At 54.5% G+C, this 57,487-nt stretch carries 55 protein-coding genes and 1 other RNA gene (1 of these 56 cut by a window edge); 27 read left to right on the forward strand and 29 right to left on the reverse strand.

Annotated elements, in window-relative coordinates:
- The first annotated feature begins 365 nt into the window (after positions 1–365).
- Positions 366–2,504 (forward strand): ornithine decarboxylase, encoded by a 2,139-nt coding sequence (locus SIK69_RS06005; RefSeq protein WP_319628578.1) that lies wholly within the window; start codon positions 366–368, stop codon positions 2,502–2,504.
- Between the two features lie 139 nt (positions 2,505–2,643).
- Here SIK69_RS06005 and SIK69_RS06010 read toward each other — a convergent pair whose 3' ends face one another.
- The 4 genes from SIK69_RS06010 to mutY all read right to left on the reverse strand — a co-directional run bounded on the left by SIK69_RS06010 (position 2,644) and on the right by mutY (position 6,642).
- Positions 2,644–3,900: a nucleoside permease gene (locus SIK69_RS06010; RefSeq protein WP_319628577.1), complete on the reverse strand. Its 1,257-nt coding sequence runs from the start codon at positions 3,898–3,900 to the stop codon at positions 2,644–2,646.
- Positions 3,901–4,157: 257 nt separating this feature from the next.
- Positions 4,158–5,237 carry a membrane-bound lytic murein transglycosylase MltC gene (gene mltC / locus SIK69_RS06015; RefSeq protein ID WP_319628576.1) on the reverse strand — a complete coding sequence of 360 codons (1,080 nt, stop codon included), beginning with the start codon at positions 5,235–5,237 and terminating at the stop codon, positions 4,158–4,160.
- A gap of 51 nt (positions 5,238–5,288) precedes the next feature.
- Complete coding sequence (locus SIK69_RS06020; protein ID WP_319628575.1) at positions 5,289–5,564, reverse strand: oxidative damage protection protein; 276 nt, start codon at positions 5,562–5,564, stop codon at positions 5,289–5,291.
- Between the two features lie 25 nt (positions 5,565–5,589).
- Entirely contained in the window at positions 5,590–6,642 is a 1,053-nt protein-coding gene (mutY, locus tag SIK69_RS06025) for an A/G-specific adenine glycosylase (RefSeq protein WP_319628574.1), read from the reverse strand.
- A 143-nt stretch (positions 6,643–6,785) separates the two neighbouring features.
- Here mutY and trmB point away from each other — a divergent pair, with 143 nt between their 5' ends.
- Genes trmB through SIK69_RS06040 form a run of 3 tightly spaced genes read left to right on the forward strand, consistent with a single transcriptional unit; the run spans position 6,786 to position 8,605 of the window.
- The gene (gene trmB, locus SIK69_RS06030; RefSeq protein ID WP_319628573.1) at positions 6,786–7,505 is read left to right on the forward strand and encodes a tRNA (guanosine(46)-N7)-methyltransferase TrmB; all 720 of its coding nucleotides are present in this window, start codon (positions 6,786–6,788) and stop codon (positions 7,503–7,505) included.
- Positions 7,505–7,831, forward strand: a complete 327-nt coding sequence (locus tag SIK69_RS06035) for a YggL family protein (RefSeq protein ID WP_319628572.1) — start codon at positions 7,505–7,507, stop codon at positions 7,829–7,831. The genes trmB and SIK69_RS06035 overlap by 1 nt, the downstream gene beginning before the upstream one ends.
- Before the next feature lie 54 nt (positions 7,832–7,885).
- Positions 7,886–8,605 (forward strand): YggN family protein, encoded by a 720-nt coding sequence (locus tag SIK69_RS06040; RefSeq protein ID WP_319628571.1) that lies wholly within the window; start codon positions 7,886–7,888, stop codon positions 8,603–8,605.
- Between the two features lie 44 nt (positions 8,606–8,649).
- Here SIK69_RS06040 and SIK69_RS06045 read toward each other — a convergent pair whose 3' ends face one another.
- From SIK69_RS06045 to SIK69_RS06090, 10 genes are all read right to left on the reverse strand, one after another.
- Positions 8,650–9,414, reverse strand: a complete 765-nt coding sequence (locus tag SIK69_RS06045; RefSeq protein ID WP_319628570.1) for an EAL domain-containing protein — start codon at positions 9,412–9,414, stop codon at positions 8,650–8,652.
- 91 nt (positions 9,415–9,505) lie between these two features.
- On the reverse strand, positions 9,506–10,960 hold the full coding sequence (locus tag SIK69_RS06050; RefSeq protein WP_319785694.1) for a diguanylate cyclase domain-containing protein: 1,455 nt from the start codon (positions 10,958–10,960) through the stop codon (positions 9,506–9,508).
- A gap of 523 nt (positions 10,961–11,483) precedes the next feature.
- Positions 11,484–12,785, reverse strand: coding sequence for a TRAP transporter large permease (locus SIK69_RS06055; RefSeq protein WP_319785654.1), 1,302 nt, complete (start codon positions 12,783–12,785; stop codon positions 11,484–11,486).
- Positions 12,785–13,288: a TRAP transporter small permease gene (locus SIK69_RS06060; protein ID WP_319628568.1), complete on the reverse strand. Its 504-nt coding sequence runs from the start codon at positions 13,286–13,288 to the stop codon at positions 12,785–12,787. The genes SIK69_RS06055 and SIK69_RS06060 overlap by 1 nt, the downstream gene beginning before the upstream one ends.
- A gap of 61 nt (positions 13,289–13,349) precedes the next feature.
- A complete protein-coding gene (locus SIK69_RS06065) occupies positions 13,350–14,336 on the reverse strand; it encodes a TRAP transporter substrate-binding protein (RefSeq protein ID WP_319628567.1) in 987 nt (328 codons plus the stop codon).
- Between the two features lie 309 nt (positions 14,337–14,645).
- Entirely contained in the window at positions 14,646–15,782 is a 1,137-nt protein-coding gene (gene hemW / locus SIK69_RS06070; RefSeq protein ID WP_319785655.1) for a radical SAM family heme chaperone HemW, read from the reverse strand.
- Entirely contained in the window at positions 15,782–16,369 is a 588-nt protein-coding gene (locus SIK69_RS06075; protein ID WP_319785656.1) for an XTP/dITP diphosphatase, read from the reverse strand. Before SIK69_RS06075 ends, hemW begins: the two co-directional genes overlap by 1 nt.
- Positions 16,357–16,668 carry a DUF167 family protein YggU gene (gene yggU, locus SIK69_RS06080; RefSeq protein WP_319628564.1) on the reverse strand — a complete coding sequence of 104 codons (312 nt, stop codon included), beginning with the start codon at positions 16,666–16,668 and terminating at the stop codon, positions 16,357–16,359. Before yggU ends, SIK69_RS06075 begins: the two co-directional genes overlap by 13 nt.
- Positions 16,665–17,231, reverse strand: coding sequence for a YggT family protein (locus tag SIK69_RS06085; protein WP_319628563.1), 567 nt, complete (start codon positions 17,229–17,231; stop codon positions 16,665–16,667). Before SIK69_RS06085 ends, yggU begins: the two co-directional genes overlap by 4 nt.
- A 22-nt stretch (positions 17,232–17,253) precedes the next feature.
- Positions 17,254–17,958, reverse strand: coding sequence for a YggS family pyridoxal phosphate-dependent enzyme (locus SIK69_RS06090; protein ID WP_319628763.1), 705 nt, complete (start codon positions 17,956–17,958; stop codon positions 17,254–17,256).
- Between the two features lie 15 nt (positions 17,959–17,973).
- On the opposite strand from SIK69_RS06090, the gene SIK69_RS06095 reads away from it, so the two are divergent.
- Entirely contained in the window at positions 17,974–18,954 is a 981-nt protein-coding gene (locus SIK69_RS06095; protein ID WP_319785657.1) for a type IV pilus twitching motility protein PilT, read from the forward strand.
- A gap of 405 nt (positions 18,955–19,359) precedes the next feature.
- The gene (locus SIK69_RS06100) at positions 19,360–20,013 is read left to right on the forward strand and encodes a LuxR C-terminal-related transcriptional regulator (RefSeq protein ID WP_319785658.1); all 654 of its coding nucleotides are present in this window, start codon (positions 19,360–19,362) and stop codon (positions 20,011–20,013) included.
- 71 nt (positions 20,014–20,084) lie between these two features.
- Here the strand turns inward: SIK69_RS06100 and ruvX are convergent, their stop codons facing one another.
- The 8 genes from ruvX to metK all read right to left on the reverse strand — a co-directional run bounded on the left by ruvX (position 20,085) and on the right by metK (position 27,378).
- Positions 20,085–20,501, reverse strand: a complete 417-nt coding sequence (gene ruvX / locus SIK69_RS06105; RefSeq protein WP_319628560.1) for a Holliday junction resolvase RuvX — start codon at positions 20,499–20,501, stop codon at positions 20,085–20,087.
- Positions 20,501–21,064 carry a YqgE/AlgH family protein gene (locus SIK69_RS06110; RefSeq protein WP_319628559.1) on the reverse strand — a complete coding sequence of 188 codons (564 nt, stop codon included), beginning with the start codon at positions 21,062–21,064 and terminating at the stop codon, positions 20,501–20,503. The genes ruvX and SIK69_RS06110 overlap by 1 nt, the downstream gene beginning before the upstream one ends.
- Before the next feature lie 104 nt (positions 21,065–21,168).
- Positions 21,169–22,116 (reverse strand): glutathione synthase, encoded by a 948-nt coding sequence (gene gshB / locus SIK69_RS06115; protein WP_319628558.1) that lies wholly within the window; start codon positions 22,114–22,116, stop codon positions 21,169–21,171.
- A 155-nt stretch (positions 22,117–22,271) separates the two neighbouring features.
- Positions 22,272–23,003 carry a 16S rRNA (uracil(1498)-N(3))-methyltransferase gene (gene rsmE, locus SIK69_RS06120; RefSeq protein ID WP_319628557.1) on the reverse strand — a complete coding sequence of 244 codons (732 nt, stop codon included), beginning with the start codon at positions 23,001–23,003 and terminating at the stop codon, positions 22,272–22,274.
- A gap of 20 nt (positions 23,004–23,023) precedes the next feature.
- On the reverse strand, positions 23,024–23,758 hold the full coding sequence (gene endA, locus SIK69_RS06125) for a deoxyribonuclease I (RefSeq protein ID WP_319628556.1): 735 nt from the start codon (positions 23,756–23,758) through the stop codon (positions 23,024–23,026).
- A gap of 94 nt (positions 23,759–23,852) precedes the next feature.
- On the reverse strand, positions 23,853–24,353 hold the full coding sequence (locus SIK69_RS06130; protein ID WP_319628555.1) for a SprT family zinc-dependent metalloprotease: 501 nt from the start codon (positions 24,351–24,353) through the stop codon (positions 23,853–23,855).
- A gap of 74 nt (positions 24,354–24,427) precedes the next feature.
- A complete protein-coding gene (locus SIK69_RS06135) occupies positions 24,428–25,822 on the reverse strand; it encodes a sugar porter family MFS transporter (RefSeq protein ID WP_319628554.1) in 1,395 nt (464 codons plus the stop codon).
- 401 nt (positions 25,823–26,223) lie between these two features.
- Positions 26,224–27,378 carry a methionine adenosyltransferase gene (metK, locus tag SIK69_RS06140; RefSeq protein ID WP_319628553.1) on the reverse strand — a complete coding sequence of 385 codons (1,155 nt, stop codon included), beginning with the start codon at positions 27,376–27,378 and terminating at the stop codon, positions 26,224–26,226.
- A 423-nt stretch (positions 27,379–27,801) separates the two neighbouring features.
- Between metK and yqgG the strand changes: the two genes are divergently transcribed.
- The 4 genes from yqgG (at position 27,802) to speB (ending at position 31,222) form a co-directional block, all read left to right on the forward strand.
- Positions 27,802–27,945 carry a small protein YqgG gene (gene yqgG / locus SIK69_RS22970; protein WP_445582677.1) on the forward strand — a complete coding sequence of 48 codons (144 nt, stop codon included), beginning with the start codon at positions 27,802–27,804 and terminating at the stop codon, positions 27,943–27,945.
- A 90-nt stretch (positions 27,946–28,035) separates the two neighbouring features.
- Complete coding sequence (yqgB, locus tag SIK69_RS06145) at positions 28,036–28,182, forward strand: acid stress response protein YqgB (protein ID WP_319785659.1); 147 nt, start codon at positions 28,036–28,038, stop codon at positions 28,180–28,182.
- Positions 28,175–30,151: a biosynthetic arginine decarboxylase gene (speA, locus tag SIK69_RS06150; protein ID WP_319785660.1), complete on the forward strand. Its 1,977-nt coding sequence runs from the start codon at positions 28,175–28,177 to the stop codon at positions 30,149–30,151. Before yqgB ends, speA begins: the two co-directional genes overlap by 8 nt.
- Before the next feature lie 150 nt (positions 30,152–30,301).
- The gene (gene speB / locus SIK69_RS06155) at positions 30,302–31,222 is read left to right on the forward strand and encodes an agmatinase (protein WP_319628550.1); all 921 of its coding nucleotides are present in this window, start codon (positions 30,302–30,304) and stop codon (positions 31,220–31,222) included.
- Positions 31,223–31,282: 60 nt separating this feature from the next.
- Here the strand turns inward: speB and loiP are convergent, their stop codons facing one another.
- Positions 31,283–32,041: a metalloprotease LoiP gene (loiP, locus tag SIK69_RS06160; RefSeq protein WP_319628762.1), complete on the reverse strand. Its 759-nt coding sequence runs from the start codon at positions 32,039–32,041 to the stop codon at positions 31,283–31,285.
- 277 nt (positions 32,042–32,318) lie between these two features.
- Between loiP and tkt the strand changes: the two genes are divergently transcribed.
- The 7 genes from tkt (at position 32,319) to SIK69_RS06195 (ending at position 40,939) form a co-directional block, all read left to right on the forward strand.
- Entirely contained in the window at positions 32,319–34,310 is a 1,992-nt protein-coding gene (tkt, locus tag SIK69_RS06165) for a transketolase (RefSeq protein ID WP_319785661.1), read from the forward strand.
- A gap of 493 nt (positions 34,311–34,803) precedes the next feature.
- Complete coding sequence (gene epd / locus SIK69_RS06170; protein WP_319628548.1) at positions 34,804–35,823, forward strand: erythrose-4-phosphate dehydrogenase; 1,020 nt, start codon at positions 34,804–34,806, stop codon at positions 35,821–35,823.
- Between the two features lie 47 nt (positions 35,824–35,870).
- Positions 35,871–37,034: a phosphoglycerate kinase gene (gene pgk / locus SIK69_RS06175; RefSeq protein WP_319785662.1), complete on the forward strand. Its 1,164-nt coding sequence runs from the start codon at positions 35,871–35,873 to the stop codon at positions 37,032–37,034.
- 100 nt (positions 37,035–37,134) lie between these two features.
- Positions 37,135–38,214, forward strand: a complete 1,080-nt coding sequence (fbaA, locus tag SIK69_RS06180; RefSeq protein ID WP_319628546.1) for a class II fructose-bisphosphate aldolase — start codon at positions 37,135–37,137, stop codon at positions 38,212–38,214.
- A 191-nt stretch (positions 38,215–38,405) separates the two neighbouring features.
- Entirely contained in the window at positions 38,406–39,269 is an 864-nt protein-coding gene (locus SIK69_RS06185; protein ID WP_319628545.1) for a small-conductance mechanosensitive channel MscS, read from the forward strand.
- A gap of 206 nt (positions 39,270–39,475) precedes the next feature.
- Entirely contained in the window at positions 39,476–40,111 is a 636-nt protein-coding gene (gene argO, locus SIK69_RS06190) for an arginine exporter ArgO (RefSeq protein WP_319785663.1), read from the forward strand.
- Positions 40,112–40,201: 90 nt separating this feature from the next.
- Positions 40,202–40,939 carry an oxidative stress defense protein gene (locus SIK69_RS06195; RefSeq protein ID WP_319628543.1) on the forward strand — a complete coding sequence of 246 codons (738 nt, stop codon included), beginning with the start codon at positions 40,202–40,204 and terminating at the stop codon, positions 40,937–40,939.
- Between the two features lie 56 nt (positions 40,940–40,995).
- Here SIK69_RS06195 and argP read toward each other — a convergent pair whose 3' ends face one another.
- Positions 40,996–41,889 (reverse strand): DNA-binding transcriptional regulator ArgP, encoded by an 894-nt coding sequence (argP, locus tag SIK69_RS06200; protein WP_319628542.1) that lies wholly within the window; start codon positions 41,887–41,889, stop codon positions 40,996–40,998.
- 159 nt (positions 41,890–42,048) lie between these two features.
- On the opposite strand from argP, the gene rpiA reads away from it, so the two are divergent.
- Positions 42,049–42,708, forward strand: a complete 660-nt coding sequence (gene rpiA / locus SIK69_RS06205; RefSeq protein WP_319628541.1) for a ribose-5-phosphate isomerase RpiA — start codon at positions 42,049–42,051, stop codon at positions 42,706–42,708.
- Between the two features lie 262 nt (positions 42,709–42,970).
- On the forward strand, positions 42,971–44,203 hold the full coding sequence (gene serA / locus SIK69_RS06210) for a phosphoglycerate dehydrogenase (protein ID WP_319785664.1): 1,233 nt from the start codon (positions 42,971–42,973) through the stop codon (positions 44,201–44,203).
- Positions 44,204–44,247: 44 nt separating this feature from the next.
- Here the strand turns inward: serA and SIK69_RS06215 are convergent, their stop codons facing one another.
- From SIK69_RS06215 to zapA, 3 genes are all read right to left on the reverse strand, one after another.
- Positions 44,248–44,844 (reverse strand): 5-formyltetrahydrofolate cyclo-ligase, encoded by a 597-nt coding sequence (locus SIK69_RS06215; RefSeq protein ID WP_319785665.1) that lies wholly within the window; start codon positions 44,842–44,844, stop codon positions 44,248–44,250.
- A 24-nt stretch (positions 44,845–44,868) separates the two neighbouring features.
- A non-coding RNA gene (gene ssrS / locus SIK69_RS06220) (6S RNA) lies at positions 44,869–45,052 on the reverse strand.
- A 41-nt stretch (positions 45,053–45,093) separates the two neighbouring features.
- A complete protein-coding gene (gene zapA, locus SIK69_RS06225; RefSeq protein WP_319628538.1) occupies positions 45,094–45,423 on the reverse strand; it encodes a cell division protein ZapA in 330 nt (109 codons plus the stop codon).
- A gap of 167 nt (positions 45,424–45,590) precedes the next feature.
- Between zapA and SIK69_RS06230 the strand changes: the two genes are divergently transcribed.
- The 8 genes from SIK69_RS06230 to SIK69_RS06265 all read left to right on the forward strand — a co-directional run bounded on the left by SIK69_RS06230 (position 45,591) and on the right by SIK69_RS06265 (position 55,619).
- Entirely contained in the window at positions 45,591–46,169 is a 579-nt protein-coding gene (locus tag SIK69_RS06230) for a YecA/YgfB family protein (protein WP_319628537.1), read from the forward strand.
- A 25-nt stretch (positions 46,170–46,194) separates the two neighbouring features.
- Positions 46,195–47,508: a Xaa-Pro aminopeptidase gene (gene pepP / locus SIK69_RS06235; RefSeq protein ID WP_319785666.1), complete on the forward strand. Its 1,314-nt coding sequence runs from the start codon at positions 46,195–46,197 to the stop codon at positions 47,506–47,508.
- Positions 47,505–48,671: a 2-octaprenyl-6-methoxyphenyl hydroxylase gene (gene ubiH / locus SIK69_RS06240; RefSeq protein WP_319785667.1), complete on the forward strand. Its 1,167-nt coding sequence runs from the start codon at positions 47,505–47,507 to the stop codon at positions 48,669–48,671. Before pepP ends, ubiH begins: the two co-directional genes overlap by 4 nt.
- Positions 48,672–48,682: 11 nt before the next feature.
- Complete coding sequence (gene ubiI, locus SIK69_RS06245; RefSeq protein ID WP_319785668.1) at positions 48,683–49,885, forward strand: FAD-dependent 2-octaprenylphenol hydroxylase; 1,203 nt, start codon at positions 48,683–48,685, stop codon at positions 49,883–49,885.
- Between the two features lie 420 nt (positions 49,886–50,305).
- The gene (gene gcvT, locus SIK69_RS06250) at positions 50,306–51,400 is read left to right on the forward strand and encodes a glycine cleavage system aminomethyltransferase GcvT (RefSeq protein ID WP_319628533.1); all 1,095 of its coding nucleotides are present in this window, start codon (positions 50,306–50,308) and stop codon (positions 51,398–51,400) included.
- 27 nt (positions 51,401–51,427) lie between these two features.
- A complete protein-coding gene (gene gcvH / locus SIK69_RS06255; RefSeq protein WP_319628532.1) occupies positions 51,428–51,814 on the forward strand; it encodes a glycine cleavage system protein GcvH in 387 nt (128 codons plus the stop codon).
- A 128-nt stretch (positions 51,815–51,942) separates the two neighbouring features.
- Positions 51,943–54,816 carry an aminomethyl-transferring glycine dehydrogenase gene (gcvP, locus tag SIK69_RS06260; protein ID WP_319785669.1) on the forward strand — a complete coding sequence of 958 codons (2,874 nt, stop codon included), beginning with the start codon at positions 51,943–51,945 and terminating at the stop codon, positions 54,814–54,816.
- 59 nt (positions 54,817–54,875) lie between these two features.
- The gene (locus tag SIK69_RS06265) at positions 54,876–55,619 is read left to right on the forward strand and encodes an SDR family oxidoreductase (RefSeq protein ID WP_319785670.1); all 744 of its coding nucleotides are present in this window, start codon (positions 54,876–54,878) and stop codon (positions 55,617–55,619) included.
- Between the two features lie 90 nt (positions 55,620–55,709).
- Here SIK69_RS06265 and SIK69_RS06270 read toward each other — a convergent pair whose 3' ends face one another.
- Together SIK69_RS06270 and SIK69_RS06275 are read right to left on the reverse strand one after the other, a co-directional pair.
- Positions 55,710–57,143: a 6-phospho-beta-glucosidase gene (locus SIK69_RS06270; RefSeq protein ID WP_319785672.1), complete on the reverse strand. Its 1,434-nt coding sequence runs from the start codon at positions 57,141–57,143 to the stop codon at positions 55,710–55,712.
- A 119-nt stretch (positions 57,144–57,262) separates the two neighbouring features.
- On the reverse strand, positions 57,263–57,487 hold the 3' end of the coding sequence (locus SIK69_RS06275) for a MurR/RpiR family transcriptional regulator (RefSeq protein WP_319628760.1). The gene runs 504 nt beyond the window's last position; the window shows 225 of its 729 coding nt (coding positions 505–729); the start codon falls outside the window, past its right edge — the gene reads right to left on this strand; it ends in the stop codon at positions 57,263–57,265.

Here is a 57,487-nt window from a genome sequence, read left to right on the forward strand (position 1 = left end):
CACGGGGATTTTCAATCCCCTGCTCTACCGACTGAGCTATCCGGGCAACGGGGCGCATTAAACTAGATTCGGCCCGCCTCGTCAACGAAATTTGTGTGTTTCGCGACGGACTGCGCAATCTCTCACCATTTCTGCAAAATGACGAGATGTAGAACAGCGATTTGATATCAATGTTTTATGCGCTTACAGTGAATTTATAATCAATTTTTGCGCTTATTTAGCGCCTTGCGGCCCGAAAAGCTGCATATTGATTTCATCTTGCGCGGGTTGGCGAAAGGTGTAATTATTGCGCGAATTTTCTGCTTATCACCCCTGGGGCACCGGAATCCGGGCCTTTTATTCTCCCGATTTGGGTAGTCGCGCTTATGAAATCAATGCACATTGCCGCCAGCCGCGAGCTGGTTTCTCGTCTCTCCACTCACCGTAAGGTGGTGGCGCTGGACAGTACCGATTTTACCGACGTGGCGGCAGTGGTCATTACCGTTGCGGATAGCCGCAGCGGCATTCTTACGTTGCTCAAGCGAACCGGTTTTCAGCTGCCGGTGTTCCTGTTCTCTGAGGAAGCCCTGCAAGCGCCCGAAGGCGTTGAGGCAGTCATCAACGGCAGCGGACAGCAGTGGCTGGAGCTTGAAGCGGCGGCCACGCGCTATGAAGATCAGCTTCTGCCACCGTTTTTCGACACGCTGACGCAGTATGTGGCAATGGGCAACAGCACCTTTGCCTGTCCGGGGCATCAGCACGGCGAATTTTTCAAGAAGCATCCGGCGGGTCGCCAGTTCTATGACTTCTTCGGGGAGAATATTTTCCGTGCCGACATGTGCAACGCCGACGTCAAACTGGGTGATTTGTTAATTCACGAAGGGGCGGCCAAGCGGGCGCAAAAGTTCGCAGCGAAAGTGTTTAATGCGGATAAGACCTGGTTTGTCCTCAACGGCACCTCTGCGGCGAATAAGGTCGTCACCAATGCGCTGCTGACCCGCGGCGACCTGGTGTTATTTGACCGCAACAACCACAAATCAAACCATCATGGGGCGCTGATCCAGGCCGGGGCCACGCCGGTGTATCTCGAGGCCTCGCGCAATCCGTTTGGTTTTATTGGCGGGATTGATGAGCACTGCTTTGATGATGGCTATCTGCGGGAGCTTATCCGCGAAGTGGCACCGCATAAAGCGGATGACGCGCGTCCATTCCGCCTGGCGGTTATCCAGCTCGGGACTTACGACGGCACCATTTATAACGCCCGTCAGGTAGTCGATAAGATTGGTCATCTCTGCGATTACATTCTGTTTGACTCGGCATGGGTTGGCTACGAGCAGTTTATCCCGATGATGGCCGACTGTTCGCCGCTGCTGTTGGAGCTAAATGAAAACGATCCGGGCATTTTCGTAACCCAGTCGGTGCATAAGCAGCAGGCCGGTTTCTCCCAGACGTCGCAGATCCATAAGAAAGACAATCATATTCGCGGTCAGGCGCGTTTTTGCCCCTATAAGCGGCTGAACAACGCCTACATGCTGCACGCCTCCACCAGCCCGTTTTATCCGCTGTTCGCCGCGCTGGATGTGAATGCCAAAATTCACGAAGGGGAGAGCGGGCGTCGGCTGTGGGCAGAGTGCGTGACGCTCGGCATCGAGGCACGTAAAGCGATCATTGCCAACTGCAAGATGATCAAACCCTTTATTCCGCCGACGGTGGCCGGTCGTCCGTGGCAGGATCATCCCACGGAGGCCATTGCCCGCGAACGCCGTTTCTTCAGCTTTGGCCCGGGTGAACGCTGGCACGGCTTTGAAGGTTACGCGCAGGATCAGTATTTTGTCGATCCGTGCAAACTGCTGCTGACCACGCCGGGGATCGACGCCGATACGGGGCAATATACCGACTTTGGCATTCCGGCGACGATCCTCGCCCACTATCTGCGTGAAAACGGCATCGTGCCGGAGAAATGCGATCTCAACTCGATCCTGTTCCTGCTCACCCCCGCCGAGAGCACGGAGAAGCTGGCGCATCTGGTGGCGATGCTCGGCCAGTTTGAGCAGCATATTGAAGACGATACCCCGCTGGCCGCTGTGCTGCCGTCGGTGTTCAGTAAATATCCTGTACGCTATCGCGATTACACTCTGCGTCAGCTGTGCCAGGAAATGCATGACCTGTACGTTAGTTTTGGCGTGAAAGACCTGCAAAAAGCGATGTTCCGTAAAGAGAGTTTCCCGGCGGTGGTGATGAATCCGCAGGATGCCAATATCGAGTTTATCCGCGGGAACGTCGAACTGGTGCGCCTCAGCGAGGCGGAAGGCCGGATTGCTGCGGAAGGTGCGCTGCCGTATCCGCCAGGCGTGCTGTGTGTGGTGCCGGGGGAAATCTGGGGCGGGGCGGTTCAGCAGTATTTCCTCGCCCTGGAAGAGGGCGTGAACATGCTGCCCGGTTTTTCACCGGAGTTGCAGGGCGTTTACAGTGAGAAAGATGCGGATGGGATTAAGCGACTGTATGGCTACGTGCTGAAATCGTGAAGAAAGAACGGAGGGGAATTCCCCTCCGTTTGAGACTGCTGGCAAACTCTACGCTTTTTTGCTCGAGGGCGCTGACGCTTATCGGGCCTACAAACCGTAGGCCAGGCAAGTGTAACGCCGCCGGGCGTTTTGGAACTGATTAATGCGCCACAGGCTGCGCACCGTTCACCGTTGGCACATGTTTGTATTTGAACAGGGCCACGAAGGCGAAGGCCAGAACCAGCGAATACGCCGCGAAAATCAGCCACACGCTTTTCCAGTCGGTTATACCGCTGACGGTATACATCTCAACCACTTTACCGCTGACGATCCCACCCAGAATGCACCCGAAGCCGTTAGTCATCATCAGGAACATGCCCTGCGCGCTGGCGCGGATTTCAGGGCGTACTTCTTTTTCCACAAACACTGAACCCGAAATGTTGAAGAAGTCGAATGCACAACCGTAGACTATCATCGACAGCACCAGCAGGATGGTGCCGAATGCACTTGGATCGCCGTAAGCGAACAGGCCGAAGCGCAGCATCCACGCGAAAATACTGATTAACATTACGTTCTTGATGCCGTAGCGGCTGAGGAAGAACGGGATGGTCAGGATGAACAGGGTTTCAGAAATCTGTGAAATCGACATCATCACCGAGGCGTGTTCAACGATAAAGCTCCCGGAGAACAGCGGGTTGTTATCAAAGCTGTGCAGGAAGGTGTTGCCGAACATATTGGTAATTTGCAGCTCAGCGCCCAGCAGCATGGAGAAGATAAAGAAAATGGCCATGCGTTTGTTTTTAAACAACGCAAAGGCATCGAGGCCCAGCATGCTGCTCCAGCTCTGCTTCTGCTGCTGATTGGACACCGGGATATGCGGCAGGGTCAGGGTAAACAACGCCAGCACCACCGAGAGCGCCGCGCCGATGTAAAGCTGCATATGGCTCAGTTCAAAGCCGGAGAAGCTCACCGCCCACATGGCCAGGATAAAGCCAATGGTGCCCCAGATGCGGATCGGCGGGAAGTCGGTCACGATGTCCAGGCCCGCCGATTTCAGGCGGTAGTAGGAGATGGTGTTGACCAGGCCGAGCGTCGGCATATAGGCCAGGGAGTTCAGCAGGATAACGACAAACATCGCCCCCGGCGTGGTAACGCCCGCCGCCATAAACAGTGTGACGGCCCCGACCAGATGGCAAAAGGCATACACCCATTTAGCGCTGATCCACTTATCCGCCACGATCCCGAGCAACGTCGGCATCAGTACGGCGGCAATCCCCAGAGAACTATAGACGGCACCAATAGATGCGCCGTCGAATTTGAGCGTGACGAACATATAGGAGCCAAGTGTCGTCAGCCAGCTCCCCCAGAGGCAGAACTGCAGGAACGACAGTATTTTGAGCTGCAGCTTAAGGTTCATGTTACTTTCCTCACAAAGTGATGGGCGCTATGTTGTTATAGAAACATTCGTGGCGTGTATTTGATGCGATTCTATCTATCACGAGCGCTGCGTTTTGTTACCGCCCGCAAATAAATGCAATATTTATTCTTTTGCAGGATGGTTTAGTGACGCAAATAACATTTTTGTATGGTTGGTGGGATTGTGCAGTGTGATGCGCTCACCCGACCCTCTCCCACTTTACCGTCCGGGGAGAGGGATAAAACCGGGATGAGACATTACTTCCGACGATAGCTCTTCTGCGTATTGTTCACTTTATACAGATAGCGACGTGATTCCTGCGACGGATGGCGGGTGGTCAGGGTCTGATAAACATCCCCCGGTGCCATGCTGTTGATAATATTGGCCGCCTGAACTTTATCGCTGGAGAACACCCGCAGCACGCTACCCGCGCCGCCGTTGTAGGCGGTTATTACCGCATAACGCCGCGAGGTTGGATTATCAATCCCACTGAGATAAACGTTGTTGAGCATCGCCAGATAGGCGGTGCCGGTGTCGATATTGCTGGCCGGATCGAAAAGGAAGCTGCGGCTCGGCGTTCCGGATTTGCCCTGCGCTTTAAAGACGTCTTTCCCGGCGGTGTGCTGCACAACCTGCATCAGCCCCAGCGCATCAGAATTGCTGACCGCATACGGGTTAAATGACGATTCAGTCTGCATAATTGCCAGAATCAACGATTCATCGACGCCGTATTTGCGTGACGCCTGACGGACCATGCCTATGTACTTATGTGCACGTTTATCAAGGTGATTCGGCACCAGGTTGATGGTCACGCTGTAGATCATGTGCAGCCCGTTATTGCGGCTCTTGAGGCGGTTTTGCAGCAGCCAGTCGGCGTAATTGGACGCGCGGCCCTGCCAGCGTATCGGCTGCCCGGTGTTATCCACCACCTGCCCATACAGGAACGGCTCTTTGGATATCTGGATATCATCCGCGTCGGAGTAGAGGTCAACCGAGCCCGGATCGTCACCCATCAACAGCGTTTTGATGATGGTCTGACGCAGGCGACCCGTCGGGTCGGTTCCGGCGATGGTTTCAAAGGTGATGGTGCCCGCATCAAAGTTGATGTGGCTGCGGGTGTAGTACTGATCGGAATACTTCACGTAGTCCTTCGGTCCGGCGACCAGAACTTCGTTGTATCCCCAGATATTCTCGATGTTATGGGCAAATTGCCCCATCAGAATGTCAAAACCGTTGGTGTCTTTTACCCAGGCTTCGTTAAAGGGCGTACCCTTTTTGGAGCCTGAACACGAAATGAGCAACGGCGCAATCAGGGCTAGCGCTAAATATTTTTTCATCATTCCGGGTGTGCGAGTTGTGTTGTAATAAAGGGCCCAAAGGCCCTTATGTTATTGTTTTTCTGGCGGCGTATAGCCTTCGATATGAACCTCTTTCCCTTCGAACAGGAAGTTCACCATCTCCTGCTCCAGCAGCTTGCGGTGCTCAGGATTCATCATGCTGAGCTTTTTCTCGTTAATCAGCATGGTTTGCTTATGCTGCCACTGGGCCCAGGCTTCTTTTGAAATTTCGTTGTAGATGCGCTTTCCAAGCTCGCCCGGATAAAGCTGGAAGTCCTGGCCTTCAGCGTCGCGCTGCAGGAAGGTACAAAAAATGGTTCTGCTCATGACTATTCCTCTTTATGGCCGTCGCTCACACCAGAGCGCCGGCGCGTAACTGCTGTAACAGGCGCTCCACGGGGGCCGCCAGCCCGACTGACGGTGGCTGGGCTAAGTTATACCAGAGAGCAGCGCCTTCATCCATGCACGCGTCCATAGACTGCACGCTGAGCCACATAGGCACAATATCCAGATGGAAATGGCTGAAGGTATGGCGAAATGCGGTTTGCTGCGCAAGCGTATCGGCGTTAATTTGCCGCCGGGCTAACCACTCGCGTAATTCGGCTTCCGATGTAAACTGCGGGAAGCAGAACAAGCCACCCCACAGACCACTCGGCGGACGCTGGAACAGCAACACCTCGTCTTGGTGCTGCATGATCAGCAAATAGCCCACGCGCTCCGGCAGGGTTTGCTTCGGCTTCTTGCCGGGATACTGCGCCCAGCTGTGGTTGGCATATGCCACGCAGCCGGTTTTCAGCGGGCACAGTTCACATTTGGGTTTCGAACGGGTGCAGACCATCGCCCCCAAATCCATCATCGCCTGATTAAAACGCTCCACGCCTTTCGCCGGGGTGACGTCTTCACTGATTTCCCACAGCCGCTTTTCCACGTCCTTTTTACCCGGCCAGCCTTCGACCGCGTAACAGCGGGCCAGCACGCGTTTTACGTTTCCGTCGAGAATGGGGAAATGTTTGCCGAGCGACAGCGACAGCACCGCGCCTGCGGTGGAGCGCCCGACGCCGGGCAGGGCGGCGACTTCATCAAAGGTTTGCGGAAAGACGCCATTATGAAGGGTGGCAACCTGCTGTGCCGCTTTGTGCAGGTTGCGCGCCCGGGCGTAATAGCCCAGACCGGTCCACAGATGCAGCACTTCATCGAGCGGCGCATTAGCGAGGTCGGTAATGGTAGGGAAACGCGCCATAAAGCGCTCAAAATAAGGGATAACGGTAGCAACCTGTGTTTGTTGCAACATCACCTCAGAGAGCCATACTTTGTACGGCGTTTTTTCCCTTTGCCAGGGCAGGGTCTTACGCCCATATTTGTCGTACCAGTCCAGCACCTGGGCTGAAAATTGAGAGGCTTGCATGGCTACCGATTCGCTGTATCAGGGACGCAGATTGCAGCACAGCGTCATCGGGCTGTAAACCGGATCTTTCCCATGCTTGCATACTTCGCCTGAGTTTGGATAATGCCCGTTTCCCGAATACTCACCAGGTAGACAGAATTTTTATGAACAACGACGTCATTTCACCGGAATTTGATGAAGACGGCCGCCCGATGCGCCGTATTCGTAGCTTTGTCCGCCGTCAGGGCCGTCTGACCAAAGGGCAGCAGCACGCGCTGGACAACTATTGGCCGGTGATGGGCGTCGAGTTTAGCGAAACCCCTGTCGACTTCGTGGCCCTGTTTGGTCGCGATGCACCGACCACCCTGGAGATTGGTTTTGGCATGGGCGCATCGCTCGTCACCATGGCAAAGGCCAAGCCGGAGCAGAATTTCTTAGGCATTGAAGTCCACTCCCCTGGCGTCGGCGCGTGTCTGGCGTCTGCCCATGAAGAGGGCGTGGAAAACCTGCGCGTGATGTGTCACGACGCGGTGGAAGTGCTGCACAAAATGATTCCTGACAATTCTCTCAACATGGTGCAGCTGTTTTTCCCTGACCCGTGGCATAAAGCGCGTCATAATAAACGCCGTATCGTTCAGGCTCCTTTTGCTGAGCTGGTGAAAAGCAAGCTGAAGCTCGGCGGCGTCTTCCACATGGCGACCGATTGGGAACCGTATGCGGAGCACATGCTGGAAGTGATGTCGTCGCTGGAGGGTTACAAAAACCTGTCTGAAAGTAACGACTACGTACCGCGTCCGGAATCACGTCCAGTGACCAAATTTGAACAGCGTGGCCATCGTCTTGGTCACGGCGTATGGGACTTAATGTTCGAGAGGGTGAAATAATGGCGAAGAACCGTAGCCGTCGTCTGCGTAAGAAAATGCATATCGACGAATTCCAGGAATTAGGATTTTCCGTTTCATGGCGTTTCCCGGAAGGCAGCACCGAAGAGCAGATTGATAAAACCGTTGATGATTTCATTAATGAGGTTATCGAGCCGAACAAGCTGGCCTTTGACGGCAGCGGCTATCTGGCCTGGGAAGGTCTGATTTGCATGCAGGAAATCGGTAAATGTACCGAAGAACACCAGGCCGCCGTGCGAAAATGGCTGGAAGACAGAAAGTTCGAAGAAGTGCGCACCAGCGAACTTTTCGACGTTTGGTGGGACTAAACAAACATAAAGGGCCAGCAATCGCTGGCCCGTTTTGTCTTTACAGGAGTTTCTATGATGCGCAAAACGATGCTGGCCGCGGCGCTGTGCGTGACCGCGTTTGCAGCCCAGGCGGATTATCAATGCAGCGTCACCCCGCGTGATGACGTTATCCTTAACCCGCAAACCGTGCAGGTGAAAGGCGAGAACGGCAATCTGGTGATCACCCCGGATGGCAACGTGATGTACAACGGAAAACAATACACCCTGAGCGCAGCCCAGCGCGAACAGGCAAAAGATTATCAGGCCGAGCTGCGTGCCGCACTGCCGTGGATTGATGACGGGGCCCGCTCCCGGGTGGATAAAGGCCGCGTGGCGCTGGATAAAATCATCACCGAGCAGGTGGGGGCAGAGAGCAATATGCATTCGCGCCTGACCAAACTCGATGCGCAGCTGAAAGCGCAAATGAACCGTATCATCGAGCACCGCACCGACGGTCTGACCTTCCATTACAAAGGCGTCGATCAGGTTCGCGCTGACGGCCAGCAGCTGGTCAATCAGGCGATGGGCGGTATCTTGCAGGACAGCATCAATGAGATGGGCGCGAAAGCAGTCGTGAAAGGCGGCGGTAATCCTCTGCAAGGCATTTTAGGCAGTCTCGGCGGCTTGCAGGGAGCCATTCAGGACGAATGGAAGAACCAGCAGGCAGATTTCCAGAAATTCGGCAAAGACGTGTGTAGCCGCGTCGTGACGCTGGAAGAGAGCCGGAAGGCGCTGGTGGGCGGGCTGAAATAACGCGCAGTGCCTCACGTAGGTTCCTGCGTGAGGCAACGTTTCTTTTATGCCTTGTCGGACTTCATATACTCGTGATGGAAGTTCTCTTTGCTGATTGGACGAGAGAACAGAAAGCCTTGCCCATATTTCACATCATGACGCAGCATGGTGGAAATATGCGTGTAATTCTCGACGCCTTCGATAATGACATCAATATCCATCTCTTTGATGTAGTCCAGCATAACAAGGGTCTTATCAATATTCGCGGCGGCAAGACAGCTTCTGTCGAGCTTAACATAGTCCGTCGACCACACGGCGAGGCGGGCTTTTAGCTTTTCCAGACAATCAATACCATCCCAGGCGAGATGAATCCCGGCTTCGCTCAGTTGTTTTAGGTTTTGCCTCATGGCATCTTCAGGACAATCGATGCTGTCGGTAATTTCAAAAACGAAATGACGGGGTGAAAGTTGGTTTTGTTGCATCAGGTTAATCGCACGCACCGCGAAACCAGCATCGTTCAACTGCACCTGCGAAATATTAAAGGTAAAGAGCGGATTTTCCCGTAAGGCCTGTGGCTGTCGGGCGATAAATTTAAACGCCTGCGCCATGACGTAGTCGCCCATCGGTAATATCCCGCCGGTTTCTTCCAGTTGGCTAATAAAGAGATTAGGCGGAACAATATTGCGCCGGTGAGTGCCACGGACTAAGACTTCGCCACCAATGCAGACGAATCGCGAAAGATCGAAAATGGGTTGAATGACAAAGTCGATGCCAGCGTCGAGCCTGTTTTTTTCGACACACTGAACAATAAAATGTGTACTTTTTTCCATGCCAGCCTCTTAGCCATAACGTTACCCTTCATAACGACACATTGCCCGCCAGACTTAAGCCAGCGAGCAAAAAACGATGTTAAGGTGCGGATCAGGCGGACAGTATTGTGTTTTTACCGCTTTTTTTGGCCTCGTACAGCAGCGCATCGGCTCTGGCAATCACCTCCTCCACAGAAGCATCGCCCATCTTACAAAGACCGGCACTAAAGGAAACCTTCAGGTCAGGTTCGCGGAAGCTGCGCGTATTCAATGAAATTCGCCATTTTTCCAGGTAACTTTGCGCTTTTTCGAGTGAAATATCGTCGAACAGGACCGCAATTTCTTCGCCACCGTAGCGGTAGAGGGTTATCTTTTCCAGGCCGCATAAGCGCATTCCCAGTTCAGCCGTTGTTTTCAGCACGATGTCACCCACCGGATGGCCCCAGCGGTCATTGATCGACTTAAAGTTATCGAGGTCGATCATCGCGAGATGACAATTTTCTTGGTTGTTGTGACGCTTCACTTCGGTATCAAAAGCCCGGCGGTTCGCCAGCCCGGTCAGACTGTCCGTCAGCGCATCATGGATAATCTTCTCGTGGCGCTGTTGTGAGCTGTGAATCTCTTCGAATAGCAGCTCCTCTACCGCGCCCGGTTTAATCACGCCATCTCTGATACTGCTCGCGATACGCATATAAATGGTGTTCAGCGCCGCGCCCGTCGCCCACCAACAAAATAGCAATACAACGAGGGCAAACCCCATTCCATAGGCAACCTTAATGCTTTCATGCAGTACCAGTTCGTTCATCTCATTTTCAGCCACTTCCTGAATCACAAACCATCCTCTCGGCTCTAGCGCGCGGTAGAAGTAGTAATGTCGGTTCTGATAAAAATCGCCGTGATGCTCTCTCGCGCGTTCGGTGATCGCCTTCAGCGTTTCGGGCGCGATTTCATGTCCGGGGTTGATGATGATTTTACCTTCCCGGTTCATCAGGAAGGTTTTGCTCGTCATAGGTGGCGCGGAGTTAACCAGGATTTCTTCCGTTTTTTCGACATCAAGATTAAGGGCCAGCACCCCCTCGTTCGAGCCATCTGTGCCATCAATCACCGGTAAAGAGATAGTCAGAACCTGCTGTTTACCGGTAAAAGGATCCGCATTAATGGAGTAATGCGCGACCTCGGTGTCCTCTATGGCGATAGTGAACCAGGATTCTTTGCGCGGATCCCAGCTCTGAGCATTTGTATGCGGCTTAGCAAGATACGGCAGACGAATGAAATTGCCTGCATCGTCAGCGTGAATGATAGAGACCGCATCCGGCATGATGCGCAAGCGTTCAATCAGCCAGTTGCGCAGGGATAAATCCTGCGCCTTGCCCTGGCTGAACTTATGTTGATCCGCAGAGACGCGTGCCATTTCCCTGACAATAACTTCATATCCGCTAAGATATTTGTCAGTAAACAAGGCCACATTTCTGACATACAAATTATTTTGTTTTCGATAGGACTCTTTGATGTCTATCCACTGCGCAAGCGTGATCACAATACAAACTAAAATGAGGGTGAAAGCCATCGCTGAAAAACAGATATTCAACGGCCTTCTGAAATTTAAACTCTTGATCACTCGTAACTCCGGAATGAACTAAATGCACCCAATATGAGGTCAGAAAAAATAAAAAGGCTACTGTTTCGGGAACATACAAATGGATACGAATATGCTCAAAAATAACCTAACAAAATCAACAATTAATTAACAACACCGAAGGTTAGACGGTATTATAAAAGAGTACCCGCTCACTTTTCCATTGTCAAAATCGATCGAATTAAATTTATCGATCGATATTGACGATTGGTCACAAGGGGGGATGAGTATTAACCCGTTGATCTGAAACCCATGGCGACATCCGAAATGGTCATTCCAGCTCAGAGAGTAGCGCTATCGCTGATGAACAGTGATCCTATTTTATTATGAAGATAAATAGATAGGTGAATAATTAGAATGTTAATAAAGAGGTCGTGTCGAATGGTTTATTCGGAAATGACGAATTAATGATGCCTGCGAAGAATACACAGGCATCAAAAAGGAATATTCGCCGTTACATCAATCCCAGCGCCTGGGGAATAAACAGCGAAATTTGCGGGATGTAGGTTATCAACATCAACGCAACCAACAGGGCAAAGTAGAAGGGCAGCAGCGGCTTGATCAGGTGCTGGATCTTCACCCCGGAAATTGAACATCCGACAAACAATGCGCTACCGACCGGCGGAGTTAACAGGCCGATGCACAGGTTAGCCACCATCATTATCCCGAAATGCACCGGATCCATCCCAAGCTCTTGCGCGATCGGCAGGAAGATAGGCGTGAAGATGAGCACCGCGGGGGTCATATCCATAAAAATGCCCACGATCAGCAGCACGATGTTAATCAGCAGCAGGATTATCAGCGGGTTATCGGAGATCCCCATCAGCGTGTCGCTGATCAGATAGGGAATATCCGCATTGGTCATCGCCCAGGACATGCCGACGGAAAAACCAATCAGTAACAGCACGATTGAGGTTGTCACCACCGATTCGAGGATCAGTTTCGGCAGGTCACGCCACTTCACTTCCCGGTAAATAATCACCGACAGGATAAAGGTATACACCACTGCGATCGCCGAGGCTTCGGTCGCGGTAAATACACCGCCCAGAATCCCCCCCATCACGATAACCACTAACAGCAAGCTCGGCAGCGCGTCGAGAAGCGCTTTGGCGGCTTGCGCACAGGTCGGCCGCTCGGAAAGCGGATATCCCCGCCGCTTGGCGATAATCGCGCAAACCACCATGATAGCCAGCCCCATCAGGATCCCCGGCAGATAGCCCGCCATAAACAGGGACGCGACAGAAACGCCCCCCGCCGTGAGGGAGAACACAATCAGCACGTTTGAGGGAGGGATAAGCAACCCGGTAATACTGGACGAAACGTTTACGGCGGTAGAGAACGCCGGATCGTATCCTTTTTTAGTCTGGATAGGATTCAGCGTGCCGCCTACCGCCGCTGCGGCTGCCACTGCCGAACCGGAGATGGAGCCAAACATCATGTTTGCCAGCACGTTTACATGCCCCAGCGACCCCGGCACCCGGCCCACCATTACCTGGGCGAGGTTAATCAAACGGAGAGCTATCCCGCCGCTGTTCATCAGCGTTCCGGCGAAAATGAAAAACGGAATTGCCAGCAGGGCAAAGTTATCCAGCCCGTTGGCCAGACGCTGGGAGACGGTAATCACCGCGATATCCCAGGGGAACATCAGCAGCATAGAGGTGACCGTGGCGATGCCGATGGAAAAGGAAATCGGCACGCCGATGAACACCAGGGCAAAGAAACAACCGAATAAAGTCAGAGCGATATATCCGTCCATCAATGCGCCGCCTCCTGCGGATGGGTCAGGCGATGTAGATTCTGGTGAATAAAGTACAGGGCGTAAAACATCATTACGATGCCGCATAGCGGCAGGATGAGATACACATGGCCCATCGGGATTTGCATCGCCGCGGAAACCTGGGCGGTGGCCAGCGTCTTATCGATAAGTTTCAGGCCACCGGTGACGATAACGAGGGCGGAAAACAGGAAAATCAGGATATTGATAACGACGTTCAGCAGCGCCTGTTTTTGCCTGCTCAACGTCATAGCCAGCAGATCAATCGCCAAATGGCGTTGAGCACCGACGGTGTAGGCGGCCCCTAACAGGCCGACCCAGATCATCAGAAAACGAGCCAGTTCATCGGTCATGGTGCTGGGCTGGTTCAGCACATAGCGGCTGAAAACTTGCCATACCACGCAGATCACTAGTGCGACCATCACGACGACCGAAAACGCCGCAATGGTGCGATCCACCACCTGTTTAATGCGGTTTAAAATCATTTGGATATACCCTGGAGAGATTGCTGGAGAGAATAAAGGGCCTGTCGCCAGACCCATCACGTTATTCAGCAGCCTGTTCGAATTTTGCCAACAAAGCGGCCTGCTTCGGATCTTTGTTGAAATCGTCATACAGCGGTTGGACAGCTGCCCGGAACGGGGCCTTATCCACGGTGACGAAGGTTCCGCCCATCGCTTTTGCCTGCGCACGGGTTTCAGCTTCCACGTTTGCCCAGGCTTTTTGCTGCCATGCCTCGGAGTCTGTCGCCGCTTTGCTCAGGATCTGCTGCTGCTCGGGCGTCAGTTTGTCCCAGGTTTTGGTGGAGATGACCAGGAAGTCAGGAATAGAGGCGTGTTCATCTTCGGAATAGACTTTGGCGATTTCGATATGGCGGGTCTGTACCCACGACGGGACGTTATTCTCCGCCCCATCGACCACCCCCTGCTGCATCGCGGTGTACACTTCGCCAAATGAGATAGGGGTTGGCGAACCGCCCATTAATTCGACCATTTTCAGCGTGGTCGGGCTCGCCTGAACGCGAATTTTCTGTCCCTTTAGATCTTCAGGTTTGGTAATAGCTTTTTTGGCATAAAAACTGCGGGTCCCGGCGACATAGGCAGAAAGGGCAAAGAAACCTTTATCTTTGCTGGATGCCATTATTTCCTTTCCAACATTGCCGAAAACGACGTTATCGAAATGCTTCTGATCTTTAAATAAATAAGGAAGGTTATAAATGGCATACGTATTATCAAATGACTCCAGATCGCTGGCGGAGCCTTTGGTCATATCCAGCGCGCCGTTCTGCAATAATTCCATGGTTTCGCGCGCGCTGCCCATCTGACTACTCGGATAAATACGGATAGTCATTTTGCCGTCAGAAAGTTGTTTGACCTCTTTTGCCATTTGCTCAAAGGCCTGATGAACCACATGGCTGCGTTCCAGGTTATGTGCCAGTTTTAACGTCACTTTTTCCGCCGCCTGCGCCGTGGTGGCAAACAGCGCCAGCAGTGATATGCCCAGTAAAGAACGTGTAGTCATGTTCATTTTCATTAGTGGCTCCATGCACAAAAAAAAAGAAGGGGGAGATGGTTCACAGGAAATGGTATTCCCACAAAATCTGTATGACATCTTATCCTGGTTGTCAGACATCAATGCGCATTCCAGGTCACATTTTTCCGTGCAAAAGCGAAGGACAGTTTATTTTTGTGCGCTGGGTTATGTTTATTTCTATTTTTATTCAGGAGATAAATGAATGTGAGAATAATTAGGGGAATAACTAAGAGGTAATATCGAAGTGTTAGCTCGGGAATGACGAATTAATGATGCCAGCGAAGAATACGCTGGCATCAAGAGAAAAATTTATTCGCTAAGGAATAATTCCAGTAATGAATTCAGGAACAGTTTACCGTGTTCGGTAATTTGCCATTCGGTCTCACTTTCGGTGAGATAACCCTGCGCCAGCGCCTCGTCAATTTGCGAACGTACCGCTGACTCTGCCAGCCCGGTGAAGGCGGTGAATTCAGCGCGTGGGGCGGCTTCCAGCAGGCGGAAACGGTTCATAAAGAACTCGAACGGCTTATCGGCGGCTTCCACGTCATGCTGGCGCTCAAGGTAGCGACCTTCCATAAATCCACGCGGATGGCGGGTTTTTGCGGTACGCAGAATGCGCCCGTCCGGGAAGGTCACTTTGCCGTGTGCGCCGCAGCCGATACCCAAATAATCGCCAAAGCGCCAGTAGTTCAGGTTGTGCTGACACTGGAAGCCTGGCTTGGCATAGGCCGAGGTTTCATATTGCTGATAGCCCGCCGCCCTCAGTAGCTGGTGGCCCTGCTCGTAGATATCCCACAGCGCATCGTCATCCGGCAATTTTGGTGGACGCGAGCTGAACAGGGTATTCGGCTCGATGGTGAGCTGATACCACGACAGGTGCGGGGGATTGAGTTCAATCGCCTGACGCAAATCGTCGAGTGCTTCTTCCAGGGTCTGATCCGGCAGGCCGTGCATCAGGTCGAGGTTAAAACTGCGCAGACCTAAGCCGGTCGCCAGTCGTGCCGCACGCTTCGCTTCATCGGCGTCGTGAATGCGGCCCAGACGTTTCAGTTTCTGCTCGCTAAAGCTCTGCACGCCAATCGAAATGCGGTTCACTCCGGCGCGTTGATACTCGACAAATCGGTCAGCTTCGACGGTACCCGGATTGGCTTCCATGGTGATTTCTGCATCTGCGGCGAGGTTCAGACGCGCCCGCACGCCGTCGAGCAGGGTGTGCATCGCCGGGCCGGACAGCAGGCTTGGCGTACCTCCACCGATAAAGATCGTTTTTACTTCGCGTCCCTGCGCGTAGGGCACGTCGGCATCGAGGTCAGCCAGCAGATGCTGAACGTAGTCGTCGTGCGGCACTTCGCCTTTCAGCGCGTGCGAGTTGAAATCACAGTACGGGCATTTCTGCACGCACCAGGGAATGTGAATGTAAAGACTCAGCGGAGGGAGAACGGTCATTAACGCAGTGCTTCCAGTAACAGTTTCAGCGCCTGTCCACGGTGGGACACGGCAATTTTTTCTTCACGGCTTAGCTCCGCCGCCGTTTTACCGGCATCGGGAACAAAGAAGATAGGGTCGTAGCCAAAGCCTCCGTTGCCCGCGGCTTCACGAGTAATCACGCCCGGCCAGCTACCGTGGCAGACCAGCGGAGTGGGGTCCTCTGCATGACGCATATACACCAGCACGCAGTGGAACTGCGCCTGGCGCTTTTCAACGGGAACATCTTTCAGTGCAACCAGCAGCTTTTCCAGATTCTGCTGGTCGGTGGCGTCCACGCCTGCATAACGCGCGGAATAGATCCCCGGCGCACCGCCCAGCACATCCACCGCCAGACCCGAGTCATCGGCAATGGCGGGCAGGCCAGTGACTTTCGCGGCGTGACGCGCTTTCAGAAGCGCGTTCTCGATAAACGTCAGCCCGGTCTCTTCCACGGACTCGACATTCAGTTCGGTCTGCGCCACCACATCGAGACCAAAATCGTTTAATAGCGAGGCAAGCTCGCGCACTTTACCGGCGTTACCGGTAGCCAGAACTACTTTTTGCATGGGATGTCCTGTCTGGTGAGCGCTTCAACGCCCGAAGGGATTTGTTGCGGGTGAATGATTTTTACCTGCTTGTGGCGGCCAAGTTCGCCTTTCTCAATTATCACCTGGCTCTTGGCGACGCGAAACTGTTTGCCGAGAAATTTAATCAGATGGGCATTGGCCTGGCCGTCAACCGGCGGGGCGGTGATGGCGACTTTTAATTCGTCGCCATGCAGTCCGACAATGCTGTCACGGCTGGCTTTCGGCTGAATATACAGCCGTAAAACCAGCCCGTCGTCACAGCGTTCGACGGCACTCATAGTGCCATCCACAGCCCCGGCAGCAGCATGTTACCGGTCGCGCCTAACAGCTCGGTGATCCCCATATTGGCGACGTACAGCAGCAGGACGAGGATCATTGGCGAGAAGTCGATACCGCCCATCGAGGGCAGCATGCTGCGGATAGGACGCAGCAGCGGATCGGCAAGCTGCATCAGCACAAACTCCACCGGGCTACGGCCTCGACTGACCCAGCTCATGATGGCCATCAGCATCAGCACCCAGAAAATCAGTAGGCCGATAGTTTTCACCAGAATCAGCAGCGCGGCGATCCAGATAATGGGCTGGAAGGTAATGACCATAAACAGCACGATAGCCTTCAGGACGCACAGCACGAAGGCAATCAGTAATGACGAACTGTCAATCGGCCCCATCGCAGGGATCACGCGGCGCAGCGGCCCAACCAGCGGCTGAGTGGCTTTCACCACGAACTGCGAGAACGGGTTGTAAAAATCACAGCGGGCCCACTGCATCCAGACGCGGAGCAGCATCACCATGGTGTACAGCTCAAGTACCGTCGAGAGCAGGAAAGTCAACGTCTTCATGGCGTTCCTCAGTTTTCCTTATTTATTGTTGTGTGTAATCGCGCGCGCCAAAAATGGCGGTACCGATGCGCACCATCGTGCTACCCGCCGCGATGGCGGCTTCCATATCGTCTGACATGCCCAGCGAGAGTGTGTCTACGGATGGATAGCGTGTTTTCAGCCGGGCAAATGCTACCGCCATTTGTTGGGCGACCGCAAATTGCCTTACATATTCTGACTCTGGGGCCGGAATGGCCATCAGTCCGCGCAGGCACAGGCCGGGTAAGGCGGCGACATCTGCCGCCAACGCGTCAACATCTTCTGGCGCAATACCGGATTTACTCGATTCATCGCTGATGTTGACCTGAATCAGCACGTTCAGCGGCGGCAGATTGGCCGGGCGCTGGTCGCTCAGTCGGCTGGCTATCCGCAGTCTGTCGACGGTATGGCACCAGTCGAAATGCTCGGCCACCAGTCGGCTTTTATTCGACTGCAACGGGCCGATAAAGTGCCACTGCAGACCGTTTTGTCCCGCGTCCTGAAAATAGCGGATCTTTTCTACCCCTTCCTGAACGTAGTTTTCACCAAAGGCGCGTTGGCCCGCAGCGATAGCTTCTTCGATAGCGCTCGCAGGTTTTGTTTTACTCACTGCAAGCAATGTAACTTCTTCTGGAGCACGGCCGCAAAGGGCGACAGCGGCTGAGATTTTGTCCCTGACCTGTGCCAGGTTATGCGCAATGTCGTTCATTTTCAGGGTGATAATATGGATATGCAGGAAATGGTGGCCTTTAGTGTAAAGCATAATGTCTCGGATCTACACCTGTGCAACGACGGCGCGGTGCGCTGGCGGCGACAGGGCCGTCTCGAACCTGCCCCGTTTAGTGCTCCCGCGCCGGAGCAACTGTTGCAGTGCTGGCTCAGTAAAGCGGCATTTGCAGCCTGGGAACAGGACCATCAGTGCGACTTTGCCGTGCAAACCGACGGCGGGACGCGCCTGCGTGCCAGTGCATTTCGACATACGGACGGTATTTCGCTGGTCTTGCGCCTGCTACCGAAAAGTTGTCCGCAGCTTAATGAGCTTGGCGTGCCGTCCGCACTTAACGAATTGCTGAACGAAGAGAGTGGATTGATTCTGGTAACGGGGGCCACTGGCAGTGGCAAATCCACCACCCTGGCGGCAATGGTTGACAGCCTCAACCATCGGCGTGATGGGCATATCCTGACCCTGGAAGACCCGGTGGAATTTGTACATCACAGCGTGCGGTGTCTTATCCATCAGCGCGAAGTGGGGGCGCACTGCGATTCGTTTTCCTCGGCACTGCGGGTGGCATTGCGCCAGGATCCTGACGTCATCCTGCTCGGTGAACTGCGTGACACCGAAACGATTCGCCTGGCGTTGACCGCGGCAGAAACCGGGCATCTGGTTCTGTCGACGCTGCATACGCGAGGGGCGGCGCAGGCTATCGAACGGCTGGTGGACGTTTTCCCTGCTGGCGAAAAAGAGCAGGTGCGTAGTCAACTGTCCGGCAGCCTGTGCGCGGTGTTGGCACAAAAACTATTGCCAGACAAACAGGATGGGCGAGTCGCGCTGTATGAACTGCTGGTGAACACGCCTGCGGTAGGTAGCCTGATCCGCGAAGGGAAAACCCATCAGCTGCCCGGGGTGTTGCAAACTGGACAGCAGGCAGGCATGCAGACCTTTGCGCAGAGCTATCAGCAGCGTCAGGCTGCGGGTCGTCTATAGCGAACGTTCAGCAATAAACTGTGAGAGATGTCACGATATTGAGTAATAAAAACTACAATGAGAAGAATATTGGGGCTTTATTTAGCATGACCATGAAATAGAAAACGTTTCAGGTGAAAGAATACTCAAATAACATTAATGTTAAATGGGTGTTGATAATAGGTCAGATTAATACAATTAACTTTTTACATACTCTTTTTATTTCTCAGCTATTCATGGAAAACGGTGATAATTTTTTGACACTTATCCAGCGTTCGTTCTATTCTGTAAACCATGGATAGGATTTATCTTATGAAATAATTTTTAATGTTTACGTTTGGTTTTTAACTATTTGACACATAAGTTGTGGCTTTTGACCCATTTAATCACCATGAAGGTGAGTCTCAACTACGGAGAGTTTTTTAAATGCTTGACGCATCAGAGCGCGCAGGGAAATCACGTCAGCTGCTTATTATCACCCATCCTTCTGTACAGGCTAATGCATTCGCAAATTATCTGTCTGATCTTCTCTCTGTTTTTGTGAGTGTGCATAACATTAGCAAGCCGCTGGTGCAGCGTTTGCCGCGCGGCACCGTGATCCTGTTTGATATTGCGGTATCAAATAAAAAGCTCAATGGGATCTGGCGGGATATTATCCAGTCGCAGATTGAAAATCCGCGCTTACTTATTATCAATACTGCACAAAAGTATGAGATCTACGAAATGGCCAAATGGCCAGCGCTGTACGGTGTATTTCGTCACGATGATTCCCAATCGCGCTTAATTGAGGGCATCAAAGCCGTGCTTCTCGGCGAACAGACGGCTGAATTGAGCGTGATGCACCCTGCGATGTATGCAGTGAAACATGCATCCGGCGATGCTGAAAATATTCCATTGACCGAACGCGAGTGTGAAATCCTCAATGAACTGCGTCATGGTTCTACGAATATGGATATCGCCAGAGCGTTATTTATTAGCGAGAATACGGTCAGAACGCACCTGTATAATGTTTTCCGCAAACTCAGCGTGAAAAACAGAACTCAGGCGGTGAGTTGGGTTAACGAGAATATGCGTCATTAGAACGCAGTTGCCCGGCGATGCGATGCTTGCCGGGTCTACGAAATCCAGTGAGTCTGTAAGCCTCGTGCAAATCAGAAACCCTGCTCGAAAAAGCTCTCCAGAATCACCACCGCTGAGGCGGAATCCACTTTACCCTTGTTCAGCGCCCGGTAGCCTCCGTGCTCGAACAAACCTGAGCGGGCTTCGACGGTGCTTAACCGCTCGTCGTGAAGGACTATTTTTACCCCAAAGCGACCATGAATTTTATTGGCAAAATTACGTGCGCGGGCGGTCAGCGACTGCTCGGTGCCATCCATGTTCAATGGCAGGCCGACGACCACCGCTTCCGGTTGCCACTCTTTGAGCAGTTTGGCGATAGCGTTCCAGTCCGGCGTACCGTCCTGCGCTTTCAACGCGCCGAGAGGACGGGCGGTGCCCGTCACGCGCTGTCCGATTGCTACGCCGATACTGCGCGTACCGAAGTCAAAACCGAGAAGTGTGCCACTCATTATGCGTGTCCCGCCACGCCGGGCATGGTCTGAATATCAATCCCAATCAGACGGGCAGCGTCACGCCAGCGATCGGCAATCGGCGTTTTGAATAAGATGTTGAGGTCAGCCGGGGCGGTAAGCCAGGCGTTATCCAGAATTTCCTGCTCAAGCTGGCCCTTCTCCCACGAGGAGTATCCCAGCGCCACCAGCACTTCTGATGGCTGTTCTGCGGTGCCGAGAGTTTCCAGCACGTCGCGAGACGTCGTTATCACCGTGTTGTCAGAAATACGGATGCTCGAGGAGAACGCCGACGGCGGGGTATGCAGGATAAAGCCGCGGTCTTCCGCCAGCGGGCCGCCCATCATCACCGGTTTATCGAGGCGAATATCCGGATCGCGTGGATCGGGGGTAATTTTCAGCTTGTCCAGAATCCCTTCAACCTTCAGATTTTCCATCGGTTTATTAATGATGATCCCCATCGCACCATCGTCATTGTATTCACAAATATAGATAACGGTGCGGCGAAACATCGGGTCCTGGAGAGCAGGCATGGCAATAAGAAAGTGGTGCTGTAAATTCATTGTCAGAGGTTCTGTTCCTGGTTTAAAAAGCATCAGCGGCCAGTATGCGGACAAACCACGGCGCTGTCGAGAGAAGGCGGGATTGCTCCCGCCTGAGAGGCGAATTATTTGCCCAGACGCTTTTCGATAGCGTCCATAAGCATACCGGTGATGGAGATGGGGAATTCAGCTTCGATTTCACGAATGCAGGTAGGGCTGGTGACGTTAATTTCCGTCAGGCGATCGCCGATGATGTCGAGGCCGACGAAAATCAGACCTTTTTCTTTCAACGTCGGGGCCACTTTACGGGCGATTTCCCAGTCGCTTTCAGACAGCGGACGCGGTTCGCCACGGCCACCGGCGGCTAAGTTACCGCGGGTTTCGCCGCCCTGCGGGATACGCGCCAGGCAGTAAGGCACCGGTTCGCCGTCAACCACCAACACGCGCTTGTCGCCGTCTTTGATCGCCGGAATGTAGTTCTGCGCCATGCAATAACGATTGCCAAGCTCGGTCAAGGTTTCAGCGATGACGCCCAGGTTCGGGTCGCCTTGCTTCACGCGGAAAATCGATGCGCCGCCCATGCCGTCCAGCGGCTTGAGGATGATGTCACCGTGTTTTTCCCAGAAGGCTTTTAGCTGCGCCTTGTTACGGGTCACCAGCGTTTCCGGCGTCAGGTCAGCAAACCAGGCGGTGAACAGCTTTTCGTTACAGTCGCGCAGGCTTTGCGGTTTGTTGACGATAAGCGTGCCTTTTTCTTCTGCGCGCTCAAGGATATAGGTCGCGTAGATGTATTCAGTATCGAACGGGGGATCCTTACGCATCAGGATAACGTCGAGGTCGGCCAGCGCCAGATCCTGTTCGCCGTTGAAGGTGTACCAGCCGTCATAGTTCTGCTCAACGCTCAGCAGACGTGTTTGCGCGCGTGCTTCACCGTTGTTCAGATAGAGATCGTTCATCTCCATATAGTGGAGTTCGTAACCACGACGCTGCGCTTCCAGCAGCATAGCGAAGCTGGAATCTTTCTTGATGTTGATCTTCGCAATGGGGTCCATCACGATGCCGAGCTTGATCATTGTTCTTCTCCATTAAAAAAGCTGGCTACAAGGTGTTATCGTTGCAGGCAGTCTGGGTGCGGACAGCGCGCAATATTTGTAGCGTACATTAGTACGTGAAAATGTGAGCACTGCCCAACGCCAGAATGGCAAAAAAGACAGCCTTGTAGCAGTTTTTAGCCCAGATCGCCAAAACGCACCTGAAGCGCGGTAATGGCGGTGAGCGCAGTGGTCTCAGTACGCAGAACGCGAGGTCCTAACAGAATATCAGTAAACGCATAGCGGGCGGTCATGGCAATTTCGTCTGCCGATAATCCGCCTTCCGGGCCGATGAGCAGGCGCACACGTTCTACCGGCTGCGGTAACGTGTTGATGCTGGCGCTGGCTCGCGGGTGCAGATTGAGCTTCAGACCCTGGTCTTCCTCTGCGCACCAGGCTTCCAGATCCATCGCCGGGCGAATTTCCGGGATAACGTTACGACCAGACTGTTCGCAGGCGGCGACGGCGATTTTCTGCCACTGCTGGAGCTTCTTGTTCAGACGTTCAGTATCCAGTTTAACGCCGCAGCGCTCGGAAAAGAGTGGCGTAATGAGGCTTACACCGAGTTCGATCGATTTCTGAATGGTAAATTCCATCTTTTCACCGCGCGACATCACCTGACCGAGGTGAATGTGCAGCGGCGATTCGCGGTCGTCGGTTTCAGCGCTCAGCACATTGACCCGCACGCTCTTTTTATCCGCCTGAATAATTTCGGCTTCAAAGACCTGATTGCTGCCGTCAAACAGCTGAATGGCCTGGCCCGCACCCATGCGCAGCACGCGGCCCACGTGGTTGGCGGCGTCTTCGCTCAGGGCAATCTGACTGCCAGCGGTAATAAACTCAGGGTGATAAATGCGGGGAATGCGCATAGTCTCAGGATTTCCGAATATCAGTTAACATTTGACGCTAGTGTAGGGTAGCTCTTTTGCGCCTGGCAAGCCTGCTGGACGTAAGGGTTGTGATTCCCCTGGATAGCAGCGATGCGTTGGTCGCGCTTACACTCCCAGGCGGTTACCGGATATTGCTTATTCCATGCGGTGAACAGCTGGGTTTGCTGGCGTGAGAGAGACAGCTTGTACTGGTCGCGCATATAGAAGTAGGTGCGGGCGATGGCACCGCGGGCGCGCTCAGGTGGCTCGGCGACTTTGTCTTTGAAATCAACTTTCATCGAACATTGACCGTACTGACCTTCACCGCCGTTCCACTGGCTGTACATAAAGTTATTCCGGTCGCCGTTAACCTCACCTACGGCGGGTTGCAGGTTATGCATGTCGCTTTCAATCTTGCGATAGACCGGGTCTTTGGCGCAGTTTTTCCGTCCGCCGTCCTGCCAGCATTGCAGCAGGTGTCCGAACTGCCAGGCGGGCATCACATGTTCCCATTCGACGCGGCTGGCGCGGGTTTCATTTTTACGTACTTTATAGCCGCATGATTCCAGGTCGATAACGCCTTTCTTGCCTTGCCAGTTGATTTTACAACCGCAGTAGAAATCACCGGGAACGTCAGCGTTGACCTTTACACCAGCGGCTTTTGCCTGGGAAAAACTGTTAATACCGTCGGCCAGAGCCTGGCCAGAAAGGACGCTGGTAACAAATGCCAGCGCCAGAATAGATTTACGGGACATCACGAACTCCGTGTCAAAACGAGCCCGCAACGTAGCGAATGCTGTTGTCAGATGCAATCAGTCAGATCAGAAAACTTCCAGTTAATTCCGCAGGTTACTTTTCCGCCACCAGCGGTGTACCGCAATGCACGCAGCGATAAACCGCCTCGCCGCGCAGGACGCGATTATGACGACGGACGGTGAGCTGATGCTGCTGGCAACCGCAGCGATACGGGAAGGTATTTTTGCGCACGGATTCCAGCTCGAACTGATGTGTGCGGCGAGCGGGGACGCCCAGTACGCTCTCCATCATCCACTTCCACTCTTTACCGTGAGGAGCCACGCGGCCAAAGCGTTTCCACACCAGCAGATGCGCCAGCTCGTGCGGCACCACTTCCTCGATGAACGCCTGCTGATTTTCCATGAGCAGCACCGGGTTAAGGCGGATTTCGTAGCTCTCAAGCCAGGCGGTGCCCGCCGAGGTGCCGCGCTGTTGCCACGTCAGTTTCGGTTCGGGATAGTCGCGTCCAAGCTTGAGATTCGCCAGGGCGAGTTTTTCCCGCAGGCTGCGCATAACGGCTTGCTGAACGGCGATGGGGAGGCGAGGGGTCTTCATAGCGCAAAAGGATAAAGCGGGGAAACGGGGAGTGCAAGAGAAGGCTTCCCTCCAGGGGGAGGGAAGCCTGAAACTTAGTTCTGTGCGCCAATCTCGCGCAGCGGACGGCCTTTCATCAGGTTGCGTTCGATGTGCTCCAGTGACACGTGTTTTGTTTCTGGCACCAGCCACAGCGTCAGGACGATGAAGAACAGGTTCAGCGCACCGTAGACCCAGAAAGTATTGGCATTGCCGAGCGTATTCAGCATGGTCAGGAACGTTGCCCCGACGATCATGTTGGCAATCCAGTTGGTCGCGGTAGAGCAGGTGATACCAAAATCACGCCCCTTCAGCGGCTGAATTTCAGAACACAGGACCCAAATCAGCGGCCCGGCGCTCATTGCAAAACCAACGATAAACATCAGCAGCATACCAACCGCGACGTACTGCGCACTCGGGGAGTGGATCCCGTTATGCATCATGGTACCCAGCACGCCCATACCGGCTGCCATCACCAAGAAGCCCAGCACCAGCGTCGGTTTACGACCCCATCTGTCCACCAGACCGATAGCAATGAAGGTCGCCAGCACGTTGGTCAGGCCGACAATGACCGTGCCCCACATCTGTTCAGTGGTATTGGTATAACCCGCCAGTTCGAAGATTTTCGGCGCGTAATACATGATGACGTTCATCCCGGTGAACTGCTGCATGACCTGCAACAGCACGCCAAGGAACACCGCCCGACGGAAGTTGCTGTTGTCTTTAAACAGCGCCCAACCAGACTGTTTAACTTTCAGGCTTTCGCGGATCTCTTCCAGCTCGTTTTTCGCTTCAGCGCTGGTGTCACGCAGGCGTTGCAGGACGCGCTCTGCATCGTTGAAGCGACGTTTCGCCGCATACCAGCGCGGGCTGTCCGGCAGGAAAAACACCCCAATCAGCAGCAGCACCGCCGGGATGATGATAACCCCAAGCATCCAGCGCCAGGCACCGCTATAGCTGAAGGCGGTATCAGACAGATAGGCCGCGAGAATACCGATGGTTATCATCAGCTGATACATAGAAATCATGCTGCCGCGAATTTTTTCCGGCGCGATTTCAGACAGATACAGCGGGGCGGTATACGACGCCACGCCGACCGCGAGGCCGAGCAGTACGCGAGACATCAGCAGCACTTCGACGTTCGGTGCCGCGGCGGAGCACAGCGAACCGAGCACGAACAGGACGGCACCGATCATCAGGCTTTTTTTACGGCCAAGACGGTAGGAGAGCCAGCCACTGCCCACGGCACCGACAGCGGCACCAAACATCATTGAGCTTACGACCCATTCCTGGGTGTGTGAGTCAATCTGGAAATCATGGGCGATAAACGGCAACGCGCCGGCAATCACACCGATATCAAGGCCGAACAGTAATCCCGCCAGTGCCGCGAGAAAACAGACAAAAAACGTAATTGCCTTGTTGGAATATCCCTGTTTTTTATTGTCAGGCATTATGCCCTCCAGTTGGATTATCAGTTTTATCAATGTAAAGGTTAGGTTAGGCGTGCGTAAAAATATGTGAGATAAATCACATAGGTGTAATCGGTTACACAAGTGTCATGTTGTGTAAATTAAATTTAGTATTGCATATCAGTGAGATGGCTGTGATTTTTTGGCTGCAAAAAATACAAATTTAAGAGTTAACTGAAATGGAATGTAACAGCAGACAATATGGCTTCATGCAAAGCGATTAATCTTAAAATCACCAGATAACATCAGTGTAATCGCTTTCATTCTGGGGCTGGCGGATGGTAATCAGTATAGACGGTTTGTGAAAAAGGTTCGGAGGATAGTGCGGGCAGAAAAGCAAAAGGCCAGCACGTGGCTGGCCTTAAGAGCGTTAAAGCAGCGGTTTATTTCAGACCGGCAGCTTCGCGCAGCAGAGCGGCTTTGTCGGTTTTTTCCCAAGGGAAATGTTCGCGACCAAAGTGACCGTATGCTGCGGTTTCTTTGTAGATCGGGTGCAGCAGATCCAGCATCTGAATCAGGCCGTATGGACGCAGGTCGAAGAACTCGCGTACCAGCAGGGTCAGTTGCTCGGTCGGGACTTTTTCAGTGCCGAAGGTTTCAACCATGATAGAGGTTGGCTCTGCCACGCCGATAGCGTAGGAAACCTGAATCTCACAGCGATCGGCCAGGCCTGCTGCGACGATGTTTTTCGCAACATAACGCGCCGCGTATGCCGCTGAACGGTCAACTTTAGACGGATCTTTACCGGAGAATGCGCCGCCACCGTGACGTGCCATGCCGCCGTAGGTATCAACGATAATCTTACGACCGGTCAGGCCGCAGTCGCCCATTGGGCCACCGATAACGAAACGGCCAGTTGGGTTGATGAAGAATTTGGTCGCGCTGTTCAGCCATTCGGTTGGCAGAACTGGCTTGATGATCTCTTCCATCACCGCTTCTTGCAGGGTTTTCTGTGAGACATCTTCAGCGTGCTGAGTCGACAGAACGACGGCATCGATGCCGACAATTTTGCCGTCGTCATACTGGAAAGTGACCTGGCTTTTCGCATCCGGACGCAGCCATGGCAGCGCGCCATTTTTACGCACTTCAGCCTGACGCTGCACCAGACGGTGTGCGTAGGTAATTGGCGCTGGCATCAGCACATCGGTTTCATTAGTGGCATAGCCAAACATCAGGCCCTGGTCGCCCGCACCCTGTTCCAGTGGATCGGCACGGTCAACGCCCTGGTTGATATCCGGAGACTGCTTACCAATTGCGCTCAGTACCGCGCAAGAGTTGGCATCAAAGCCCATATCAGAATGCACATAGCCAATCTCGCGAACCGTGTTGCGGGTGATCTCTTCGATATCGACCCACGCGCTGGTTGTGATTTCACCCCCGACCAGAACCATCCCGGTTTTGACGTAAGTTTCACATGCAACACGGGCCTTCGGATCCTGCTCGAGGATTGCATCAAGCACCGCATCGGAGATTTGGTCAGCAATTTTGTCTGGATGCCCTTCAGATACGGACTCGGACGTAAAGAGGTGTTTTGCCATGTTTTATTTCACCTGGAAAGAATAAGGTTTGCTCAAACTGTTGACGATTAAGACTTTGATGGACGTTTCGACCAAAGGCTGCAGGTAAACACACCAACAGTCTGGGTGTTAATCAGTATAGATGGATTAACATCTGGACGGCTATTTTAGGTCAGATATTCGCCCGATTTCCAGTTTTTTTTGAGATGTGTCTCATCTGGAGGTCATTTGAGCTGGAAATTTTTCCTGACAGCGGTGGAAGAGTGCGCATTTTTATTTTGCATTTTACCCCGGTTCTCGGTATAAAACGCCGCGCGCGGCTCACACCAAAAAGCGCACGATGGATTCTCTCGTGTCGCCACTTCCAGCCGGGTTAAGCAGTGTAATTTTTGGCTTTGGCTTGTCGCTGGTCCCGAGGGGTTGGCGTGGAGGTGATACGACATAATGAACCAACGTTTTTTGCAGACTCAGTCATGCCACTCAGGCGTGCGTCTTTACCCCGCTACTTCTCTCCCTTCGCAATTTACTTGCCGAAGTTACTCCCATTTGGGCACATCTCAGGACTCCAGAGCCGGCAAGGCGCTGTGATGACGGGACTTGGGCGCTCCTGTTCGTAAGGGGTTTTCTCGTGGTTTCTCCGGTGGTCCTACAAACCCCGGGTCTATGTTTTACAATGATATGAACAAGAAACCGGTCGCGCAGGCGGACGTTCAGCATACTCTGCTGAAACACACGGCTGTTTATGGGTTGTTATCGCTTATTAACATTGCGATAGTAGTCAACTGTTTTACACTTTCGACAACTTTTGAGGTTCGCTATGTCTGACGACATGTCTTTTTCTTCCCCTTCGTCAGCCGGCGAACAGGGTGTACTACGTTCCATGCAGGAGGTGGCAATGAGCTCTCAGGAAGCCAGCAAGATGCTTCGGACTTACAACATTGCCTGGTGGGGCAATAACTACTACGACGTCAACGAGCTGGGTCATATCAGCGTTTGCCCGGATCCCGATGTGCCAGACGCACGCGTTGATCTCGCCAAGCTGGTCAAAGCCCGTGAAGCGCAAGGCCAGCGACTGCCTGCACTGTTCTGCTTCCCGCAGATCCTGCAACATCGCCTGCGTTCGATTAACGCCGCCTTTAAACGTGCCCGTGAATCCTACGGCTATAACGGTGACTATTTCCTGGTCTACCCGATCAAGGTAAACCAGCATCGCCGCGTAATTGAATCCCTTATCCATTCTGGCGAACCGCTGGGTCTGGAAGCCGGTTCGAAAGCCGAACTGATGGCGGTCCTGGCGCACGCCGGAATGACCCGCAGCGTGATCGTCTGTAACGGTTATAAAGACCGTGAATATATCCGCCTGGCGCTGATCGGCGAGAAGATGGGCCACAAGGTTTATCTGGTCATCGAGAAGATGTCTGAGATTGCCCTGGTGTTGGAAGAAGCCGAGCGTCTGAACGTTACCCCGCGCCTTGGCGTGCGTGCGCGTCTGGCCTCGCAGGGCTCCGGTAAATGGCAGTCTTCCGGCGGTGAAAAATCCAAGTTCGGTCTGGCGGCAACGCAGGTTCTGCAACTGGTCGAAACCCTGCGCGAATGCGGGCGTCTGGAAAGCCTCCAGCTGCTGCACTTCCACCTCGGTTCACAGATGGCAAACATTCGCGATATCGCCACCGGGGTGCGTGAATCTTCCCGTTTCTACGTTGAGCTGCACAAACTGGGTGTCAATATTCAGTGCTTTGATGTCGGCGGCGGCCTGGGCGTCGATTATGAAGGCACCCGCTCGCAGTCTGACTGCTCGGTGAACTACGGCCTGAACGAATACGCCAACAACATCATCTGGGCGATTGGCGATGCCTGTGAAGAGAACGGCCTGCCGCATCCGACGGTCATTACCGAGTCGGGACGTGCGGTCACCGCGCACCATACGGTGCTGGTGTCGAACATCATCGGCGTGGAGCGCAACGAATACACCACCCCGGTAGCTCCGGCTGCAGATGCCCAGCGCGCGCTGCAAAGCATGTGGGAAACCTGGCAGGAAATGCACGAGCCGGGCGGACGGCGTTCGCTGCGTGAATGGTTGCACGACAGCCAGATGGATCTGCATGACATTCACATCGGTTACTCCTCCGGCACCTTTAATTTGCAAGAGCGTGCCTGGGCGGAACAGCTTTACCTAAGCATGTGTCATGAGGTGCAGAAACAGCTCGACCCGAGCAACCGCGCGCATCGCCCGATTATCGATGAGCTGCAGGAACGTATGGCGGACAAAATGTACGTCAACTTCTCGCTGTTCCAGTCGATGCCGGATGCGTGGGGTATCGATCAGCTGTTCCCGGTTTTGCCTTTAGAAGGCCTGAATCAGGTGCCGGAACGCCGCGCGGTGCTGCTGGATATCACCTGTGACTCAGACGGGGCTATCGATCACTATATTGATGGTGATGGGATCGCCACCACCATGCCGATGCCAGAATACGATCCGGAGAACCCGCCGATGCTGGGCTTCTTTATGGTCGGTGCCTATCAGGAAATCCTCGGCAACATGCACAACCTGTTCGGTGATACCGAAGCGGTGGACGTGTTTGTCTTCCCTGACGGCAGCGTGGAAGTCGAGCTATCCGACGAAGGCGATACCGTGGCGGATATGCTGGAATACGTTCAGTTGGATCCGAAAAAACTGCTGCTCCAGTTCCGTGACCAGGTTAAACAGACCGATCTTGACGATGCGCTGCAGCAGCAGTTCCTCGAAGAGTTTGAAGCGGGCCTGTACGGTTACACGTACCTGGAAGACGAGTAAGACGGGGTACTTGACCCGGTCAGGATTTTGGCGATAATTCGCTCTAATAAGCAGTAACACCAATCGATCCCTTCCTCGTCGGGCCTAACGACGCGGAGGGGATTTTTTTTCATCTTTTTTTCATACACGACGGTTTAAGAGGTCATCTCCATGAGCACTTTGGGTCATCAGTACGACAACTCTCTGGTATCTAATGCCTTTGGTTTTTTACGTCTGCCGCTGAACTTCCAGCCATACGACAGCGATGCTGACTGGGTTATCACCGGTGTGCCGTTTGATGCGGCAACGTCTGGCCGAGCAGGGGGTCGTCATGGCCCGGCCGCTATCCGTCAGGTATCCACCAACCTGGCGTGGGAGCACAACCGCTTCCCGTGGAACTTCGACATGCGTGAACGCCTGAATGTCGTGGACTGCGGCGACCTGGTTTACGCCTTCGGCGATGCCCGTGACATGAGCGAGAAGCTGCAGGCGCATGCGGAACAGCTGCTGGCAGCCGGGAAACGCATGCTCTCCTTCGGCGGTGACCACTTCGTGACCCTGCCGCTGCTGCGCGCGCACGCCAAGCATTTCGGTAAAATGGCGCTGGTGCATTTCGATGCCCACACCGATACCTACGCCAACGGCTGCGAGTTTGACCACGGCACCATGTTCTTTACCGCTCCTAAAGAAGGCCTGATCGACCCGAATCACTCCGTGCAGATTGGTATTCGTACCGAGTTTGATAAAGACAACGGTTTCACCGTGCTGGATGCAGGACAAGTCAACGATCGTGGCGTGGACGATATTCTGGCGCAGGTGAAGCAGATTGTGGGCGACATGCCGGTGTACCTGACCTTTGATATCGACTGCCTGGATCCGGCATTTGCTCCGGGGACCGGGACGCCGGTGATCGGCGGTCTGACCTCCGATCGTGCGATCAAACTGGTTCGTGGTCTGAAAGACCTGAATATCGTGGGGATGGACGTTGTGGAAGTGGCACCGGCTTACGATCAGTCGGAGATCACTGCATTAGCCGCGGCTACCCTCGCGCTCGAGATGCTGTATATCCAGGCAGCGAAGAAAGGCGAGTAATCGGGTGATTTTACCCTCTCTCAATGAGAGAGGGTAAATGAAGGGAAAAGGGCGCGAACCTTACTTAATCCCGTCCGCTTTCATGCGATCGCGGATATGCTGGGCACGCTCTTCGGATGCCGGGTGATCGTCAAGCATTGAGCTTTGACGACCGGCTTCCAGTTTGGCCAGTTTCTCAAAACTGGTGGCCAGACCCGCTGGGTTGATCCCACGTTTGCGCAACAGATCGTAAGAGTAGTCATCGGCTTCAGATTCCTGACGCTGGGAGAACTGCGCGTTCACCAGTTTCTCGCCTAAATCGCCCAGCTGTGACTGCGACAGACTGCCAATCATGCCGCCCGCAGAGGCCGCCGCCACGCGAAGCGCATTGGTGCTCAGCGCCACCTGCATACCTCTCTTCACATGGCCCAGCGCCACGTGCCCCATCTCGTGGCCAATCACCGCTTCGACTTCGTTGTCGGTCATCATATCCATCAGCCCGCTGTAGACGCGGATACAGCCGTTAGCCATCGCAAAGGCGTTCACGTCTTTGGTGACGTAAACCTTATAGTTTACCGGCTGACCATTGATGTTATCGCCCAGCGCTGAGGCAATGGTGTTCAGACGTTTGGCATAATCGCTGCCTGCAGCCGCGATGGTCGCTTTGCTGTCGAGCTCTTTACAGGACTGATCGCTCAAGGTCTTCACCTGCTCGTCGCTCAGGGTATACGCCTGGAAGGCCTCCGCCCCGGAACTCATCAGCCCGTTTGAATCCATATTCTGACAGCCCGCCAGAACGCTCGCCATCCCAAAGGCCAGTACCACAGAGTGCAGTTTCATCATTCATTTTCCATAATTATGGGTCGCCATTATCTGAAATATTCCGCTATTCAAAATACGGAATTTAGCCAAAGTATAAAGAAAATAACGACAAGGCTGCGAGAAGATTGCGCAACCTGCGAGCACAATCCAGAGATTTCCCAGGCACCGCGCGGATGCTCCATGTACATGCCTTGCCGCTTGGGTTACATTGTTGACACTTTTTTCCGGCGTAGCCTAAAACGCGCGGTCGTCAAGCCGTTTTGGCGTTGCCTTCAACAGTCCTTTTGGAGTCAAAATGTCCTCACGTAAAGAGCTTGCTAATGCTATTCGTGCGCTGAGCATGGACGCAGTACAGAAAGCCAAATCCGGCCACCCGGGTGCCCCGATGGGTATGGCTGACATTGCCGAAGTCCTGTGGCGTGATTTCCTGAACCACAATCCGCAAAATCCATCCTGGGCAGACCGTGACCGCTTCGTGCTGTCTAACGGCCATGGCTCCATGCTGATTTATAGCTTGTTGCATCTCTCTGGCTACGATCTGCCGATTGAAGAGCTGAAAAACTTCCGTCAGCTGCACTCCAAAACGCCGGGTCACCCGGAAGTGGGCTACACCGCTGGGGTAGAGACCACCACTGGCCCGCTGGGTCAGGGCATTGCGAACGCAGTCGGTATGGCTATCGCGGAAAAAACGCTGGCAGCACAGTTCAACCGTCCAGGTCACGACATCGTTGACCACTTCACCTACGCCTTCATGGGCGACGGCTGCATGATGGAAGGTATCTCCCACGAAGTGTGCTCCCTGGCGGGCACCCTGAAGCTGGGCAAACTGGTTGCATTCTACGACGACAACGGCATCTCCATTGATGGTCACGTTGAAGGCTGGTTCACTGACGATACTGCTAAGCGTTTCGAAGCGTACGGCTGGCACGTTGTGCGTGGCGTTGACGGCCACGATGCGGACGCCATCAAGCGTGCAGTAGAAGAAGCGCGTGCCGTGACGGATAAACCGTCCCTGCTGATGTGCAAAACCATCATTGGTTTCGGTTCGCCGAACAAAGCCGGTACTCACGACTCCCACGGTGCGCCGCTGGGTGATGCAGAAATCGCACTGACCCGCGAAGCGCTTGGCTGGAAACACCCGGCATTTGAAATCCCGTCTGACATCTATGCGCAGTGGGATGCAAAAGAAGCCGGTCAGGTTAAAGAAGCCGCCTGGAACGAGAAGTTTGCGGCCTATGCCAAAGCCTTCCCTCAGGAAGCCGCTGAATTCACCCGTCGTATGAAAGGTGAAATGCCAGCTGATTTCGACGCGAAAGCGAACGAGTTCATTGTTAAACTGCAGGCGAACCCGTCCAAAATCGCTAGCCGCAAAGCGTCGCAGAATGCTATCGAAGCCTTCGGCCCGCTGCTGCCTGAATTCCTTGGCGGCTCCGCTGACCTGGCACCGTCTAACCTGACTATCTGGTCGGGTTCAAAAGCGATTAACGAAGATACCGCAGGTAACTACATCCATTACGGTGTACGTGAATTCGGTATGACCGCTATCGCCAACGGTATCTCTCTGCACGGTGGTTTCCTGCCGTACACCTCTACCTTCCTGATGTTCGTAGAATATGCCCGTAACGCAGTGCGTATGGCTGCGCTGATGAAACAGCGTCAGGTGATGGTCTATACCCACGACTCTATCGGTCTGGGTGAAGATGGCCCAACTCACCAGCCGGTGGAGCAGGTTGCTTCTCTGCGCGTAACTCCGAACATGTCCACCTGGCGTCCATGTGACCAGGTTGAATCGGCGGTGGCGTGGAAATACGGCGTTGAGCGTCAGGATGGCCCAACCGCGCTTATCCTCTCTCGTCAGAACCTGGCCCAGCAGGAACGTACCGAAGCGCAGCTGGCGAACATCGCTCGCGGTGGCTACGTATTGAAAGACTGCGACGGTCAGCCACAGCTGATTTTCATCGCTACCGGTTCTGAAGTTGAACTGGCGGTTGCGGCATGGGATCAGCTGTCTGCTGAAGGCGTTAAGGCTCGCGTGGTGTCCATGCCGTCTACCGACGCATTCGACAAGCAGGATGCGGCATACCGTGAATCCGTACTGCCGAAAGCCGTTTCTGCCCGTGTGGCCATCGAAGCGGGTATCGCCGATTACTGGTTCAAATATGTTGGCCTGAACGGCGCTATCGTCGGCATGACCACCTTCGGCGAATCTGCTCCGGCAGAACTGCTGTTCGAAGAGTTTGGCTTCACCGTAGCGAACGTGGTCGCGAAAGCGAAAGAACTGCTGTAATCCTTCTCTGTTATTGTTAACGGAGAACTTCAAACGGGTCGCATTGGCGGCCCGTTTTTAATTTGAATGGTAACTGTTTGGTTTTAAGTGAACGTATTCATTCCTGCTTGAGACTCACTGATTAAGGGAGGGGCTGGTTGGGGTGTGAAAGTATTTTCCCTGCCGGCTTGACGTTGACGGAACAGGGGGGTTATCGCGTCGTTTACCCGACAATAAAGGGGAATGGCGGTGAATGAGAATCAGGGGGAAATTATTCTTATTTTTCACCAGAGGCCACTGAAAAATGTGACGCAGATCAGATAACTGTTTTCTGTCATGGGTCACGGATTCCCTTTATTCCATGTTTCGCTTACTCTAGCTGAAGCGTTTCAGTCGATTAAATGTTCGACAAATAATCAATCAGTCGCAGTTTGCGACAGCAAGCATTCCCTTCCAGGTGAGGCTGGATTACGCTCTCAGCCACACACTTCAGGGATAGTCTTGCAGGAGACCTATGACCGTACGCGTAGCGATTAATGGCTTCGGTCGCATTGGACGTAACGTGGTTCGTGCTTTATATGAATCCGGGCGTCGTGCGGAGATTACCGTGGTGGCAATCAATGAACTGGCGGATGCTGCGGGCATCGCGCATTTGTTGAAATATGACACCAGCCATGGGCGCTTTGCCTGGGATGTTCGCCAGGAGCGGGAACAGTTGTTCGTCGGCGATGATGCCATTCGACTGCTGCATGAGCCGTCGATTGAGGCACTACCGTGGCGTGAACTGGGCGTTGATGTGGTTCTCGACTGCACCGGCGTATACGGCACGCGTGCGGATGGCGAAGCCCATCTGGCCGCGGGCGCAGAGAAAGTGCTCTTTTCACATCCTGGCAGCAACGATATTGACGCGACGGTCGTCTACGGCGTCAATCATCATGAATTGCAGAGCGAACACCGCATTGTCTCCAATGCATCCTGCACCACCAACTGCATCATCCCTGTCATTAAACTGTTAGACGATGCCTGGGGTATCGAATCGGGTACCGTGACAACTATCCATTCGGCGATGCACGATCAGCAGGTTATTGATGCTTATCATCCCGACCTGCGTCGCACCCGGGCAGCCAGCCAGTCGATTATTCCAGTCGATACCAAACTGGCGGCGGGCATCACCCGAATTTTCCCGCAGTTTAATGACCGTTTTGAAGCCATTGCGGTGCGCGTACCGACCATAAACGTCACCGCAATCGACCTCAGCGTGACCGTGAAGCATCCGGTAAAAGCGTGTGAAGTCAACCTGTTGCTGCAAAAAGCGGCACAGGGAGCATTTCATGGTATAGTTGACTATACGGAATTACCGTTGGTCTCAATAGATTTTAACCACGATCCGCACAGTGCCATTGTTGATGGCACACAGACGCGGGTTAGTGGAGCGCATCTGATCAAAACGCTGGTCTGGTGCGACAATGAATGGGGTTTCGCTAACCGCATGCTCGACACAACGTTAGCGATGGCCGTTACAGGTTTCAGGTAAGGCGCTGTTGCGTCTACAAAACTTTAGAATCAATGAGAGGATTCACCATGTCTGTAATTAAGATGACCGATCTGGATCTGGCTGGTAAACGCGTTTTCATTCGTGCCGATCTGAACGTTCCGGTTAAAGATGGAAAAGTGACCAGCGATGCGCGTATCCGTGCTTCTCTGCCAACTATCGAACTGGCTCTGAAACAGGGCGCGAAAGTGATGGTTACATCTCACCTGGGTCGTCCGACCGAAGGCGAGTACAACGAAGAATTCTCTCTGCTGCCAGTTGTTAACTATCTGAAAGACAAACTGTCTAACCCGGTTCGTCTGGTTAAAGACTACCTGGACGGCGTTGAAGTGGCTGCCGGTGAGCTGGTGGTTCTGGAAAACGTTCGCTTTAACAAAGGCGAAAAGAAAGACGACGAAGCGCTGTCTAAGAAATACGCTGCACTGTGCGACGTATTCGTGATGGACGCATTCGGTACGGCGCACCGCGCGCAGGCTTCTACTCACGGTATCGGCAAGTTCGCTGACGTGGCGTGCGCAGGCCCGCTGCTGGCTGAAGAACTGTCCGCTCTGGGTAAAGCGCTGAAAGAACCTGCTCGTCCAATGGTGGCTATCGTTGGTGGTTCTAAAGTATCGACCAAACTGACCGTTCTGGACTCTCTGTCCAAAATTGCTGACCAGCTGATCGTCGGTGGTGGCATCGCCAACACCTTCGTCGCCGCTCAGGGCCACAACGTGGGCAAATCCCTGTACGAAGCTGACCTGGTTGACGAAGCAAAACGTCTGCTGACCACTTGCGATATCCCAGTCCCAACTGACGTTCGCGTGGCAACTGAGTTCTCCGAAACCGCAACCGCGACCCTGAAATCTGTTAACGACATCAAAGATGAAGAGCAGATCCTCGACCTGGGTGACGTTTCTGCACAGAAACTGGCTGAAATCCTGAAAAATGCCAAAACTATTCTGTGGAACGGTCCGGTTGGCGTATTCGAATTCCCTAACTTCCGTAAAGGGACTGAAATCGTGGCCAACGCTATCGCAGACAGCGAAGCGTTCTCCATCGCAGGCGGCGGCGACACGCTGGCTGCTATCGACCTGTTCGGCATTTCTGACAAAATCTCCTACATCTCCACTGGCGGTGGCGCGTTCCTCGAATTCGTGGAAGGCAAAGTTCTGCCAGCAGTAGCCATGCTCGAAGAGCGCGCTAAGAAGTAATTGTTCCGGGCAGGTTTTTCCTGCCCGTTGATTTATGACCGTTCCGAAAAAGCCGGGGCGGCGACATTCATTTTTTCCAAGGCCTACAGGACACATCAACATGTCTAAAATTTTTGATTTCGTAAAACCGGGCGTCATCACTGGCGACGACGTTCAGAAAGTTTTCCAGGTAGCGAAAGAAAACAACTTCGCACTGCCAGCGGTAAACTGTGTGGGTACTGACTCCATCAACGCCGTACTGGAAACTGCTGCAAAAGTTAAAGCGCCAGTTATCGTTCAGTTCTCTAACGGTGGCGCTGCGTTCATCGCGGGTAAAGGCGTGAAAACTGACGTGCCTCAGGGCGCTGCAATCCTGGGTGCTATCTCTGGTGCGCACCACGTACACCAGATGGCTGAACACTACGGTGTTCCAGTTATCCTGCACACTGACCACTGCGCGAAGAAACTGCTGCCGTGGATCGACGGTCTGCTGGACGCGGGTGAAAAACACTTTGCAGCGACCGGCAAACCTCTGTTCTCTTCCCACATGATCGACCTGTCTGAAGAGTCTCTGGAAGAGAACATCGAAATCTGCTCCAAATACCTGGCGCGCATGTCCAAAATGGGCATGACTCTGGAAATCGAACTGGGCTGCACCGGCGGCGAAGAAGATGGCGTTGATAACAGCCATATGGACGCGTCTGCGCTGTACACTCAGCCAGAAGACGTTGACTACGCGTACACCAAACTGAACGCGATCAGCCCACGTTTCACCATCGCGGCTTCCTTCGGTAACGTCCACGGTGTGTACAAGCCTGGCAACGTGGTTCTGACCCCGACTATCCTGCGTGATTCTCAGGAATACGTTTCCAAGAAACACAACCTGCCGCACAACAGCCTGAACTTCGTCTTCCACGGCGGTTCCGGTTCTTCTGCTCAGGAAATCAAAGACTCTGTAAGCTACGGTGTAGTTAAAATGAACATCGATACCGATACCCAATGGGCAACCTGGGACGGCATCCTGCAATACTACAAAACCAACGAAGCTTACCTGCAGGGCCAGCTGGGCAACCCGAAAGGCGAAGACCAGCCGAACAAGAAATACTACGATCCACGCGTATGGCTGCGTGCTGCTCAGTCCTCCATGATCACCCGTCTGGAGCAGGCATTCAAAGAACTGAACGCGGTTGACGTTCTGTAATTTTTGATAGCCATTTCTGCCCTAAGCCCGCTAATTAGCGGGCTTTTTTATTGTCTTTTCAACGGGATGATCTCGTTAAATTCTGTGATCTATTTGGCATTTCAGTCATTTCTTGTTTACCCTTAACGGACTGCTTTCTTGCAGGTTTGTCGAATTTTATTTCCCGCCAGGGTTGATATAAGGATTATCAGATGGAAGATTTGAACGTTGTCGGTAGTATCAATCACGCAGGCACGTGGCTGGTGCGCAATCAGGCGCTACTGCTGAGCTATGCGGTGAATATCGTCGCGGCTATCGCCATTATTATCGTCGGGATGATCGTAGCCCGGCTGATGTCCAACGCGGTGAACCGCGTGATGCGCGCCCGTCAGATTGATGCCACTGTGGCTGACTTCCTGTCGGCGATGCTGCGCTATGCGATTATTGCCTTCACGCTGATTGCCGCCTTGGGTCGCGTCGGGGTACAGACCGCATCGGTTATTGCCGTGCTCGGTGCCGCCGGTCTGGCCGTGGGTCTGGCCTTGCAGGGTTCGCTCTCCAACCTCGCCGCAGGCGTGCTGTTGGTGATGTTCCGTCCGTTCCGTGCCGGTGAGTACGTTGATCTGGGCGGCGTGGCCGGGACCGTGCTGAACGTGCAGATTTTCTCCACCACCATGCGTACGGTGGATGGTAAAATCGTGGTTATCCCGAACGGTAAAATTATCGCCGGGAACATCATCAATTTCTCCCGCGAGCCGGTGCGTCGTAACGAGTTTATTATCGGCGTGGCCTACGACTCAGACATCGATAAGGTTAAGCAACTGCTGACCAACATCATCGAGTCCGACGAGCGCATCATTAAAGACCGTGAAATGACCGTCCGCCTCAACGAGCTGGCACCTTCCTCGATGAATTTTGTGGTGCGTACCTGGAGCAAAAGCAGTGACCTGCAAAACGTTTACTGGGATGTGCTGGAGCGCGTGAAACGTGAGTTCGATGCCAACGGTATCAGCTTCCCGTATCCGCAAATGGACGTGAATTTCAAACGCGTGAAAGAGCAGTCAGAAGCGGCATAATTGCTCACTGGCCGCCGACAAAGCCCGCGAACGTGCGGGCTTCGTCATTTAAATACGGTTAATTCGCGCAATGTGAATAGATATGCATTTGCAAGAGATCTTCTTTCATTAGTTTGGTTAATAAGCTATTAGTATTATCCATTTCCGCTAATGTCTCCCCCGCGTTATAGTTTCGCCATCGACGACCCTTCAAGAGTAGAAATAGCGTGTTATCTTATTATTTTCAGGGGCTTGCCCTGGGCGCGGCCATGATCCTGCCGCTCGGGCCGCAAAATGCGTTTGTGATGAACCAGGGCATTCGCCGCCAGTATCACATCATGATTGCCTTCCTTTGCGCGCTGAGCGATATGCTGCTGATATGCGCCGGGGTGTTTGGCGGCAGCGCACTGCTGATGCAGTCCCCGTGGCTGATGGCGTTAGTGACCTGGGGCGGAGTAGCTTTCCTGCTGTGGTATGGCTTTGGCGCACTGAAAACGGCGATGGGCAGCAACCTGGAACTGGCCACGGCGGAGGTGATGAAGCAGGGACGCTGGAAGATTGTTGTCACTATGCTGGCGGTGACCTGGCTAAATCCGCATGTGTATCTGGACACCTTTGTGGTGCTCGGTAGCCTCGGCGGGCAACTGGGTGCCGAGCCGAAGCGCTGGTTTGCTCTCGGCACCGTGAGCGCGTCTTTCCTGTGGTTCTTTGGGCTGGCACTGCTGGCCGCCTGGCTGGCACCGCGTTTACGTACCGCCCGGGCCCAGCGGATCATTAACACCCTGGTCGGTCTGGTGATGTGGTTTATCGCCTTCCAACTGGCGAAAGAGGGTATCGCCCATCTCCATGCGCTGTTCAACTAAGTCTTCTCTTATGGACATTTAAGCGTCAGGCGCTAAGCTTGCTGGCATGCGCCCTGTTTTCGGGTGACCAGGTAACAAGGAGAAGCGACAATGAAGTTTAAAGTGATGGCCCTGGCGGCATTAGTTGGATTTAGCGCAATGTCGGTACAGGCGAATGAGTTGCCGAATGGCCCGCACATTGTTACCTCAGGCACGGCAAGCGTCGACGCTGCACCGGATATCGCGACGCTGGCGATTGAAGTCAACGTGGCCGCCAAAGATGCTGCCTCGGCGAAGAAGCAAGCCGACGATCGCGTGGCCCAGTATCTCTCTTTCCTTGAGCAAAACGGTGTCGCTAAGAAAGACATCAGTTCTGCCAATCTTCGTACTCAACCCGATTACGACTACCAGAACGGCAAAAGCATTCTGAAAGGCTACCGCGCAGTGCGTACCGTGGAGGTGACGCTGCGTCAGTTGGATAAGCTTAACTCGTTGCTGGATGGCGCTCTCAAGGCCGGTCTGAATGAAATCCGTTCCGTGTCGCTGGGCGTTGCGCAACCGGAAGAGTACAAAGATAAAGCGCGTAAGGCGGCGATTGATGACGCTGTACATCAGGCAAAAGAACTGGCGTCTGGCTTTAATGCCAAGCTTGGCCCGGTCTATAGCGTGCGCTATCACGTGTCCAACTATCAGCCAAGCCCGATGGTTCGCATGATGAAAGCTGACGCGGCGGCCGCGCCGTCAGCCCAGGAAACCTACGAGCAACCGACGATTCAATTCGACGATCAGGTTGATGTGGTATTCCAGCTTGAGCCAACGCAGGCTGAGCCGCAGAAGAAAGCGGAATAACGCAGAGAACGCGTGCTCTACAAATGAAAAGGCCGGGGAAACCCGGCCTTTTTCGATCAGTCCTGGCGCAACACTTTATGCCCGTATTCCAGCAACGCGTCGGTGACCCGACGCATCATCCGGCTTTCCGGTGCGAAGCGGTGCCAGTACAACATTCGTCGCTGGAACAGGCCTGGCGTCAGGTTGATAAGCTCGCCGCTGTCCAGTTCGCGCTCAATTTGCAGATGCGGGATCATACAGCAGGTGGTGCCCTGACGGGCCAGCTGCACGAAGGCTTCCGATGAGTTAACGATATGACACGGCACGCTGCCCGGCGGCAAATCGAAGTTCTGTTGCAGGAACGCCTGGTGCATATCATCCAGATGGTCGAAGGCCACCACCGGCGCTTTCAGCAGGGCAGAGCGCGTAACGCCATTCGGGAAGTAGCGTTGCGCAAACGACTTTGACGCAACGAAAAGATAATCAAGCGCGCCGAGTTGATCCACCAGACAGCTGGGCAGAGCCTGTGGCTGGATACTCACTGCGCCAACCACTTCGCCACGACGCAGACGTTCCTGAGTTCGGGTTTCGTCTTCGACCTGCAAATTTAAGCGAATAGGTGAGTCGGACAGCACTGTAGACAGCGCCGGTAATAGCCAGGTCGCCAGACTGTCGGCGTTGACCGCTAGCGACAGCAGCAGCGGTGTGGAACCGGTCTGCTCATCGCCCAGCCACTCTTCTTCTAACAGCTCAACCTGACGCAGCAGCGCCAGCAGCTTTTGTCCTTGCTCGGTCGGGCGGGGAGGTACGGTACGCACCAGTAAAGGCTGCCCGAACATATTTTCCAGTTGCTTAATACGCTGGGAGACGGCGGACTGGGTAATACACAGCTTTTGTGCGGCGCGTTCAAACCCGCGTTCCCGAATGACCGCATCCAATGCTTGTAGTGTTCTGTAGTCCGGACGTTTCATTGCTGTGGCTGACTCCTCATCGTTTATTACCCGCACTATGACATAAATTTACCTTTGATACAGGTCGAAATTGGGGCAGTACGCCCGGTGTCCACAAGGACATTTACACGGTGAATAGTCTATAATGCGCGGCATCCCATCACATCACAGGCAAAAATCATGACGCAGGATGAACTGAAAAAAGCAGTTGGCTGGGCAGCACTTCAATACGTACAGCCAGGGACCATCGTTGGTGTTGGCACCGGCTCTACCGCCGCGCATTTTATTGACGCACTGGGCACCATGAAAGGCCAGATTGAAGGTGCCGTTTCCAGCTCGGACGCGTCGACCGAGAAACTGAAAGCGTTAGGCATTCACGTATTTGATCTCAACGAAGTCGACAGCCTGGGCGTCTATGTTGACGGTGCGGATGAGATTAACGATCACATGCAGATGATCAAAGGCGGCGGCGCGGCGCTGACCCGCGAGAAAATCATCGCCTCGGTGGCCGACAAGTTTATCTGCATCGCCGATGCGTCCAAGCAGGTGGCTATTCTCGGAAAATTCCCTCTGCCGGTCGAAGTCATCCCGATGGCGCGCAGCGCGGTGGCGCGTCAATTGGTGAAACTCGGCGGTCGCCCGGAGTATCGCCAGAATGTGATCACCGATAACGGCAACGTGATTCTGGATGTTCACGGCCTGGAAATTCTTGACGCCATTGCGTTGGAAAATGCCATTAACGCGATCCCTGGCGTGGTGACCGTGGGCCTGTTCGCCAATCGTGGCGCGGATGTGGCGCTGATCGGCACCGCTGATGGCGTCAAAACCATCGGGAAATGATCTGACGGGAGCTGCCTTAGCTCCCGTAAAAATTTTTACCAGGCGAAATTTGGTGACTTGTGTCACATTTGTCGACTGCATCTGCTTAACACGCTGCGCTGTTATTCCCTTCCAGCATTTTATGCTGCCATTTTCCGCTGAATGACATTTCTTCAGGACCTCGACGCAAACGTTCATATTGCTGCAATAGTTTTTTTTGATATGTTGCTTGGGTGGACGTTCGTTCACCACAACATCGATACGAGACAGACAGGGCGGGGAAATGGCTAAGGTATCACTGGAAAAAGACAAAATTAAGTTTCTGCTGGTGGAAGGCGTACATCAAAAAGCAATCGATAACCTTCGTGCAGCAGGCTACACCAACATTGAATTTCACAAAGGCGCGCTTGATGCCGATCAGCTGAAAGAGTCGATCCGTGATGCCCATTTCATCGGCCTGCGCTCCCGTACTCATCTGACGGAAGATATTATTCAGGCGGCGGAAAAGCTGGTCGCGATTGGCTGCTTCTGCATCGGCACCAACCAGGTTGACCTTAATGCGGCCGCGAAACGCGGGGTGCCGGTCTTTAACGCTCCGTTCTCCAACACCCGTTCCGTGGCGGAGTTGGTGATTGGCGAGTTGCTGCTGCTGCTGCGCGGTGTGCCTGAGGCTAACGCCAAAGCGCACCGTGGCGTGTGGAATAAACTGGCGGCGGGTAGCTTTGAAGCGCGTGGCAAGAAGCTCGGGATCATCGGTTACGGCCACATTGGGACCCAGCTTGGGATCCTCGCAGAATCGCTGGGGATGCATGTCTTCTTCTACGACATTGAAAACAAACTGCCGCTCGGCAATGCCACTCAGGTTCAGCATTTGTCTGACCTGCTGAACATGAGCGACGTGGTCAGCCTGCACGTGCCGGAAAATGCCTCGACTAAAAACATGATGGGCGCAGAAGAACTGGCGCTGATGAAGCCGGGCTCATTGTTGATCAACGCCGCTCGCGGTACCGTGGTCGACATTCCCGCGCTGTGCGATGCGCTGGCGCGTAAGCATCTGGCCGGGGCGGCGATCGACGTGTTCCCGACCGAGCCGGCAACCAACAGCGATCCGTTCACTTCGCCGCTCTGCGAGTTCGATAACGTTATCCTGACCCCGCACATCGGGGGGTCTACTCAGGAAGCGCAGGAAAACATCGGACTGGAAGTGGCGGGCAAGCTGGCGAAATACTCTGACAACGGGTCAACGCTTTCTGCTGTTAACTTCCCGGAAGTGTCGCTCCCGCTGCACGGTGGGCGTCGCCTGCTGCACATCCACGAAAACCGTCCTGGCGTGCTGACGGCTATCAACCAGATTTTTGCCGAGCAGGGCGTGAACATCGCCGCACAGTATCTGCAAACGACGCCGCAAATGGGCTACGTGGTGATTGATATTGAAGCGGAAGAAGATGTGGCGGAAAAAGCGCTGCAAAGCATGAAGGCGATCCCGGGCACCATCCGTGCGCGGTTGTTGTACTGATCCCTGTTTTCGCCCGGCGGCGCAAAGCTTGCCGGGCCTACGCTTTACCGCCACTGCCATATTTTCGAGGGCGTCACCACCGCCGGGAGCGGAACATCCCACTTCTCTACGGGCAGTTGTTCCACCTGCTGACAATCATGTGCATAGCCCACGGGATGCACGCCGTGCTGCTGCCAGTTTTGTAGCGTCCTGTCGTAAAAGCCTCCACCCATGCCTAACCGTTGCCCCTGTGGGTCAAAGGCGACCAGCGGCGTAACCAGTACATCCAGCTGATGAAGCGGCACCACGTCACGCACATCCAGTTTGGGTTCCTGAATTTTCAGACGATTGACCACCAGGTCAGAGTGCGGATGGTAATTGAGGAACAGCAGATTGCCCGGGCTGAACGGATGCAGAACCGGCAGAACCACTTTTTTACCACTGCGCCACAGTTGTTCGATCAGCGGTTGGGTATCCAGCTCGCCATCAAACGACAGAAACAGCGCGACGGTATTCGCCATCACCACGGGGGGGTACACCAGCATTCGCGCCGCAGCGTGCTCGGCAAAAAGACGTTGTTGGTCTGGCGTAAGCGTGCGACGACGCTGCCTAATCAGTTGGCGAATTTCTTGTCTGGTTAAAGGGGCTGAAACAGATTTCATGAGTGTGGTAGAGGAAGAGGGTAGGGAATCTCCGAGATGCCGCCGCAGGCTGTAACCCTTGAACCCTTGGTTCAAGGTGAATGTGTCGTCACAGTCTTCAGGCTTCTCGGACGGACCGAGCATGCTCACCAACCGTGGAGCGCCACATTCTTGTGGTATGAAATATCGGCTCAGGGGACTGGCCCGCTTGCGAACATCTCAGAGAAATTTTGTCTTCAAGGTCACTCTACCATAGTTAACCGTGAAGTGTTATTCAAACTTTGGAGCCGTCTTTTCGGTTGTGCGACCTTGATCAAGGAGTGCTTGTTCAATGGTCTGTTGGAGCATCCGAATGCGTGTCTCCATGCTGGCTGCGTAGTCACGTGTTTTCGCGCGTTCCTGGGTCAGCTCGTAGCTGATATTCAGGGCGGCGATAAAGACCAGCTGCTCAGTATTTGTGACTCTAGTGCGTTCTTTCAGATCTTGCAACCGCTGATTCAGATCGTCCGCGGCCTGATTCAGGGCATCCCTTTGTTCAGGCGGGCAATTCACTCGCAGTGAACGGCCAAAAATTTGGATATCGACGGGTTCTGCAGACATGCCACCTTCCTGCTGATTGACTGCGCTACCTCCACAGCCCGCACCGGGGCCCGCGAAGGGGCGACACTATAGCTACCCCACTGTGAACATACAAGCCCTTTTCTGGTTCACCAGGGTCCAAAGTGGTAGCATAACATGAAACTTCCCCCCAACGACGACGAATGCGCATGTCTATACAGAACGAAATGCCTGGTTACAACGATGTGAACCAGTTACTTAACCAACAGGGTGTCGGCTTAACGCCTGCCGAAATGCATGGTTTGATTAGCGGCATGCTGTGTGGTGGTAACAAAGACAGCAGCTGGCTGCCGCTGGTGCACGACCTGACCAACGAAGGCATGGCTTTCGGTCACGAGCTGGCTGAAGTGCTGCGGAAAGTCCACGCCGTCACCAGCGACACGCTGGAAGACGAAGGCTTCATGTTCCAGCTGTACATGCCGGATGGCGATGACGTCAGCGTCTTCACCCGCGCCGATGCGCTGGCAGGCTGGGTCAATCACTTCCTGCTGGGCCTGGGCGTGACGCAGCCTAAGCTTGATAAAGTGAAAGGCGAAACCGGCGAAGCCATCGACGATCTGCGTAATATCGCGCAGCTGGGCTACGACGAAGACGAAGACCAGGAAGAGCTGGAAATGTCGCTCGAAGAGATAGTGGAGTATGTGCGCGTCGCAGCCCTGCTGTGCCACGATACGTTCACTCATCAGCAGCCGACCGCGCCAGAAGTTCGTAAACCAACCTTACATTAACAATAAGAATGCTCAGGAGGGTGTCATGACTCAGCAGGAGTACCTTCAGCGTCGGCAGAAGCTGCTGGCGCGGATGCCATCAGGCAGCGCCGCGTTAATTTTTGCCGCACCGGAAGCCATACGCAGCGCCGACACGGAATATCCGTATCGCCAGAGTAGCGACTTCATCTACTTCACCGGTTTTCATGAGCCGGAAGCGGTCCTGGTGCTGATTAAAAGCGATGACACCCATAACCACAGCGTTCTGTTTAACCGCGTCCGCGACCTCACCGCTGAAATCTGGTTTGGTCGCCGCTTGGGGCAAGATGCAGCCCCGACGACGTTGTGCGTCGATCGTGCGCTGGCGTTTAGCGAAATCAACGAGCAGCTTTATCAGCTACTAAACGGTCTTGACGCGGTGTATCACGCCCAGGGCGAATACGCTTATGCCGATACCATTGTGTTCAATGCGCTGGATAAACTGCGCAAAGGTTCGCGTCAGAATCTGAAAGCTCCGGCTGCGATCGTTGACTGGCGGCCGTTGGTGCATGAGATGCGCCTGTTCAAATCGGCAGAAGAGATTGAGGTCATGCGTCGGGCAGGGGAAATCTCTGCCCTGGCGCATACCCGCGCGATGGAAAAATGCCGTCCGGGAATGTTTGAATATCAGCTCGAAGGGGAGATTCACCACGAGTTCATCCGCCACGGCGCACGTTATCCATCTTACAACACCATTGTCGGCGGCGGTGAAAACGGCTGCATTCTGCATTACACCGAAAACGAATCTGAACTGCGCGATGGCGATCTGGTGCTGATCGACGCGGGCTGTGAATACCGCAGCTACGCCGGAGACATCACCCGCACCTTCCCGGTGAACGGCAAATTTACGCCTGCGCAGCGTGAAATTTACGACATCGTGCTCGACTCGCTGGAAACGGCGCTGGCGCTGTATCGTCCGGGCACCACGATGCAGGAGGTGACTGGCGAAGTGGTGCGCATCATGGTCACCGGTCTGGTGAAACTCGGCATCCTCGACGGGGAAGTCGATCAGCTGATTGCCGACAACGCCCACCGTAAATTCTTTATGCATGGCCTCAGCCACTGGCTGGGTCTGGATGTACATGATGTCGGTGAATATGGCGTAGATCGTTCCCGCGTGCTGGAACCCGGCATGGTGCTCACCGTCGAACCCGGCCTCTATATCGCGCCGGATACTGACGTGCCGGAGCAGTATCGCGGCATCGGCATTCGTATCGAAGATGACATTGTTATCACCGAAAACGGCAACGAAAACCTCACCGACAGCGTCGTAAAACGCGCGGATGATATTGAGGCGCTGATGGCGGCCCACAAACAATGAGCGTGATTATTGTCGGCGGCGGGATGACCGGAGCCACGCTAGCGCTGGCGATTTCGCACCTTAGCGCGGGCAAACTGCCGGTACATATAGTGGAAGCTGTCGCGCCGGATTCACAGGCGCATCCGGGCTTTGATGCCCGGGCCATCGCGCTGGCGGCAGGTACCTGCCAGCAGCTGGCGCGGGTTGGCATCTGGCAGGCAATTCGCGATTGTGCCACGGCTATCCGTACCGTCCATGTCAGCGATCGCGGTCACGCCGGGTTTGTTACCCTGGAAGCGGAAGATTATCGCCTGCCAGCTTTAGGGCAGGTGGTTGAGCTGCACGATGTCGGCCAGCGTCTGTTTGCGCTGTTGCGCAAAGCGCCAGGCGTGACGCTGCATTGCCCGGCGCGCGTCGAGCGTTTTTCCCGCAGCCCCGACCGCGTCGAGGTGGTGCTGGATAACGGCCAGACGCTGACCGGTAAGCTGCTGGTGGCGGCGGACGGTTCGCGTTCGGCGCTCGGCGAACAGTGTGGGATTGCCTGGCAGCAGCAGCCTTATGAACAGCTAGCGGTGATCGCCAATGTGACCACCGCCGTACCGCATAACGGTCGCGCGTTCGAGCGTTTTACCCCCCACGGCCCGCTGGCGATGTTGCCGATGTCCGACGGGCGTTGCTCGCTGGTGTGGTGCCATCCGCTTGACCATCGCGATGAGGTACTGGCCTGGTCCGACGCTCGCTTCTGCGACGAATTGCAAAAAGCCTTCGGCTGGCGGCTGGGGCACATCACCCACGCGGGTCGCCGCAATGCGTATCCGTTGTCGCTGACGACCGCCTCCCGGGCGATATCGCACCGTCTGGCGCTGGTCGGCAACGCGGCGCAAACCCTGCACCCGATTGCCGGGCAGGGCTTTAACCTCGGTCTGCGCGACGTGATGTCGCTGGCAGAAATGCTGGCTCAGGCCAGCGATCCGGGCGAGTACGCGTTGTTAAGCCAGTATCAGCAGCGCAGAGAAAACGATAAAAATGCGACCATCGGCGTGACCGACGGTCTGGTGCATCTGTTCGCCAATCGCTGGGCACCGCTGGTGGCCGGGCGAAACGTTGGGTTGATGGCGATGGAATTATTCACCCCGGCGCGTGACGCGCTGGCGTTGCGTACCCTGGGTCAGGTAGCGAGATAAGGATGAACAACGTGCAAAGTGTAGATATCGCTATTGTCGGTGGTGGAATGGTTGGCCTGGCCGTAGCCTGTGGCTTACAGGGCAGCGGCCTGCGCGTGGCGGTGATTGAGTCGCATCAGCCGCAGCCGGTTGAAGCCGATGCCGCGCCGCAGCTTCGCGTCTCTGCGATCAACGCCGCCAGCGAAAAACTGCTGTCGCGCCTTGATGTCTGGAATGAGATTATTGCCGAACGTGCGAGCCGCTATCACGGAATGGAAGTGTGGGACAAAGACAGCTTCGGTCGAATCGCCTTTGATGATGAAAGCCTCGGCTACAGCCATCTCGGGCACATCATCGAAAACGGGGTGATTCACCATGCGTTATGGCGTAAAGCCCAGCGCAGCCAGGACATTACCCTAGTGGCACCCGCTGAACTGGCGCAGGTTGCCTGGGGCGAAAATGAAGCCTTCCTGACGCTGAAAGATGGCAACATGCTGACGGCGCGACTGGTTATCGGGGCCGACGGGGCGAACTCCTGGTTACGCAACAAGGCCGATATTCCGTTGACCTCTTGGGATTATCGTCATCATGCGCTGGTGGCGACCATTCGCACCACCGAGCCACATCAGGCGATTGCGCGCCAGGTCTTTCACGGCGAAGGCATTCTGGCCTTCCTGCCGCTGAGTGATCCGCATTTGTGCTCCATCGTCTGGTCACTGCCGCCGGATGACGCGGCGAAAATGCAGCAGGCCGACGCCGCCGCGTTCAATCAGGCGCTGAATGTCGCCTTTGATAATCGTCTGGGCCTGTGCGAAGTGGAAAGCGAACGCCAGGTATTCCCGTTGACCGGACGCTATGCGCGTCAGTTTGCCGCGCATCGTCTGGCGCTGGTCGGCGACGCGGCCCACACCATTCATCCGCTGGCCGGGCAGGGAGTAAACCTGGGCTTTATGGATGCCGCCGAGCTTATCGATGAGATCCGTCGCCTGCATGCGCAGGGTAAAGATTTCGGGCAGCACTTCTATCTGCGTCGCTATGAGCGCAGCCGTAAACACAGCGCCGCGCTGATGCTGGCGGGGATGCAGGGCTTCCGCGAGCTGTTTGCGGGCGTTAATCCCGCCAAGAAACTGCTGCGCGATATTGGCCTCAAACTGGCCGATACCCTGCCGGGCGTTAAACCGCAATTGATTCGTCAGGCGATGGGTCTGAACGATCTCCCCGCCTGGTTACGTTAACGCGATCACACTTCTCAACCCGGCGGGCGCGTCGGGTTTTCTCCCCTCATTTGAAATAATCTAATTTCACCCCTTTTTTCGCATTAGTTTTATTAATGTCACAAAAATTTCCCTACGAAAAATCCGCCCAATTATCCGAACGAAATGTCATCCTGAACTGAATATTTCACCAAAATGTTAATTTTATGTGGCATTAGTCGCAGAAAGGCAGTCGATCGTTCTGTAGAGTTTTTGGCTCATTTTGGTCATAAGCTAATCTGATGGTTCGCTTTGCCTTATGGTTTACCGCGGTTTTCGGTGGTAACGTCAGACCAAAGAGAACGTTTGCGTCGGTGCCCGGAGCGGTGTCGACGCTGGGCTTTGTGGCTGAATTTGTGTCCACAAAGCAGCCGGTAGCCCCGCTTACTCAACGAGGACAAGATGGCTCAACAGACGCCTTTGTATGAACAACACACGCTGTGTGGCGCACGCATGGTGGACTTCCATGGCTGGATGATGCCGCTGCATTACGGCTCGCAAATTGATGAGCACCACGCGGTACGCACCAGTGCAGGGATGTTCGATGTGTCACACATGACTATTGTCGATCTGCGCGGCAGTCGTACCCGCGAATTCCTGCGTTATCTGCTGGCCAACGATGTAGCCAAACTGACGAAACCCGGCAAAGCGCTCTACACCGGGATGCTCAACGCCTCCGCCGGGGTCATTGATGACCTGATTGTTTATTTCCTCTCCGAAGATTATTTCCGCCTCGTCGTTAACTCCGCCACCCGTGAAAAAGATCTGGCCTGGATTAGCGAACACGCTGAGCCGTACGGCATCGACATCACCGTGCGTGACGATCTGGCGCTGATTGCGGTGCAGGGGCCTGACGCGCAGGCCAAAGCCGCCGGCCTGTTCAACGACGAACAGCGCAACGCCGTCGAAGGCATGAAACCGTTCTTCGGCGTTCAGGCCGGGGATTTGTTTGTCGCCACCACCGGTTATACCGGCGAAGCGGGTTACGAAATCGCGCTGCCGAATGAGAAAGCAGCAGACTTCTGGCGTGCGCTGGTGGAATCCGGCGTGAAGCCATGTGGCCTGGGCGCGCGCGATACGCTGCGTCTGGAAGCGGGCATGAACCTGTACGGTCAGGAGATGGACGAAGGCGTTTCCCCACTGGCGGCTAACATGGGCTGGACCATCGCCTGGGAACCAACTGACCGTGACTTCATTGGTCGCGAAGCACTGGAAGCCCAGCGTGAGCACGGCACCGAACAGCTGGTTGGCCTGGTGATGACCGAGAAAGGCGTACTGCGCGGCGAACTGCCGGTGCGTTTTAGCGACGCGCAGGGCAATCAACACGAAGGCGTTATCACCAGCGGCACCTTCTCGCCGACGCTGGGCTACAGCATTGCGCTGGCTCGCGTCCCTGCGGGTATTGGCGATACGGCGGTGGTGCAAATCCGCAACCGCGAAATGCCGGTTAAGGTGACCAAACCTGTTTTTGTACGCGCCGGCAAAGCCGTCGTGTAATCGATTATTTTTTCTGGAGAAATGTGAATGAGCAATGTACCTGCAGAACTGAAATACAGCAAAGAACACGAATGGTTGCGTAAAGAAGCCGATGGTTCTTACACCGTAGGCATCACCGAGCACGCACAGGAACTGCTGGGCGACATGGTATTTGTCGATCTGCCTGAAGTGGGCAAAACCGTTGCTGCCGGTGACGACTGTGCGGTTGCCGAGTCGGTAAAAGCGGCGTCCGATATTTACGCGCCAATCAGCGGTGAAATCGTCGCCGTCAACGACGCGCTGAGCGACTCCCCGGAGCTGGTCAACAGCGAGCCGTACAGCGAAGGCTGGATCTTCAAAATCAAAGCCAGCGACGAAGCTGAAGTCGCCGCCCTGCTGGATGCCACTGCGTACGAAGCGCTGTTAGACGATTAAAACTGTGCCGGATGGCACTGCGTTTATCCGGCCTACGGTTGGAAGTGTAGGCCCGGTAAGCGACTGCGCCACCGGGCATGTTAGTTAAGACATTACCGATTCACTGCACGTTTCAGGAACCCTCGCTCATGACACAGACCTTAAGCCAGCTTGAACACCGCGGCGCTTTCATTGAACGCCATATTGGCCCGGATGCGGAACAGCAGCAGGAAATGCTGAACACCGTTGGCGCAGAGTCGTTAGACGCGTTGACCGGCCAGATTGTGCCGCAGGACATTCAGCTCGCGACGCCACCGCAGGTCGGCGAGGCCACCACAGAATTCGCCGCGCTGGCGGAGCTGAAAGCCATTGCCAGCCGCAACAAGCGCTTTAAGTCTTACATCGGCATGGGCTACACCGCGGTGCAACTGCCGCCGGTTATCCTGCGCAACATGCTCGAGAACCCAGGCTGGTACACCGCTTACACGCCGTATCAGCCGGAAGTGTCGCAAGGACGTCTGGAAGCGCTGCTGAATTACCAGACCGTCACGCTGGACCTGACCGGACTGGATATTGCCTCTGCCTCACTGCTCGACGAAGCGACGGCGGCGGCGGAAGCGATGGCGATGGCCAAACGCGTCAGCAAACTGAAAAATGCCAACCGCTTCTTCGTGGCGGCGGACGTGCATCCGCAGACCCTGGACGTGGTACGCACCCGGGCGGAAACCTTTGGTTTTGATGTGATTGTCGACGACGCAGAAAAAGCGCTCGACCATCAGGATGTGTTCGGCGTGCTGTTGCAGCAGGTTGGCACTACCGGGGAAGTGCATGACTACAGCCCGCTGATTGCAGAACTGAAAGCGCGCAAAGTGATTGTCAGTGTTGCCGCCGATTTTATGGCGCTGGTGCTACTGACCGCCCCGGGCAAACAGGGCGCAGACATTGTGTTTGGTTCGGCTCAACGCTTCGGCGTTCCGATGGGCTACGGCGGTCCGCACGCGGCTTTCTTCGCGGCAAAAGACGAATTCAAACGCTCGATGCCTGGCCGTATTATTGGCGTCTCGAAAGATGCCGCTGGCAACACCGCCCTGCGCATGGCGATGCAGACTCGCGAGCAGCATATCCGCCGTGAGAAAGCGAACTCCAACATCTGTACCTCTCAGGTACTGCTGGCGAATATTGCCAGTCTGTACGCCGTATTCCACGGTCCAGCGGGCCTGAAACGTATCGCCGGGCGCATTCATCGTCTGACGGATATTCTGGCGAGCGGCCTGAAACAGAAAGGGCTGAAACTGCGCCACGACCATTTCTTCGACACCCTGTGTGTGGAAGTCGAAGACAAAGCCGCAGTACTGGCACGTGCCGAAGCCGCGGAAATCAACCTGCGCAGCGATATTCATCATGCGGTGGGGATCACCCTGGATGAAACCACTACCCGGGAAGATGTGCTGGCGCTGTTAACCGTTATCGCCGGTGATGACCATGGCCTGGATATCGACAACCTGGACAAAGAGGTGGCGCACGACAGCCGCTCGATCCCCCAGGCGATGCTGCGTGAAGACGACATTCTGACCCATCCGGTGTTCAACCGCTATCACAGCGAAACCGAGATGATGCGCTATATGCACTCGCTGGAGCGTAAAGACCTGGCGCTGAATCAGGCGATGATCCCGCTGGGATCCTGCACCATGAAGCTCAACGCGGCGGCCGAGATGATCCCGATTACCTGGCCGGAATTCAGCGAACTGCACCCGTTCTGCCCGGCGGATCAGGCCGAAGGCTACCACCAGATGATCAACCAGCTGTCTGACTGGCTGGTGAAACTGACCGGTTACGACGCGCTCTGCATGCAGCCAAATTCTGGCGCACAGGGTGAATACGCGGGTCTGCTGGCCATTCGTCACTATCATGAAAGCCGCAATGAAGGGCATCGTGATATCTGTCTGATCCCAAGCTCTGCGCACGGCACCAACCCGGCTTCTGCTCAGATGGCCGGCATGCAGGTGGTGGTGGTGGCCTGTGACAAACAGGGCAACATCGATCTCGCCGATCTGCGCGCGAAGGCGGAACAGACGGGGGCGAATCTCTCGTGCATCATGGTGACCTACCCGTCCACTCACGGCGTATATGAAGAAACCATCCGTGAAGTGTGCGAGATCGTGCATCAGTTTGGTGGTCAGGTGTATCTCGATGGCGCGAACATGAATGCCCAGGTCGGCATTACTTCGCCGGGCTTTATCGGCGCGGACGTGTCGCACCTCAACCTGCACAAAACCTTCTGTATTCCACACGGCGGCGGCGGCCCGGGCATGGGTCCAATCGGTGTGAAAGCGCATCTGGCCCCGTTTGTACCGGGTCACAGTGTGGTACAAATCGAAGGGATGCTGACCCGTCAGGGCGCAGTATCGGCGGCTCCGTTTGGCAGCGCCTCCATTCTGCCAATCAGCTGGATGTACATTCGTATGATGGGTGCGCAGGGTCTGAAGCGTGCCAGCCAAGTGGCTATTCTGAACGCCAACTACATCGCCACCCGTTTGCAGGATGCGTATCCGGTGCTGTACACCGGGCGCGATGGCCGCGTGGCGCACGAATGTATCCTCGATATCCGTCCGCTGAAAGAAGAGACCGGTATCAGCGAACTGGATATCGCTAAGCGTCTGATCGACTATGGATTCCACGCGCCAACCATGTCATTCCCGGTCGCGGGCACGCTGATGGTTGAACCAACCGAATCTGAAAGCAAAGTCGAACTCGACCGCTTTATCGACGCCATGCTGGCTATTCGCAATGAAATCAACCGTGTTCAGCAGGGCGAATGGCCGCTGGAAGATAACCCGCTGGTGAACGCCCCGCATACGCAGAACGAGCTGGTGGCGGAGTGGAACCACGGCTATAGCCGCGAAGTAGCGGTCTTCCCGGCGGGTATGGCAAACAAGTACTGGCCGACCGTGAAGCGTCTGGATGACGTGTACGGTGACCGCAACCTGTTCTGCTCCTGCGTTCCGATGAGCGAATATCAGTAATTCACTGAGTACTCTATCTTTTAAGGGCGCTTCGGCGTCCTTTCTTTTGGGAGAAAACAATGGCAATAGCACTGGTTACCGGCGCGAGCAGGGGAATTGGCAGGGCGACGGCGATGCTGCTGGCGCAAGAGGGTTACACCGTGGCGGTAAATTATCACCACAACATCAAAGCCGCCACGCAGGTGGTCAACGCGATTACCGAGAGCGGCGGCAAGGCCTTCGCCGTGCGGGCGGACATCAGCGATGAGGCGCAGGTGATGGCGATGTTTGAGGCGCTCGACAGGGAAGGCGAGCCGCTGGCCGCCCTGGTAAACAACGCCGGGATTTTGTTCCAGCAAAGCACCATTGAAAACCTGACCGCCGAACGGATTAATCACGTTCTGTCGACCAACGTCACCGGGTATTTCCTCTGCTGTCGCGAGGCGGTCAAGCGGATGGCGCATCGTCATGGCGGAAAAGGCGGGGCTATTGTGAACGTCTCTTCCGCGGCTGCTCGGTTGGGCGCGCCGTTTGAATATGTTGACTACGCCGCATCAAAAGGGGCGGTGGACACGCTCACCACCGGGCTGGCGCTGGAAGTGGCGGCACAGGGCATTCGCGTTAACGGCGTGCGTCCGGGCCTGATTTATACCGAGATGCATGCCTCCGGGGGCGAGCCGGGTCGGGTCGATCGCGTCAAAGCAATGCTGCCAATGCAGCGCGGCGGACAGCCGGAAGAAGTCGCGCAGGCGATTGCCTGGCTGCTGAGTGAAAAGGCATCGTACGTGACCGGGAGTTTTATGGATATCGCGGGCGGGAGATAGGGTCGATTTTGCCCGGCAGCGCGTGGCTTTCCGGGCGTAGAACTTAACTCGCAGGACCGGTAAGCGAAGCGCCACCGGGCAATGGCGTGATTACAGATTTTCGCCGTTGCTGGCAATCACTTCTTTATACCAGGTGAAGCTCTTCTTGCGTGAACGCGACATATCTCCGGTGCCGTCGTCATGCTTGTTCACGTAGATAAAGCCGTAGCGCTTGCTGTACTGGCCGGTGGTGAAGGATACACAGTCGATGCAGCCCCACGGGGTATAGCCCATCAACTCCACGCCGTCGTGGGTGACCGCTTTCATCATCTCTTCAACGTGCGCACGCAGGTAGTCGATGCGATAGTCGTCGTTAATGCTGCCATCGTCTTCCACTTTGTCATACGCGCCAAAGCCGTTTTCGACGATGAACAGCGGTTTCTGATAACGTTCGTAAAGTTCACACATTGCATAACGCAGGCCAACCGGGTCAATCTGCCAGCCCCAGTCGGATGCTTTTACATGTGGGTTCGGTACGCTGCCTTCGAAGCCGGAGATTGCATCCCCGCTGCCACCTTCGGCTTTTACGGCATTGGTCATGTAGTAGCTGAAGCCGAGATAATCACAGGTGCCTTCCCGCAGGATTTCTGCGTCGCCGTCTTCCATCGCAATGGTGAATCCGCGACGTTCCCACTCATTAAGCACATAAGTTGGGTAGTAGCCACGCAGCTGCACATCGGTAAAGACGTAACGTTCGCGCATCGACTCCTGGGCAAACATCATATCTTCCGGTTTGCAGGAGAACGGATACAGCGGCACCATTGCCAGCATGCAGCCCACCTGCATTTGCGCATTAATGCGGCGTGCCGCTTTCACCGCCAGGGCGCTGGCGACGAACTGGTGGTGCAGCACCTGATACATCACTTCTTCCGGGTTGTCGTGTTCGGTATACACCACGCCAGAGCAGCAATAACCGAACAGCGGCGCGCGCCAGTTGCGCTGGTTATTGATTTCGTTGAAGGTCATCCAGTATTTGACTTTGTGCTTGTAGCGTTCAAAGACGACTTCGGCAAATCGCACAAAGAAATCAACGACTTTACGGTTAGTCCAGCCGCCGTATTCCTGCACCAGATGCAGCGGCATTTCGAAGTGGGAGAGGGTGATTACCGGTTCGATGTTGTACTTGAGCAGTTCATCAAACATCTCGTCGTAGAATTTCAGGCCTTCTTCATTCGGCTGGGTTTCGTCGCCTTTCGGGAGGATCCGCGTCCAGGCAATTGAGGTCCGGAAACATTTGAAGCCCATTTCAGCAAACAGCTTAATGTCTTCTTTGTAGTGGCTGTAGAAGTCGATGGCTTCGTGATTCGGATAGTATTTACCGGGTACAACCTGCTGGGTTATCTCACGCGGAACGCCGTGTGCGCCGCCAGTCAATACATCGCAAATGCTCGGGCCTTTGCCGCCTTCGTTCCAGCCGCCTTCAACCTGATGTGCGGCGACCGCGCCACCCCATAAAAAGTCTTTTGGTAAGGTTAATTTTTTCATCGTGTTCGTTCCCATGATATTGCTGATTGGGAAAGAGTCTAACAAAGGGGAAATAAATGTCACGATATAACAAAATCACTCTGGGGTAACTTGTTACATCGGAAAAACAGCCTGTTTTTTTACGCCAGTTTTTTCGCCAGTTTACGTCCGAGGGTTTCGAGAATATAAATTACTGGGATCTGGGTAGTAATATCGTAAACGCCGCCGATACGAATCGGCGAAATATGCCAGGAGAGGTTAAAATCCGCCAGTTTCGCCAGGCGCGAGTGTTCGTGGCTGGTAATCGACAGTACCTTACAGCGGTGAAGGCTGAACTGTCCGGCGAAACGCAGGATCTCCTCCGT

This window comes from Scandinavium lactucae (assembly GCF_033843265.1).
Lineage (GTDB): Bacteria > Pseudomonadota > Gammaproteobacteria > Enterobacterales > Enterobacteriaceae > Scandinavium > Scandinavium lactucae.

Bases quoted from the DNA above. Each gene is read 5' to 3' on its own strand.
- SIK69_RS06005 (WP_319628578.1), top strand. From the start codon at position 366: ATGAAATCAATGCACATTGCCGCCAGCCGCGAGCTGGTTTCTCGTCTC.
- SIK69_RS06010 (WP_319628577.1), bottom strand. From the start codon at position 3,900: ATGAACCTTAAGCTGCAGCTCAAAATACTGTCGTTCCTGCAGTTCTGC.
- mltC (WP_319628576.1), bottom strand. From the start codon at position 5,237: ATGAAAAAATATTTAGCGCTAGCCCTGATTGCGCCGTTGCTCATTTCG.
- SIK69_RS06020 (WP_319628575.1), bottom strand. From the start codon at position 5,564: ATGAGCAGAACCATTTTTTGTACCTTCCTGCAGCGCGACGCTGAAGGC.
- mutY (WP_319628574.1), bottom strand. From the start codon at position 6,642: ATGCAAGCCTCTCAATTTTCAGCCCAGGTGCTGGACTGGTACGACAAA.
- trmB (WP_319628573.1), top strand. From the start codon at position 6,786: ATGAACAACGACGTCATTTCACCGGAATTTGATGAAGACGGCCGCCCG.
- SIK69_RS06035 (WP_319628572.1), top strand. From the start codon at position 7,505: ATGGCGAAGAACCGTAGCCGTCGTCTGCGTAAGAAAATGCATATCGAC.
- SIK69_RS06040 (WP_319628571.1), top strand. From the start codon at position 7,886: ATGATGCGCAAAACGATGCTGGCCGCGGCGCTGTGCGTGACCGCGTTT.
- SIK69_RS06045 (WP_319628570.1), bottom strand. From the start codon at position 9,414: ATGGAAAAAAGTACACATTTTATTGTTCAGTGTGTCGAAAAAAACAGG.
- SIK69_RS06050 (WP_319785694.1), bottom strand. From the start codon at position 10,960: ATGGCTTTCACCCTCATTTTAGTTTGTATTGTGATCACGCTTGCGCAG.
- SIK69_RS06055 (WP_319785654.1), bottom strand. From the start codon at position 12,785: ATGGACGGATATATCGCTCTGACTTTATTCGGTTGTTTCTTTGCCCTG.
- SIK69_RS06060 (WP_319628568.1), bottom strand. From the start codon at position 13,288: ATGATTTTAAACCGCATTAAACAGGTGGTGGATCGCACCATTGCGGCG.
- SIK69_RS06065 (WP_319628567.1), bottom strand. From the start codon at position 14,336: ATGAAAATGAACATGACTACACGTTCTTTACTGGGCATATCACTGCTG.
- hemW (WP_319785655.1), bottom strand. From the start codon at position 15,782: ATGACCGTTCTCCCTCCGCTGAGTCTTTACATTCACATTCCCTGGTGC.
- SIK69_RS06075 (WP_319785656.1), bottom strand. From the start codon at position 16,369: ATGCAAAAAGTAGTTCTGGCTACCGGTAACGCCGGTAAAGTGCGCGAG.
- yggU (WP_319628564.1), bottom strand. From the start codon at position 16,668: ATGAGTGCCGTCGAACGCTGTGACGACGGGCTGGTTTTACGGCTGTAT.
- SIK69_RS06085 (WP_319628563.1), bottom strand. From the start codon at position 17,231: ATGAAGACGTTGACTTTCCTGCTCTCGACGGTACTTGAGCTGTACACC.
- SIK69_RS06090 (WP_319628763.1), bottom strand. From the start codon at position 17,958: ATGAACGACATTGCGCATAACCTGGCACAGGTCAGGGACAAAATCTCA.
- SIK69_RS06095 (WP_319785657.1), top strand. From the start codon at position 17,974: ATGGATATGCAGGAAATGGTGGCCTTTAGTGTAAAGCATAATGTCTCG.
- SIK69_RS06100 (WP_319785658.1), top strand. From the start codon at position 19,360: ATGCTTGACGCATCAGAGCGCGCAGGGAAATCACGTCAGCTGCTTATT.
- ruvX (WP_319628560.1), bottom strand. From the start codon at position 20,501: ATGAGTGGCACACTTCTCGGTTTTGACTTCGGTACGCGCAGTATCGGC.
- SIK69_RS06110 (WP_319628559.1), bottom strand. From the start codon at position 21,064: ATGAATTTACAGCACCACTTTCTTATTGCCATGCCTGCTCTCCAGGAC.
- gshB (WP_319628558.1), bottom strand. From the start codon at position 22,116: ATGATCAAGCTCGGCATCGTGATGGACCCCATTGCGAAGATCAACATC.
- rsmE (WP_319628557.1), bottom strand. From the start codon at position 23,003: ATGCGCATTCCCCGCATTTATCACCCTGAGTTTATTACCGCTGGCAGT.
- endA (WP_319628556.1), bottom strand. From the start codon at position 23,758: ATGTCCCGTAAATCTATTCTGGCGCTGGCATTTGTTACCAGCGTCCTT.
- SIK69_RS06130 (WP_319628555.1), bottom strand. From the start codon at position 24,353: ATGAAGACCCCTCGCCTCCCCATCGCCGTTCAGCAAGCCGTTATGCGC.
- SIK69_RS06135 (WP_319628554.1), bottom strand. From the start codon at position 25,822: ATGCCTGACAATAAAAAACAGGGATATTCCAACAAGGCAATTACGTTT.
- metK (WP_319628553.1), bottom strand. From the start codon at position 27,378: ATGGCAAAACACCTCTTTACGTCCGAGTCCGTATCTGAAGGGCATCCA.
- yqgG (WP_445582677.1), top strand. From the start codon at position 27,802: ATGAACCAACGTTTTTTGCAGACTCAGTCATGCCACTCAGGCGTGCGT.
- yqgB (WP_319785659.1), top strand. From the start codon at position 28,036: ATGAACAAGAAACCGGTCGCGCAGGCGGACGTTCAGCATACTCTGCTG.
- speA (WP_319785660.1), top strand. From the start codon at position 28,175: ATGTCTGACGACATGTCTTTTTCTTCCCCTTCGTCAGCCGGCGAACAG.
- speB (WP_319628550.1), top strand. From the start codon at position 30,302: ATGAGCACTTTGGGTCATCAGTACGACAACTCTCTGGTATCTAATGCC.
- loiP (WP_319628762.1), bottom strand. From the start codon at position 32,041: ATGAAACTGCACTCTGTGGTACTGGCCTTTGGGATGGCGAGCGTTCTG.
- tkt (WP_319785661.1), top strand. From the start codon at position 32,319: ATGTCCTCACGTAAAGAGCTTGCTAATGCTATTCGTGCGCTGAGCATG.
- epd (WP_319628548.1), top strand. From the start codon at position 34,804: ATGACCGTACGCGTAGCGATTAATGGCTTCGGTCGCATTGGACGTAAC.
- pgk (WP_319785662.1), top strand. From the start codon at position 35,871: ATGTCTGTAATTAAGATGACCGATCTGGATCTGGCTGGTAAACGCGTT.
- fbaA (WP_319628546.1), top strand. From the start codon at position 37,135: ATGTCTAAAATTTTTGATTTCGTAAAACCGGGCGTCATCACTGGCGAC.
- SIK69_RS06185 (WP_319628545.1), top strand. From the start codon at position 38,406: ATGGAAGATTTGAACGTTGTCGGTAGTATCAATCACGCAGGCACGTGG.
- SIK69_RS06195 (WP_319628543.1), top strand. From the start codon at position 40,202: ATGAAGTTTAAAGTGATGGCCCTGGCGGCATTAGTTGGATTTAGCGCA.
- argP (WP_319628542.1), bottom strand. From the start codon at position 41,889: ATGAAACGTCCGGACTACAGAACACTACAAGCATTGGATGCGGTCATT.
- rpiA (WP_319628541.1), top strand. From the start codon at position 42,049: ATGACGCAGGATGAACTGAAAAAAGCAGTTGGCTGGGCAGCACTTCAA.
- serA (WP_319785664.1), top strand. From the start codon at position 42,971: ATGGCTAAGGTATCACTGGAAAAAGACAAAATTAAGTTTCTGCTGGTG.
- SIK69_RS06215 (WP_319785665.1), bottom strand. From the start codon at position 44,844: ATGAAATCTGTTTCAGCCCCTTTAACCAGACAAGAAATTCGCCAACTG.
- zapA (WP_319628538.1), bottom strand. From the start codon at position 45,423: ATGTCTGCAGAACCCGTCGATATCCAAATTTTTGGCCGTTCACTGCGA.
- SIK69_RS06230 (WP_319628537.1), top strand. From the start codon at position 45,591: ATGTCTATACAGAACGAAATGCCTGGTTACAACGATGTGAACCAGTTA.
- pepP (WP_319785666.1), top strand. From the start codon at position 46,195: ATGACTCAGCAGGAGTACCTTCAGCGTCGGCAGAAGCTGCTGGCGCGG.
- ubiH (WP_319785667.1), top strand. From the start codon at position 47,505: ATGAGCGTGATTATTGTCGGCGGCGGGATGACCGGAGCCACGCTAGCG.
- gcvT (WP_319628533.1), top strand. From the start codon at position 50,306: ATGGCTCAACAGACGCCTTTGTATGAACAACACACGCTGTGTGGCGCA.
- gcvH (WP_319628532.1), top strand. From the start codon at position 51,428: ATGAGCAATGTACCTGCAGAACTGAAATACAGCAAAGAACACGAATGG.
- gcvP (WP_319785669.1), top strand. From the start codon at position 51,943: ATGACACAGACCTTAAGCCAGCTTGAACACCGCGGCGCTTTCATTGAA.
- SIK69_RS06265 (WP_319785670.1), top strand. From the start codon at position 54,876: ATGGCAATAGCACTGGTTACCGGCGCGAGCAGGGGAATTGGCAGGGCG.
- SIK69_RS06270 (WP_319785672.1), bottom strand. From the start codon at position 57,143: ATGAAAAAATTAACCTTACCAAAAGACTTTTTATGGGGTGGCGCGGTC.